Source organism: Dyella sedimenti (assembly GCF_022760995.1).
GTDB classification, from domain to species: domain Bacteria; phylum Pseudomonadota; class Gammaproteobacteria; order Xanthomonadales; family Rhodanobacteraceae; genus Dyella; species Dyella sedimenti.
In genome coordinates, this window is record NZ_JAKWJO010000011.1 from 1 (window position 1) to 55,882 (window position 55,882).

Genomic DNA, 55,882 nt, shown 5'->3' on the forward strand with positions numbered 1-55,882 from the left:
GGCTGTCGCTTGCCTGCTCGATCATCTGCTTACGGAATCTTCCGGAGTTTTGTTAGCGGCTCTAAGCTGGGAAAGCTCAGGAAGGCCGGCCTCGATGGCCTGACCAAGGCCGAGCTGGAGGTCGCTATCCGCGAGAAGCTGCGGATGAATTACCTCTACAACATGGAATGGGTCAACGAGGACACGCACCGGCTCAGCAAGTTCAACATCATGCTGGAGTTCCCGCGACAGGATGGGCCGCCGGAGCGCATGGTGATCGTCCTTGAATACAGGCCCGCCGAGCGGATACTGAAGCTGATCACGGTATCCTGATCGTGCAGGGCCGGGTGGCAGTAAGACTGAGCTTGTCACGGGCTTAGCGCTACCTATTCGGCCTCCGTACCGCGCGTCCGGGGCAGATACCGGCCAGGAGCTGATGCTGACGCTCCCCAAGGAAGCCCCGCGGCAGCGTTTGACCAGCGATGAATCGTCCGAGTTGAGAGCGAGTTCAACGCCCTAGATTTGCTTCACGCCTCTGCATTCCGTTGCGGATTTTGGAGGATCAAGGCTCTCAGCCGCGCAACATCGAGAATCGCTACGTCACCTTGCGCCTCGAAAGCATGCTCAAAGGTCAACGGAGGATTGAGTTCCTGTGCCAACAGTCGGGCCTTCAGGACGTGGGGGCCGGTCATGCCAGGCAACACCGCCAGGTCTTCGTCGGCAATGGCGGATTCGCCCGGCAACAAGTCGCCCAGACGGATACGGCAGACGGGGCCTCCCTCCTTGCTGTCAACCTTCATTTGGCTGCTATGACTTCTCAAGTTTGGCAGCGCTGACATGCGCTCCATCTGCCGTCGGAGAATGCTCCACCTAGGCACGGGCATCTTTGGCAACTCACTGACCAAATCAAGATCCACAGCTTTGGAGCGAGGATCCAGCGCATGGACTTCCAGCTTGGCGCCGGTCAATGGGAATTCCGAATAATTGGTCACCTTGACCCGAACCGTGACCAACCGGCTTTTTAGAGCAAGATGCTCCGCCGCCTCCCGCCAGAACTGCCGGTTGTCCTCATGAGTTTCAATGTAGACCGACCTGAAATCAAAGGCGTCATAAGCCTTCTTGGGGCTGGAAAAGTCGGGCAGATCGTCGGCGACTTCATAGAACGCCAACGCAAACGCTGAGGCCATGGGCTCGTTGTTATTGCTTCTCCATTCCAGGTCGACTTTGGCTGGTGGACGGGCGGTGTTCACCGAGCCCATCATTGCAACCTCTCGTGGAGTGGCAATGCCTGTCGAGCTTCCCCGTCGGATGTAGACAGTGTCCTTCAACAGATTCGCGAACGGCTTCTTGAGGTAGAACGGTCGAGGCTGCTTAGGGATGGAAATGACTGCGATGTGGCGCCCCTTAAACATCCGCTCTTCGTAGCGGAAGTCGAGCTTGCTCTCCAACTTCTCGTTGACGAACTGCTGGATTCTGGAATCGTCAATCGCTCCTTCGGTCGGAACCCCTACCGCTGCTGCAGGATGGGGCGGGTTCTCTTTGAAGCCGATCAGAATGTAGGCGGTGCCATTCCTGTGGGCATTGGCCATTGCCAGAATGTCCTTGAGCAACTCAGCCTTGGCTTCGTCCGTTGCACCGGAAAACGGATATCGTTCGGCCTTGTAGTCCAGGTCCGAACCTTCGCCCTTGAAGCAGAGTTGATTCAGCAAGTCATCGGTCAACATGCAGCTGTCCCTGTCCTTTAACCCGTTGTGGTATCCAACATAAAGCGCCCGCTCAAAATTCCAAAATTCCTAACCACGGGATGAGATCCCGTCGATAGCCTGATCGCTCACCTCAACTTCCCCGAACGAAAACTCATTGAATAGGTGTCCGCGCCTGGCCACCTCCGGACCTTTCCGACCAAGCTCCCCCCAGTTGAAGCGGAACTGTGGCAGAGCTCTTGCTGTTGCTACGAAGCAGACATCGGGTGCTTTTAGATCCTGACGCTTTAGCTTTCAGGCACCTGGCTTTATGACTCCCATGGGCTCAAAACTGTGGGCTCCTCTGTTGTAGAGTTGACCGAGGGAGTCGCGTTATTTGAGACGGTCTTGACCGATACTCGGGGGGAAAGAAGAGGATGATGTCATCGTCCGGCACGAGTTTAGGCCTGTTCGGCGATATTGGGTCCGATCCGTTTGAGGTAATGCGTTCGCTTTGGTCGAAAGAAACTCTGAATCGTGAAGGGGGAAGGATGTTCATCAGTGATCAGGAAACTGCGACGGACATGTTGCAGTACGAGGCGATCGCCAAGACCGTCGTAAAGCTCATCGAGAAATCACCGGGGGTGCCGATCACTATCGGCGTCCATGGCGACTGGGGCGCCGGTAAATCCAGCGTCCTCAAGATGGCGCAATCTTCCTTGGAAGGGACGGATGGTGTCCTGTGCATCTGGTTCAACGGCTGGGCATTCGAAGGGTTCGAGGACGCGAAGACCGTGGTCCTCGAGACGATCATCGAGGAGTTGAAGCGGGCTAGGCCGAAATCACAGAAGGTCAAGGATGCCGCAAAGAAGCTGCTGAAGCGTGTCGATTGGCTGAAGACGGCGAAGAAGGCGGGCGGACTCGCATTCACGCTTGCGACGGGCATCCCAACGCTCGGTCAGATCGGCGACCTCATCGGCGCTGCCAGGTCCGCGCTCGGTAAGAGTGCCGGGGAACTCTCGCGCGAGGACATCGAGGGATTCGCGGACGAAGCCTCCGGCTTTCTCAAGAAGGCCGAGGAGGACAGCGTCCCCGCACACATCCACGCGTTCCGCGAAGAGTTCCTAGAGCTCCTCGACGCGGCAGAGGTGAAACAGTTGGTCGTGATGGTGGACGATCTGGACAGGTGCCTGCCGCCGACCGCGATCGGTACGCTGGAGGCAATACGACTTTTCCTTTTCGTCGATCGAACCGCATTCGTCATTGGTGCCGACGAGATGATGATCGAGTATGCCGTCAGGGATCACTTCCCCGACCTCCCGCCATCTGCGGGTCCGGTGAGCTATGCACGGAATTATCTGGAGAAACTGATCCAGGTTCCGTTCCGCATTCCCGCCCTCGGCGTCGCGGAGACGCGAACCTACATCACCCTCCTGCTGGTCGAAGCAGAGCTGGGCCCGGGCGACGAGGGATTCAAGAAGCTGCTCGGGGAGGCGCGCGAGGATATGCGGCAGCCTTGGTTGAGCAAGGGGATTACGCCGAAAAAATTGGCGGGTGCCCTTGGCAAGGAGGATCCGAACGCCGGTCAGGCGCTGGTATTGGCGAACCAGATCACGTCTATGCTGGCGGAGGGGACCAAGGGCAACCCTCGCCAGATCAAGCGTTTCTTGAACTCCATGCTGTTGCGCAGGGAGATCGGCGAGGCGCGTGGATTCGGTGCGCAGGTAACCGTGCCCGTGCTCGCAAAGCTGATGCTGGCGGAGCGATTCAAGCCGGATTTCTTCGACGAGATAGCGCGTGAAGCGAGCGCCGCGGCGGAGGGGCGTTCCCCACGCATTCGGAGCCTCGAAGAGCATATCGCCGCGCCCGCCGACTCTGATGAGCCGCCTGCCGAGCCCAAAAAGGTGGGAACGCTGATACGTGCCAAGCCGGCCAAACCGGCGGTTCCGACCGATATCGAGGACTGGCTGAAGATCGACTGGATCAAGACGTGGGCAGCTCTCGAACCCAAGCTGGCCGACGTCGATCTCCGGCCGTACGTGTTCGTCACCCGCGACAAGCGGATGCTGTTCGGTGGTTCCGGCAGCGCCAGCCGGCTCGACCAGATCGCGGACGGTCTGATGGCCGGACCCATCCAGGCGAAGGCTGCCGCGAAGGAGGCGGGGGAACTGACGGCCGCTGCTGCCGAGGAACTCTTCGATGTCGTGCGTATGCGCGTCCTCCAGGGGGAGTCGTTCGCGAAGGAACCCCCGGGAGCCCGGGGCCTGGTGGAGTTGGTGAAGATTCGCCCGGAATTGGAGCGGAGGCTGTTGGACTTTGCGAAGGAACTTCCTATGCCCAAGCTGGGTGCCTGGGCACCCGCAGCGTTCGGAAACGTCTTCAAGGATCCCGCCGTTTTGCGTGATTACCAAGGTCTCCTCAGGAGTTGGTCCGAGCAGACAGACAGCACCACCCTCAAGGCTGCGGCCGGCGCTATTTCGAAGATGGGAGACAAGTGAGCCATGGGGACATCGAAAGGATACGGTGGTGCCCCGAGTGGGCTTGTTCCGAGTTGGGTTGACGACACCGCGCCAGGCGCCGCCGTGACCACAGCTGTTCCCGGCGGTGGTGGTGGAGCGGCGGGAGCATCGCCAGGGGTGGCGCCCAAAGTGCCCGCCGCCGCGCCGGACGTCTCGTCGGCGGGTCGGCTCAGTACTGCAAAGGGCAACTTCACGCGGTTCGTCAGGAGCGGTGATTCGGACACGTTGCGTAGATCGATATCGCAGTACGTCCGCAACGGGACCGGGTCTGCGCGTAAGGCCGCCAGGCGGATGGGGGCCTCCCGCAGCGCCGGAACCAAGCTGCTGCAGGTCATCCGCGACGTCAACCGGCAGGGCGCGGCTGCGACGTTGCAGAAGCTCAACCTGCAACATCTTTCCGGCAGGCCGGCGGCGGACGTGTTCGTCTCGATGCTGGAAACCATCTGCCCACCCGGTGGACGGATCGACGAGGCCATCGCGAGGCAGGCCATGCTCGACGCGATCGCGGATCTTGCAGATGCCGGTGGGGAGACATTCGAGCAGATGACACCGGAGCAGTTGTCCGAGTTCTTCCAGAACTTCGTCATCTACACCATCGAGGGTCGCGTGCTAGCCGACATCGGCACGCACGCTATCGATTTCCCGGAGACCGTCGACGGGGTCGAGCAGGTTCAGGAGCAACTGCACGGATTCGTATCCAACTGCGTCCGGGGTCACCTCGGCGAGCATTTCGATGGGCTTGTCGAGAAAACGGACGAACAGGTGAAGGAGACCGTCGAACGTATCTACGAAGCCGCTTTCGAACTGGTCTCGGCGATGGCAGGAGATGTGGAATGAGCAGGCAATCAATCGTTTTCAGGGTAGGAGCCGATGACAGGCAGGTAGTCGCCACGCGGCTCGAGGGTTCGCATGCCACGGAATTCGCTTTCGATGGATTCGCCGATATCGACCATCTGCTTGGCGGCGTCCTATCCAAGCTGGAACGGCTGGGCCTCCAGCCCTCCGAGCGGTCTCTGGACCTGGCGATGCTGGCCGCCGCGATAACCGCGGCGGATACACGTGTCGAAAGAGGCAAGGAAGGACAGGACGGGTGGACGAGGGAACTGGAGATATGTCTTCCGGTCCACGATCAGGAGGCATGGCTACAGGTCGCGCCTCTCTTGGAGAGGACGCTGAATTTCCTGACAGGCGATCGGTGGGCGATGACATTCCGCCCCAGGTCGCCGTCCGCGGCGCGGATCATCGAGCCGCTTACGGAGACGCTCGCGGAACGTCCGACCGACGTGTGCCTTTTTTCCGGAGGACTGGACAGCTTTATTGGTGCCATTGACCTTCTTTCGGAGGGGAAAAGCGTCCTGCTGGTCAGTCATTATTGGGACAGTGTTACCAGCAAACACCAGGATGTATGTCTCAAGGCGCTGGAGGAGCGATATGAAGACGTATCGTTCTTTTCGGTACGCGCGCGGGTTGGTTTCGAGACGGGAGCGGTCGATGGCAGTTGGGCAGAGAATACCTTGCGTGCTCGCTCCTTTCTGTTTTTCTCCCTGGCCGCACTCGCAGCGGACGCCATCGGGAGGAACGTGACCATCCATGTGCCGGAGAACGGCCTGATCTCGCTGAACGTGCCACTGGATCCACTGCGACTCGGATCGCTGAGTACGCGAACGACCCACCCGTATTACATGTCCCGCTTCAACGAACTGTTGCGAGCCATAGGACTCGGCGGATCCCTCCACAATAGCTATCGTCATATGACGAAGGGCGAGATGGTCGAGGAGTGCGAGGACATCGACTTCCTCCGGGGGCACGCCAAGGAGACCATTTCGTGTTCGTCGCCTGCGAAGGCCAGGTTCTCCGCGGACGAGGAGCGGCGGAAGCCGAAGAACTGCGGACATTGCGTTCCCTGCCTGATCAGGCGGGCCGCGTTGAAGCGTGGATTCGGCGAGGACGACACCGAATACCAACTCGAGGAACTGGAAGATGCCGAGCTCGACAGCAAGTCGGCCGAGGGCGAGCACGTGCGATCTTTCCAGTTGGCCATCTCGCGTCTCCGTACCAAGCCGGGGCGTGCCCGCTTCGACATCCACAAGCCAGGGCCGCTAATAGACTTTCCTGACGATTGGGGGGACTATGAGGCCGTTTACCGGGATGGCTTGGAAGAGGTTGCCGACCTGCTCGAGAACGTCGAGGCACGACCTTCGGAATGACAGACATGAGTCATGCATCGCCAAGCTGGGTCGACTTCCATTGCCACTTGGATCTGTACCAGGACCATCTCGGAGTCATCCGTGAGTGCGATGCACGGAGGATCGCGACCCTCGCGGTAACAACGACACCGAAGGCGTTCGCACGCAATGTCGACTTCGCCCTCGGCTCTCCTTGTGTGACCGTCGGATTAGGCTTGCATCCGCAACTCGTTGCGGAGCGATCCGACGAGTTGCCGTTGTTCGAAAGGCTGCTCGAGCGCACCGACTATGTCGGAGAGGTAGGGTTGGATGCCAGCCCTAGGTTCTATGCGAGCTTCCAGCAGCAGCGACGCGTATTTGACCGGATACTCCGGGCATGTAGCGAACAGGGCGGCAAGATACTGAGCATCCACAGCGTCCGTTCGGTCGCGTGGGTGCTCGGATCCTTGGAAGAGAACCTGAAGAATCCGACCTGCATCCCGGTGCTGCACTGGTTCACGGGGACGAAGTCCGAAGCGCATCGGGCGATCGAGCAGGGGTGCTACTTCTCGGTGAACGTAGAGATGATGCGGAATGCGAAGACGCATGCACTCATTCGGTTCATACCGGAGGATCGATTGCTGACCGAGTCGGATGGACCTTTCGTTCAGTTTGGAGAACGTCCTGCCAGACCTTCGGATATGCCGGAGACTGTGGGGTTACTCGCCGCGATCAGGAATACCGAGTCAGCCCACTTGGCAGAACAAGTACTGAAGACATTGCGTGCGATTCAATCTATAGAACCTGCCATGCGGGAAGGGAAGCAGCGATCGTTATTTAAACAGGCCTGAGATGGGTTGTAAGGGGGTACGGAACTCGCCGGCGGCAAAAATGACCTCTTTGTCTATTTTCTTTCGGGCGAAACGCAGCACAGCGAGGTGCATTGGCAACTTCCGCTCTTGGCCGATGGCAGACGTATCGTTTAGCCTTGTCTTGCCTCCTTAGTTTTAGAATTCGGCAAGGCAGGGCTAAAGGAGGAGAATATGACTAATCGAACAGATGTTGAACGTGAGAATGCGGTTATCCAAGCATTCCTCGCTTTGCTGGATCAGGATATCCAGGTTGGTGTCAATGTTCGGCCACTACCGGAGGACTTGGCCAAAGTCATGCGGGAGCAGGCTCAGCTTGGTCGTGATATTGATCTGAATGAGGAGATCGAAGGCGATGTGGACCTCTGACAGGTGCTGTCACTGTCGGCGGTGACCCTGAGATGCACGAAATTCCGCATGGGCCGAGAAGGCACCTGCAGTCAGTTCAATATCGGCACCGCGGATGTGTGTTCTTCGCGCTGTGTCCCGCCAGCCATCAACCGCGGCCAAGACTTCTTCCATGATTTTCTGGGCTTTGGTGTCGGCAAGACCATAGAACATTGCGGTGCTCAGAACCGTCTCCAGGCTTGGCCGGTTGTCCACATCGTCTAGATTCAAGACGTGCTCGCCCTTGTCGATGTTCGGATTGACGTCGAAGGCAGGTGCCAGCCGCCATCCGGTCTTTCCCAGCACGAAACCGTGGTTACGCAGATGGTCATCTCGGTTGCCGACCGCGACGTTGAAGGCCACACGTCGGAACAGTTGTGCCAGATCGGCATCCGCGTGGGCGGCATCGCCCTGGGCGCGCAGGAACTGGGCCAGTTCGAGATAGCTCGTACCTTCGCTCTGCTCCTTGCGCAGCAGAGTCATGGCCGAGGCATAGAAGCGTCGCTGGCCTTCCATGCGGTCGAAGCGTTGTACGCAGAAGGTGTGGAAGTCATTGTTCAGCCGGATCAGTTTGGCTGGAGGAACATCGACGCCGGCCTTCCGCGCCAGCGTATGCACGACGTATTCCCAAGCCCCGATGTCCCGGTCGTCATCCCTGGCGGGGAACTTGCCGATCCAGAGGGAACCATCGGTTTCCGTGAAGTTGGCCTTGGGGCGGGCACCGCCTAGGGAGGCGCCCGGGGCTACCAGTACGGCAAGCCATTTCCGCAGGGCGTCCAGATCGTCGATCCGGCGGCTGCTGAGTTGGTAGGCCACCGCTTCGAGCTCGCGCAAGGTGGTCACCGGCGGAGCAGCCATTTTCTCGTTGCCGAGGAAGGTATCAGTACCGGTCAGGCGAAAGCGCAGGGCACCTTGACGGGTGAAGTCCTGCACGCCGATCAGGAAGTCCCAGGCATAGAGAGTGCGCGGTACCCGCTTCTCATCCTTGGCCTGTAGCGCCTCGCGGCGCTTCATCAGGGTCTGGCCCCAGCGGTCGGGCGAGGAGTCCAGGAAGATGCCGAAATTGCCCAACTCCGGTTTCGGGAAGAAAGGGTGTTCGTCAAGCGACAGGTCAGGGTCGAGCGCGAATGCCCGAGGGTCACCGAGCCAATCGCGGTCGTAGTGGAAACGGATCTGGCCGCGGTCATGTGCCAAGGTGCCAACCCGGCAGGCAGGGCCAAGATCACTGTCGAGCCATACTTCCAGCGCGTTGTTCGGCGGACTCATTGCGTGCCTTTCGTATCGGAAGACGATGAGGACGTTGGCGCTGCAACCTGCTTGCTTGCGGCGCGAGGGCGGCGCGTCGGCGCCAAGGCCAGGTCTTGCAGCTTGCGGCCAACCTTGTCGTCGGCAGCCAGGGTTTGGAGGTCGTTCTCCAGCCCGAGTACGGCCAGTACCCGGACGTAGGAACCCAGCGTGGCACCCGGATCACCGGCTTCCACCTTGTATAGCGTGGTTCGCGAAATGCCGGCGCGTTGCGCGACGACGGCATTGCTCAGCTTGCGTCGCAGCCGGGCAAGGCGCAGCCGCTCTCCCAACGCGGAGAGAAGGCGCTGTTCTTGGGGAAAGATCACGGGTGGCTTTCGTGGCATGTTCTCTATTGTAGGCGTTATTTGATTTATTTGTCTATAATAGCGTTATTCTATGCTGGGGAGGGTGTGGTAAGAGTTCCGAGACTACAGTGATACTTGTCTACGTCCTGCCCGTGGGAGATGGCCATGTCTCGGATTCATGAGTTCGTTGGCGATCATTTGCCGTGTGTTGATGTGGAGCGGGCCTTGGTACACAAGGCGGCCTCGCTATGCGCCAGCACGCGTTGGCACCCCGGGGAGGCCGACGTCCAGCGCGGCCGTGCCGTATTGCAGGAGGCTTTTGAGCAGCCACACAATCTGCCGTTGCCCGAGTTTGCCCGCTTGGCAGGCAAGTCGCGCCAGCAGATTTACAAGGACATCAAGGCGCACCGGCTGCTGGCACTGAGCGTGGGGCCGCGAGGCCAGAAGTTGCCCGACTGGCAGCTTGATCCGGTGAAGCTGCAGCTGACGCAGGTAGTCCTGCAAAAGGCTGAAGGCATCGATCCCTGGACGATGTACCGCGCTCTGTCTGAGCCGCTCGAAGGTTTGGGCGGATGCTCGCCCATCGAATCAGTGATTGCTGGCTCCATCGATGATATAGCCCTCGCTGTGCTCAACGTTCTGGGCGTTCACTGAAGCTGGACCCAGAGCCACGTTGGCGGGCGAAGTCCGGCTTTGTCTGACTGCCGTCCGTGTGTGTGCATGCCCAGTTGGGGCGACTAGCTGTCGCGCGGGCATACGATGGTGGCTGTGCCTTGCTTGTTCGATGGCGCGAGAGCGATGAGGCGTTGCATGAGGTGCGGCTCTGCTGGATATGAGTCCTTGGACGTCGGTAGCGGTTTGTAGAAAGTGGTTGTTGCTTGGGGCGAAGAACAAGGTTAAAATTGAGGCATTCACTGATCCCCTTCAGTGAAAGAAGGGTTTGGGAACAACGACTTAGCGCCCTAGTGCATGACTCGTTTCCCGCTCCAAACAAGTTTCCGCGGCATGCCATCGGTGCTGCGGATTTTCGGGAAAAGGGGCGAAAGCCCCTTTTCTCGTTTCCGCGTTCCCCGATCGGCTCAATGCGTACGCGGCGGCTCGTAGTGTTCGCCCGGCGCGATGGCGGTGACGTAGGGGCCGTTCCAGTCGCGGTCGAAGATGTCGATGAGGGTTTTCGCCGGCGCATTGCCTTGCACGAATACCGACGCGTCCACGGTGGTGTGGAAGTAGCTCCATTCCCAGTTGCCGGTGCCGATGTAGACGCTGCGGTCGTCGGCGACCGCATACTTGGCGTGCTCGACCCGGGCGTAGGGGATGAAGCCGCGCGGCGACGGCGGCAGCTGGCTGTACCTGACCCCGACATTGGGCAGGACGGCCAGGCTTTTCAGGTAGGCCTGCATGGGTTCGCGCAAGGCCCAGTCGGCCACGATGATGCGCACCTGCACGCCGCGCGCCGCCGCATCGCGCACCGCCGTGTCGATATCGGCCCACCAGCCGTGGGGGCCGAACTGGCGGATGGCCGAAAGCGTCATGACCTGGATGCGCAGCGTGTGCTGGCTGGCCTCGATCATGTTGACCAGGGCCGGCTGTTCCGCGCTGATCCAACGCGGCATCAGCGATGGCGGGCTGAACGCCGGGAAGGCGACCAGGGGATCGTTGCCGCCGGCATCCAGCAGGACTGGATCCATGGCGGTCACCGGCTGGAAGGACGGTGGCGCGACGGCCCGCTCGGCGGCCTTCGGCAGGTCGGGCTGCCTGGCCAGTTGCCAGTCGAACTCGAAGGCCGCCTCGAAGGTTTGCGCAAAGCGCGGATTGTTGATGCGCGCGCCGATTTCATGGATCTGGTCCAGTGCCCGCCAGTCCCAGTTCTGGCTGCCGACGAACACGCTGGTGCCGTCGACCACCATGTACTTGGCATGCAGCACGCCGCCCGTGAGGGCTTTCACGGGCAATACCTGGAGATCGATGCCGGGTGCCTGCCGCAGCTGGTCGATGCTGACCTGGTTCTCCTTGAGCATGTCCTGGTCGACCAGGATGCGCACGGCGACGCCATGGCGTGCGCGGTCGACCAGCGCGTCGAGTACGGGCGATAGCGGGCCGCCGGGTTCATCGGCAATGTAGAAGGCCGCGATGTCGATGCGCTGTTGAGCGCCATGGATCATCTGCAACCATACCGCCTGCGTGCGCGGCAGGCCCGGTTCGCCATAGCCGGTGGCCTCCGGCACGCTCTCGACGATCTGGAAGTCGGGCACCCTGGCTGCCGTGGCGACGGCATGCACGGGTAGCGGGTTGCCGGCCATGAACAGGCCCAGGCTGCCGGCCAGGGCGGCCAGTTTGCGCTTGGACGCATCGCCACGGATGGTGCGGATGCTGGAAGCGATCATGGGGATAGGGGCGACCTCAGCCATGGACATCCAATTGTCCCTGCATGCCGGCGGCATAGTGGCCCGGGACGTGGCAGGCGTAATACAGCGTGCCGGGGCGGCTGAAGGTCCAGATCAATGAGCTTGTCTGTCCGGCATCGATCGAAACGCTATTAGTCTCGTCGCCCATCTTCATGGTTGGCATGGCGGCTATTTCCTTGTCGTGTGCTTGCTGTTCGGCGAGGTCGCCTATGACGAATTCGTGCGGCCCGAACCGGAAGCCGGCCGCTTGTCCTTGGGCTGGGGCATGGCGGATGGATAGGCGTGCACCGGCATGAGCGCGGCCAGCCATCCCATGGCCAGAAGAGGGCGGATGAGCGTGGGCCGCATTGGAATGCTCCTGTCCAGGGACGGAGGCGGTTGATGAATTGTTACATTATAACATAACATATCTGTCGAGCTCAGCCCCAAGACATACACCCATTCCATTCGAGGCCGCCATGCCAACTACCGATCCGCGCCTGCCTGTCACCGTGTTGTCCGGTTTCCTGGGGGCCGGCAAGACCACCTTGTTGAATCATGTCCTGGCCAATCGCGAGGGGCTTCGCGTGGCGGTCATCGTCAACGACATGAGCGAGGTCAACATCGATGCGTCGCTGGTGGAGCGGGGGGCCGAGAACGCAGGTGCCGCCCTGTCGCGCACCGACGAGAAAATGGTCGAGATGAGCAATGGATGCATCTGCTGCACCCTGCGCGAGGACCTGCTGACCGAGGTTCGCCAGCTAGCCGCGGCCGGCCGCTTCGACTACCTGCTGATCGAGTCGACCGGCGTCGGCGAACCGATGCCGGTGGCCGCCACGTTCGACTTCCGCGACGAACACGGTCGCTCCCTGGGCGACCTGGCGCGTATCGATACGATGGTCACGGTGGTCGACGCGGTGAACCTGCTGCGCGATTTCTCGGGCAGGGATCTGCTGGCCCAGCGCGGGGAAGTGGCGTCCGAGGCGGATGACCGGACCTTGGCGGCCCTGCTGGCCGAGCAGGTCGAATTCGCCGACGTGGTCGTGATCGGCAAGGTCGACCTGGTGGACGAAGCGCAGCTCGAACGGGTGACGGCGGTCGTCAAGGCCCTGAATCCGGTGGCCGACATCGCGCATGCCCGGCAGGGGCGCGTACCGTTGAAAAAGATCCTGCATACCGGGCGTTTCGACCTGGACCGTGCCAGTGCATTCGCCGGTTGGGCGCGTGAACTGGCAGGCCAGCATGAGCCCGAGACGGAGGCCTACGGCATCGACAGTTTCGTGCTGCGTACGCGCCAGCCACTGCATCCGAAACGTTTCGCCGATTTCATGGAAATGCCGCTGCCAGGGATCCTGCGCGCCAAGGGCTACGTGTGGTTCGGGAGCCGGCCCGAGTGGGCGGTGTCGTATTCGCGCGCCGGCAATACCGCGACGGTGGAACCGGTCGGGCACTGGTGGGCGGCGGTTCCCCGGACACGCTGGCCGGCACCCGGCACGCCCGCGCGCCTTGGCATCATGGCCCATTGGCAGGAGCCCTACGGCGACCGCATCAACGAGGTGGTGTTCATTGGCAGCGGCATGGACCGTGCGTCGATCGAGCGCGCCTTCGCATCGTGCCACCTCAATGGCATCGAGATGCACAAAGGCATCGAGCATTGGAGGCGGCTGCCGGATCCCTTTCCGGCGTGGCGACGGACGCAGTGACGGCGGCGCGCAGGTGAGCGTCGCTCCCATGCCGTGCTCTACCGGCGTTGCGGCTCCCGCATGGCCCATCGACGGGTCATGAGTCATGTTGTTATAAAGTAACAATTGACTGCATACTCGATCCACGTCCGTGGCGTGGCGCAGACAGCGCGCGTCGCGGGCGGGATGGCCGCCGGCGTACCAGTTCGACGGCCACGGCTCGGGTCGATTAGACGGGGATATGCATGAGTAGACCGTATGTGATGCCGCGCGCGATCGCGGTGGCGATAAGCTTTGCCTTGACGCTGGCTGCCTGTGGCAAGCCGGACGAATCCACGTCCTCCGCGGCGGCCCGCACCGTACCGGCACCCTCCGCCAGCGCGGAGGTGATGGCGGGTGCGTCACCGCGCGGCGAGGGCATTCTTGATGTGAATGAGTTGGGGCCCGCCGGTGAGGCCTGCCAGGACTTCAACGGCTTCGTGAATGCCAAATGGATCGCGGCCAATCCCATTCCCGCCGACCAGACCCGCTGGGGCGCCTTCAATATCCTCAACGAGGCAAGCCTGAAGACCCAGCATGACCTCGTGGAGGCGGCGAGCCAACGCGCCGACGGCGCCCAGGCCGGCTCGATCGAGCAGAAGATCGGCTGGCTGTACCGTTCCGGCATGGACGAGGCCACGATCGAGAAGAACGGCTTCGCGCCGCTCAAGCCAAAGCTGGCAGCCATCGCTGGCTTGAACAGTGGAGCGGACGTGGCCGACTTCATCAGGAAGAGCTTTGCCGATGGCGATGCCCAGGTGTTCCAGTTCGGCGCTGGCGCCGACTTCCAGCACGCCGACTTGCAGATCGGTTTCGCCAACGAGGGCGGCCTGGGGCTGCCTACCAAGGATTACTACACCGGACCGGACTACAAGGCGATCCGCGATGCCTACGTCGCCTATATCGCCAAGTCGTTCGAGCTCACGGGCATACCCGAGGCGGAGGCCGCGAAGCAGGCGAGCGATGTATTGAAGTTCGAGACGTCGCTGGCCGCCGCCTCGCTATCGCCGGTGGAAGAGCGCGACCTGAAAAACCAATACCATTTCGTCAGCGTGGCGGAAGCGGACAAGGTCACGCCGAACTTCCCCTGGGAAGCGTTCTTCGAGGCCCAGGGTATAACGGCCGGCAAGAGCTTCTCGCTGTCGCAGCCGGCCTTCTTCGCCCAGTTCGACAAGATGCTCGCCACTACGCCCATCGGCGAATGGCAGGCCTACCTGCGCTTCCATGCGATCGACGATGCCTCGCCTTACCTGAGCAAGGCTTTCCAGGACAACCGCTTCGCGTTCTACGGCACTACCCTGGAGGGGCAGCCGCAGCAGCGTCCGCGCTGGAAGCGTGTGCTCGGCGCCGTGAACGGCGGCATGGGAGAGGCACTTGGCCAGCTATACGTGGCCAAGGTGTTCACGCCACAGGCCAAGCAGCGCGCCGAGGAACTGGTCGCCAACATCCGCAATGCGCTCAAGGCGCGCATCGAAAACGTGGACTGGATGAGCGACCAGACCAAGGCCAGGGCCATCGACAAGTGGAACAAGTTCCTGCCGAAGATCGGCTATCCCGATCATTGGCGCGACTGGTCAGCACTGGCCATCACGCCGGACAACTACTACGCCAACGTCCAGGCGGCCGCCAGATTCAACTATCACTACGACATCGCCCATATCGGCAGGCCGACCGATCGCAAGGAATGGGGCATGACGCCGCAGACGGTCAATGCATATTACGACCCGGGCACCAATACCATCAACTTCCCTGCGGCGATCCTGCAGCCGCCGTTCTTCTATGCCGAGGGCGACGACGCGCTCAATTACGGCGGCATCGGCGCCGTCATCGGGCACGAATCCAGCCATGGCTTCGATGACCAGGGGCACCAGTTCGACGGCGACGGCAACAAGAACAACTGGTGGACACCGCAGGATGAAAGCCAGTTCGAGGCACGCACCGCCAAGCTGGTGCAGCAGTTCAACGCATACGCGCCGATCAAGGACAAGCCCGACGTCCACGTCAACGGCGAGCTGACTCTGGGCGAGAACATCGCCGACCTGGGCGGCATCAACGTCGCCTATGACGCGCTGCAGATGGTCCTGAAGGCCAACCCGGTGGAAGCCTCGCGGAAGATAGACGGCTATACCGAAGATCAGCGCTTCTTCCTGAACTGGGCCCGGGTGTGGCGTGGCAGCACGCGCGAAAAGGCCGAGATATTGCAGCTCAATACCGATCCGCATGCGCCGGAGTCGGTCCGCGCGATGGCGGCGCCTTCCAACATGCCGGCCTTCGCCGCGGCATTTCAGTGCAAGCCGGGAGATGCCATGGTTCGTCCGGCGGACAAGCAAGTGAAGATCTGGTAACACCCTGCGAAAACGCGCCTGTGCCATCGCATCACGGCATTCGCCGTGGTGCGGTGGGGGCAGACTCGCCGCAATCGGTGCGCCGCTGCCACCCGGCATCTATCCGCTGTGTTGTCGGCGGCGTCAGAGGTCAGCGGCCATGGTCAAGCACGGCGGCCAGCCACATGAACGCCATGCCGACGGCCACGCCCATTGCGGGTGTAAAGCGATGGCCAGGCCCTACATTCGCCCACAGGCCGGGCAGCACATCGCCGCATGCCAGATAGAGCGTCGTGCCTACCGCCACGGCCAGGCTCGTTCCGAGGAAGGCCGGCGAATGGCCTACGAGCGCAATGCTCATGGCGCCGAGCGGAATCGTTGCCGTGGTGGCGATCGAGAGCAGGAAGGCGCGGCGCGGCCTGTAGCCACCAGCAACCAGCACGCCGGCGTTGGCGATTTCCCGCGGCAGCTCGTGCGCCAGGATGGCCAGGGCGACCACGAAGCCGAGCGTGCGATCAATGGCGAAACTGGCGCCGATCACCACGCCGTCGACCAGGTGATGGAGTGCATCGCCCATGATATCCATGCGGGCGAAGACGGCCGTGGCCGCCGGTGTATTCATGGCGCGCACGCCGCATTCGATGCAGAGCAGGCCGAGGATGCCGAACGACACGCGCGTGCCCACTTGCCCTGGTGTGAGACCGTGGGCCATGGCCTCGGGCAGCATGTGCAGGAGGGCGTCGCCGAGCAGCAATCCGGCGGCGGCTGCCTGCAGCCACGGCAGCCACGCCTGCAGGCGGCGCGGCGTCAGCCATACGACGAGCCTGGCCGAGAGCGACGCGGTGGCGACGGCCACGCTGGCCCCCAGCATGCCGGACAGATCCAATCCCTGCTGCATGGCGCGCTTCAGTCCAAAAAATGAAATGTTATAACATTTCATTAAAGGGTGCCAAGGTATCCGGGTATCGGTATAGGCCATTCCGAGACGGCCGACATGCCGGCCGGTGTCCGGTTCAGTTCATAGTCCCGGATGCATGGTGATCGTGCAGTCGAGGTCCTGCAGTTCATCGCCGCTGCCACGGTCGCCCCGGGCAGGGTCGGCATGGCCGCTGAGCAGGATGAAACCCGGATGGCCGTCCGGCGAGTACGCGCCCACCACGACCAGGCTGTGCGAAGCCATCGTGTCGCCGTGAGGCAGGGCTTCGGCCAGGACCTTGAACGGGTCGACCGCCAGTGTTTCCCCATCGACCCATCGCGCCTGGTAGTCGTGTCGATGCGGGGGCAGGGGATCGCTCAATGGGTGCCATTGCCCGGTGATCGCGGGCAACAGGTGCCGCAAGGTGGCGCGCACGTCCGGCCGGATGCAATCCACATGGATATGCGACTGGTCCTGCGAGCGTCCCGGCGCGGAGTTGACCACCAGGCTCAGCGAGTCGCGCGGCAGGGACGCATGCAGGGCGGCTTCCACGTAGAAGCGTGCAGCCCAGGCATCGGCGAAATAGTTGGGTGCGTCAGGGGCTTGCAATGCGGGGCTTTCAATGCCGCTGACGCGCGCAAGCGGAAGTACCAGATATTGATAGCGCCCGGCTCGATCCCCTGTCCGCCGAAGGCTTGAATTGAGGCGTTTATGACATATCAATTGCAGAGCGAAGGGGCCGTATCGCACTGGTATCGCCATCACAGGCCAGCCATGTAAGGTTTTCCCCGTCGCCAGGGACTCTCCGGACAAGACCAACCACGAAGAGAGAGTTGCCCATGGCTGCCGTGCCCGATCATTCCATGACCATCCAGCATCTGCCTGCGCGTCGTGCATGGCGATGGTGCCTGGATGGGCTCGGGCTGTGGCGATGTTTTCCGTTGCGTCTGTTCCTGCTGTGCCTCTTGCCGATAGTGCTGGAGGGCGCGCTGCAATGGATCCCGCTGGCAGGGATGCTGCTCTCCAAGATACTGCCACCACTGCTGGGGTTTGGTGTGCTGCAAGGCTTGGCTTGGAGCGAATCATCCGGCGCATTGCGCTGGAGCAGTCCATTCCGCCTATGGCGCAGGGGGCGGCTCCTTCCGGCATTGGGCCTGGCCTTGATCTGCGGCCCGGCGGTAGTCGCCGTGCAACTGGTGGGTGTGGCGGCCTTGCATGGCTGGCCTGCGGTGGATGCCGTGCTGCTTGGGCACGCCGCCGCGCATCGTGAGCTGATGACCCGCGCCTTCACTTGCCTGCTGATTCTGCCCGGCATACCGGCCGCCGTATTGCTGGGCCTGGCGCCGATGTACCTGCTGTCCCGCGATGCCTCGCCGTGGCAGGCCATTCGATGCAGCGTGCGAACGGTATGGCGTTGGCGTGCGGCGTTTGGCTTGTATGCCTCGGTTCAACTGGTGCTTGTGGGCTGTGCGCTCGTTACGCCCTTTGGCATCGTGCTGGTGCTGCCGCTATTGCCGTGGATGACTGCTTCCTCGTATGCGGCCTGGAAGGACATCGACGCCGTGTCCTTGGCGTGAGTCGCCGCGGGATGCGCCATGACGGGTTCGACGCGTTGCTGCGCGAGCATGCCGGCCTGCTGTCGCGCATCGCCGCCAGCTACGAGGCCGATCCCGCGCTGCGCGACGACCTGTTGCAGGACATGTCCCTGGCCTTGTGGCGGGCATTGCCTGCCTGGCGCGGCGAGGCGCCGTTGCGGGCGTTCGTGGCGCGGGTGGCCCATAACCGTGGCGCTACGCATGTGCTGGGCCAGATGCGCCGGCCGGCCGGCGGCGAACTCGACGACCAGGTTCCCGAGCCGCGCGATGGCCCGGAAGGCCATGCGGAGAACGAGCAGCGCCGTATGCGCCTGCAGGCCGCCGTGCGCGTCTTGCCGCTGGCATTGCGGCAAGCGGTGACGCTCGCGTTCGAAGGTTTCAGCCATGCGGAAATCGCCGATACGTTGGGCGTTACGGCCGGCAGCGTAAGCGTGCGCCTCCATCGCGCGAAGGCGGCACTGAAGGCACTGCTGGGAGAGCAGACATGACAAGCCATGACAGCGATTGGACGCAATGGGGCCAGCTATGGCGCGAGCAGCCGGCGGCGGATCCATCTCGCCTGCTCAGGCAAGTGGCGCGCAAACGCTGGCGCATGCGGGCGATGGTGGCGGTCGAGGCATTGGGGACTTGCGTGGCCTTTGTCCAATGCCTGCGGATGTACGACATCGCTTCCTGGCGGTGGCGCGCCTGGGGAGGACTCATGTTGTTGTTCGTCCTGGCGATGCAGGCGCTCTACCTGCACATCCGGCGGGGGACATGGCGCGCCTCGGGCAGCGACGTGCACAGCCTGCTGGCATTGACGCTCAGGCGGGCGCAGGCGGGCATCCGGCTGGCTCGGCTCAATCTGTGGAGCACCGTTGCCTTGGCGGCCTTCACCCTGCTGGTGGCGTGGCCCGAGCTGGAGCCTGGCCGCTGGGAAGCCGACCCCAGGTTGCGCTTGACGCTGCTGATGCAGTTTGTAGTGAACACGCCGCTGATCGTGGCCCTGGTGGCGGTGTGCGCCTGGTATATCCGGCGGCAAAAGGCGCGCATCGCGCGCATGCGGACGTGGTTGGCGTCAGGGCATGACGGTGGGGAGATGGGCTAGGGCGTGCGGGCGGTCGCTCCACCCGCACCTTCATCCACTTGCCGGCACCTTTTCCCGGAGGGAGAAGGATGGCGTCGTTGCGTGGTCAGTGCGTGTGCTTGCGGTGCTCGATGGCCTGCCGGCGGTAGAACGGGTAGCAGATGGCCAGGGCGACGAACCAGATCGGCGTATAGAGCAGGCCGGTCAGCGTGTCCTCCTTCTGCCCGAACACCCACAGCACGAAGGCGAAGAAGACCAGCACCACCCAGCACATCAGCACGCCGCCGGGCATCCTGAAGATCGAGCTGGCGTGCCGCTCCGGATGCAGCCGGCGGTAGCGCAGGTAGGCGAACATGATCAGCGACCACACGAAGATGAAGCAGATGCTGGAGATGGTGGTCACGATGGTGAAGGCCTTCATGATGTCGCCTTCCTGGTAGAGCAGCAGTACGCCGATGAACAGCAGCAGGCAGGAGTAGCCCAGGCCGTTGGCGGGCACGTCGTTGTTGCTGAGCCTGGCGAACGGGCGCGGTCCGAGCCGGCTGGCCGAGAGGCCGTAGAGCATGCGGCCGGTGGAATAGATGCCGCTGTTGGCCGAGGAGGTGGCCGAGGTGAGCACCACGAAGTTGATCAGGCTGGCGGCGATGGGAATGCCGATCAGCATGAACAGGTTGACGAACGGGCTGCGGTCGGGGGCAACCTGGTCCCAGGGCGTCACGGTCATGATGACCAGCAGGGCCAGGATGTAGAACACGATCACCCGGATCGGGATGGCATTGATCGCCTTGGGCAGGTTGCGTTCCGGGTCCTGCGCCTCCGCCGAGGCCGTGCCGATCAGCTCGATGCCGACGAAGGCGAACACGGCGATCTGGAACGCGGCGAGGAACCCGGCGCCGCCGTGCGGGAACCAGCCGCCGTGCGACCACAGGTTGGACACCGCGGCCCGGGCGCCGGACGGCGAGGTGAAGCCGATGGCGATCAGCACGGCGCCGATGGCGATCAGCGAGACGATGGCGACGATCTTCACCAGGGCGAACCAGAACTCCAACTCGCCGAACAGCTTGACGGTCAGCAGGTTGAGCCCGAGCAGCAGCGAGATGCACAAGGTGCCGGGCAGCCACAGCGGCACGCCGGGTATCCAGAACTGGATATAGCCGGTGATGGCGACCACATCGGCAATGCCGGTCACCACCCAGCAGAACCAGTAGGTCCAGCCGGTGAAGAAGCCGGCGCAGGGGCCGAGCAGGTCGTAGTTGAAGTCGACGAAGGACTTGTAGTGGAGGTTGGACAACAACAGCTCGCCCATCGCCCGCATCATGAAGAACAGCACGCTGCCGATGACGGCGTAGGCGACGATCACCGAGGGGCCGGCCAGGCTGATGGTCTTGCCCGAGCCCATGAACAGGCCGGTGCCGATGGCGCCGCCGATGGCGATCAGCTGCAGGTGGCGGTTGCGCAGGTTGCGCTGCAGGTGCTGGCCGGTGCTGGCCGTGGCCACGGCGGGGTCATGGTTCTGCATCGTCGGCACGATCCTCTCGGCGGCGGGGCGAAGCGGTCATCCTAAAGGATTCCCTGCCGGCCCGCGCCAGGCTCACCAAACCAGGTCGTCGGGTACCTGGAACTGGCTGTAGTAGGCGTCGTCCTCGCTTTGCGGCGTGGTTTCCACGGCCCGGGCGTGATCGAGCACGATCACCGAGGCGTCGCGCTCGCGCACCTTGTCGGCGGCGGCGCGCGGCAGCAGCTCGTAGCCTTCGCCGGCGCGCACCACCACCAGCGCGCCCTTGGCCAGCTGCGCGCGCAGCGCCTCGTTGACCAGCACGCTGCTGATCCTGTCGCCGTCGGTGAAGCGGTAGCTGATCTCGCCCTCGCGCCTGACCTTGTTGGCGTCGACGATCTGGAGGATCTGCGCTGCGAGTTCACGAGCACGGGCCTGTGCATTGCGTTCGGCGGCCAGCGCGCGGTCGCGCTCCGCACGCTCCGCCTGCAGGCGCTGGGCGTCGATCTTGTCGTCAGGTGCAGCCCCTGCTGCCTTTCCCTGGCGCTGCTTGGCCTGCTCGCGCGCGATCTGGTCGACCTTGCCCTTCTTGGCGAGGCCGGCTTTCAGTAGCTGTTCCTGCAGGGGATTGCGCATGCGTGGGATATCGGTGGGCGGTATCCGGCGATTGTAGCCGGTTGCCCGGCGCCACACGGACACGCGACGCCGCGCCCCTGCGCTTCTCGGAAAACGGCGCCGTCCCATGACGGCGCCGTCTTTCGTTGCAGGGCAGGGCGGATCAGAGCGCTTCGAACACGCCCGCCGCGCCCATGCCGGTGCCGATGCACATGGTCACCATGCCGTACTTCTGCTTGCGGCGGCGCAGGCCGTGGATCAGCGTGGCGGCGCGGATGGCGCCGGTGGCGCCCAGCGGGTGGCCCAGCGCGATGGCGCCGCCCAGCGGGTTCACCTTGGCAGGGTCCAGGCCGAGATCGCCGATCACCGCCAGCGCCTGCGCGGCGAAGGCTTCGTTGAGCTCGATCCAGTCCAACTGATCCTGCTTGATGCCGATCTGCTTGAGCGCCTTGGGGATGGCTTCCTTCGGGCCGATGCCCATGATTTCCGGCTTGACGCCTGCGACCGAGAAACCCACGAAGCGGGCGATCGGGGTGAGGTTGAACTCCTTGATCGCCTTCTCGCTGGCCAGCAGCAGCGCGCCGGCGCCGTCGGACATCTGCGAGGAATTGCCGGCTGTCACCGTGCCGCCGAACCTGTCGTTGCGGAACACCGTCTTGAGCTTGCCCAGCACCTCCAGCGTGGTGCCGGGACGCGGGCCCTCGTCGGTGTCGATCAGGCGGCTGTCGGTGGTGATGCCGCGGGTGGCGAGGTTGGGGTAGTGGTCATCCAGCTGGAATGGGGTGATCTCGTCCTTGAACTCGCCGGCGGCGATGGCGGCCAGCGCACGACGGTGGCTTTCCACCGCGAACGCGTCCTGCTGTTCGCGGGTGACCTTCCACTGTTCGGCCACCTTCTCGGCGGTGATGCCCATGCCGTAGGCGATGGCACGGTCCTCGTCGTGGGCGAAGATGGCCGGGTTCATTGCCACCTTGTGACCCATCATCGGCACCATGCTCATGCTCTCGGTGCCGGCGGCGATCATCAGGTCGGCCACGCCGAGCTGGATGCGGTCGGCGGCCATGGCGATAGCCTGCACGCCCGAGGAGCAGAAGCGGTTGATGGTGACGCCCGGCACGGTGTAGGGCAGGCCGGCGAGCAGGGCGCCGATGCGGGCGACGTTCATGCCCTGCTCGGCTTCCGGCATGGCGCAGCCGACGATCACGTCCTCGATGCGATGCGGATCGATGCCCGGCGCCTGCGCCATCACGGCGCGGATCACGTGGGCGAGCATGTCGTCCGGACGGGTGTTGCGGAACACGCCGCGCGGCGCCTTGCCGACCGGCGTGCGGGTGGCGGCGACGATGTAGGCGTCTTGCACTTGCTTGGTCATGGTTTTGCTCCGTGGCGTCGCGCGTGATTCGCGGCGACGCTATTGGTGTTTTTGATCGTCACCGGGTACATGGTGACGAGCCATAACTCTTTGCTCGTCATTCCGGCGCAGGCCGGAATCCAGGGGCCTCTGTGTGGACAGCGGCGACTGGGTCCCGGCCTGCGCCGGGACGACGATCGTTCTCAGTTGCGCAGCGGCTTGCCGGTGGTCATGGTGTGGGCGATGCGGGCCTGGGTCTTCTCCGTCTTGGCCAGCTCCACGAAGTGCTTGCGTTCCAGTGCGAGCAGCCATTCCTCATCGACCTGCGAACCGCGCTCGATGGTGCCGCCGCACAGCGTGTCCGCGATGCGCGTGGCGATGGCCACGTCGTGCGGCGAGGCGAAATAGCCCTCGGCGAGGTTGGCGAGCGACGCCTGGAACGTGGCCGTGCCCACGTCGCCGGCGACCGGGATGTTGCGGGCCATCATCGGCGGGCGCCAGCCGCTTTCGGCCAGCGACAGCGCGACCTTCTTGGCGACATACAGCAGCTCGTAGGCGTTGAACACGACCACGTCGCTGTCGCGCAGCAGGCCGAGCTGCCTGGCTTCCAGCGCGCTGCCCGAGACCTTGGCCATCGCCACCGTCTCGAACACCTTCTTCAGCGACTCGAACGGATCTTCCGGGTTGGCCTTGGCGGCGCGGATGGCCAGCTCATGCAGGCCGCCACCGGCCGGCAGCAGGCCAACGCCGGCCTCGACCAGGCCGATGTAGCTCTCCAGCGCGGCCACGGTGCGGGCCGAGTGCATCTGGAATTCGCAGCCGCCGCCCAGGGCGAGGCCACGCACGGCGGACACCACCGGCACCAGCGAGTGCTTGATGCGCATGCTGGTGGCCTGGAAGTTGGCGACCATCTTCTCGAAGTCGTCGAACTTGCCGGCCTGCAGCAGGCTCAGCGCGCCCTTGAGATCGGCGCCGGCCGAGAACGGCTCGCCGGTCTGCCAGATCACCACGGCTTTGAGCTGCTGCTCGGCAACGTCGATAGCCTGCTGCACGCCATCGAGCACGCAGTCGTTGACCGTGTTCATCTTGGTCTTGAACGAGAGGATGCCCACGCCATCGTCGCCCAGCGTCCACAGGCGCACGCCGTCGTTCTCCCACACCGTGGTGCCCTGGTCGAATTTCTCGCCCAGGATCGGATCGGGGAACAGCTGGCGCTGGTAGACCGGGTGCTGCGAGCGCGGCTTGTCGGTGTTGGCGCTGGCCGAGTACGAACCGTTCTTGCCGTGCACGCCAGTGCGGCCGTCGGTGACCCACGCCGGCAGCGGCGCCTTGCTCATGGCCTTGCCGGCGGCGATGTCCTCGGCGATCCAGCCGGCCACCTGCTGCCAGCCGGCGGCCTGCCAGGTCTCGAACGGGCCGAGCTTCCAGCCGTAGCCCCAGCGGATGGCGAAGTCGACGTCGCGCGCGGTATCGGCGATGTCGGCCAGGTGGTAGGCGCTGTAGTGGAACAGGTCGCGGAAGGTCGCCCACAGGAACTGCGCCTGTGGATCGCTGGACGCGCGCAGCTTGCCGAACTTCTCGGCCGGGTCCTTGATGGCGAGGATGGCGGACACCTCGTCCGAGGCCTTCTGCTCGGACGGGCGGTAGTCCTGCTTGGCCACGTCCAGCACGACGATGTCCTTGCCGGCCTTGCGGTAGAAGCCCGCGCCGGCCTTCTGGCCCAGCGCGCCTTTCTCGATCAGCGCGGAGAGCCACACCGGGGCCTTGAAGTACGCGTGCCACGGATCGTCGGCCAGGGTGTCGGCCATGGTCTTGATCACGTGGGCCATGGTGTCCAGGCCCACCACGTCCGCGGTGCGGTAGGTGGCGCTCTTGGGACGGCCCACGGCCGGGCCGGTCAGCGCGTCGACCACGTCGAAGCCCAGGCCGAACTGCTGGGTGTGGTGCATGGTGGCCAGCATCGAGAACACGCCGATGCGGTTGCCGATGAAGTTCGGCGTGTCCTTGGCGACCACCACGCCCTTGCCCAGCGTGGTGGTGAGGAAGGCTTCCAGGCCTTCCAGCACGGTCTTGTCGGTGAGCCGGGTCGGAATCAGCTCCACCAGGTGCATGTAGCGCGGCGGGTTGAAGAAATGCACGCCGCTGAAGCGGTGGCGCATTTCCTCCGGCAGCACCTCGGCCAGGCCATTGATCGACAGGCCCGAGGTGTTGGAGGCGATGACGGCGGTCGGCGACAGGTGCGAAGCGATCTTCTTGTAGAGATCCAGCTTCCAGTCCATCCGTTCGGCGATCGCCTCGATCACCAGGTCCACGTCCTTGAGGTGATCCAGGTGCTCGTCGTAGTTGGCCGGAATGATCGCGGCGGCGACGGTCTTGTCGGCCAGCGGGGCAGGCGAGAGCTTCTGCAGGTTGGCGATGGCCTTCAGCGCGATGCCGTTCTTGGGACCTTCCTTGGCGGCCAGGTCGAACAGCACGGTTTCGACGCCGGCATTGGTCAGGTGCGCGGCGATCTGCGCGCCCATGACGCCGGCGCCCAGCACCGCGGCCTTGCGGATGCGCAGCGCTGCCTTGGGGGTGGATGGAGCGGTCATTGGTTTCTCCGTAGTGCGAGACACAGTGAAGGTAAACAGGAGCCCGGTAAGGGCCTGAAAGTCGGGTGCCCGGTCTTAAGAGGACTTGAGACCGGAGGCGGCGAAGCGGATCAGATGCTCGGCGGTCTGCTCACGATGGCGATGCTCGGGAACATCGCTTTTTCGCTGGATCATGCCGAAGCCGGACATGGCGTGAGTCAGGGCACCGGTCACCAGGTCCACCCGCCAGTACAGCTCCTCCTTGCTCAGGTGGGGCAGCAGGCGGGCGAACTCGGCGGTGAACTGGCGCATCACGTGGCCGTAGTTGTCCGACAGGAACTTGCGAAGGGTGTCGTCGTGCTCGGCGAAGGCCCGGGCCAGCACGCGCATGAACAAGGAGCCGTTGCCGTCGTGGGAAAGCTCCAGCGCAGGCACGATGAAGGCGGCCAGCACGTCCTCGATGGTGGTGTCTGGTTCGCCGGCGATCTTCTTCAGCGCGGCCATGCGGCGGCCGTTCAACTGGTCCAGGCGACGGCGGAACACTTCCTCGATCAGCCGATCCTTGGAGCCGAAGTGGTAGTTCACCGCGGCCAGGTTGACGCCGGCGGCGGCCGTCAGCTGGCGCAGGGAGGCCCCGTCGAAGCCGTGCCGGGCGAACAGTTCCTCGGCGGCGCCGAGGATGCGCTCCTTGGTCGGCAGGGCGGCTTGGGGGCTTGGCATGGTCCGTCGGCCTCGACGAGGAATCAAACGATCGTTTGAGCATACGCGGGTCGATTCAGGCCCGTCAAACGATCGTTCGGCGCCACCGGCGCTTGGGTTGCGTATGGGGTAGAATCTGTCAAACTTTCGTGAGCTAAATCCGTATATCTCGACGGGATTTGGCTTAACTTCCGCCGGCACGGGCCGGCCCGCCCACTCAGATACCAGTTTTATTCCGGAGCAGACCCCATGGCGCTGGAGCGCACCCTTTCCATCATCAAGCCCGATGCCGTTGCCAAGAATGTGATCGGCGAAATCTATGCACGCTTCGAAAAGGCCGGCCTGAAGATCGTCGCCGCCAAGTTGAAGCAGCTGTCGCGCAAGGAGGCCGAGGGCTTCTACGCGGTGCACAAGGAACGCCCGTTCTTCAACGCGCTGGTCGAGTTCATGATCTCCGGCCCGGTGATGATCCAGGTGCTCGAAGGCGACAACGCCATCCTCAAGAACCGCGAGCTGATGGGCGCCACCAATCCGAAGGACGCCGCGCCGGGCACCATCCGCGCCGACTTCGCCGATTCCATCGACGCCAACGCGGTGCACGGTTCCGACGCGGCCGAGACGGCCGCCGTCGAGATCGCGTACTTCTTCGCGACGACCGAAATCTTTTCGAGGTAAGTGCGTTCTTCCATGAACGCGAGAATCAAGAAGCGGCCGTCCATGGCCGCACTCTTCACCAGGAAACGCGTTTCTTGGGATGGCGTAAGGAAATAGAGGGCGGCATCGAGCCGCGAATTTGAAGATGACCGACCAGGCTGTAACCACCATCGCCACCGAGAAGGTCAACCTGCTCGATTTCGATCGCCAGGGCCTGCGCGATTTCTTCGCGCAGCTCGGCGAGAAGCCGTATCGGGCGGAACAGGTGATGAAGTGGATCTACCACCGCCTGGAAGACAACTTCGAGAACATGACTGACGTCGGCAAGGCGCTTCGAGCCAAGCTCGAGGCGTCCTGCTACGTCGGCCCGCCGAAGACCCTGTTCGACAAGGGCGCCGCCGACGGCACGCACAAATGGCTGCTGGGCATGGACGGCGGCAACGCGGTGGAGGCGGTCTACATTCCCGAGCCCACCCGCGGCACGTTGTGCGTGTCCTCGCAGGTGGGCTGCGGCCTCAACTGCCAGTTCTGCTCCACCGCGACCCAGGGCTTCAACCGCAACCTTTCCACCTCCGAGGTCATCGGGCAGATGTGGGTGGCGGCCAAGTACCTGGGTAACGTCACGCACCAGAACCGCCGCATCACCAACGTGGTGATGATGGGCATGGGCGAGCCGCTGCTGAACTTCGACAACGTGGTCAAGGCGATGAGCCTGATGCGCGATGACCTGGGCTTCGGCCTGGCTTCCAAGCGCGTCACCCTGTCCACCGCCGGCATGGTGCCGATGATCGACAAGCTGTCGGAGGTCATCGACGTCTCGCTGGCCGTGTCGCTGCACGCCGCCAACGACGAGTTGCGCACCGAGCTGGTGCCGCTCAACAAGCGCTATCCGATCGACGAGCTGGTGGGCGCCTGCCGCCGCTGGCTGGAGCGCAAGCCGCGCACCTCGATCACCTTCGAATACACCTTGATGAAGGGCGTCAACGATCAGCCCGAGCATGCGCGCCAGCTGATCAAGCTGATGCGCCGACTGCCCAACTGCAAGGTCAACCTGATTCCGTTCAATCCATTTCCTGGCACGCGTTTCGAGCGCTCGGGCGCCGAAACCATCCGCGCCTTCCAGACCCAGCTGCTCAACGCCAACGTGCTGACCATGCTGCGCCGCACCCGCGGCGACGACATCGATGCGGCATGCGGCCAGCTCAAGGGACAGGTATTGGACCGCACGCGCCGCCAGGCCGAATTTCGCAAGCGTCTGGAGGAAGGGGCCAGTCATGCGGCTTGATCGAATCCTGCTGAGCGCCGGCCTGGCCATGCTGATGGCGGGCTGCGTCACGACCACCACCACGGATGCGGGAGGCGTCTCCACCAAGATCCCGCGCACCTCCAAGGCCGAGAAGAAGGAAGAGGGCGCACGCGTGCATACCGCGCTGGCCCAGCAATACCTGGCCAATGGGGACCTGCAGGATGCCCTGGTCAAGCTCAACAAGGCACTGCAGTTCGATCCCAACTACGTGCCGGCCCACACCGTGATGGCGGTGGTGTACGAGCGCATCAACGACAACGCCAACGCGGAGCTGCATTACCGCAAGGCCCAGTCGCTGGCGCCGACCAAGGGCGACACCAACAACAACCTCGGCGCCTTCCTGTGCAAGGAGGGCAAGGCCGCCGAAGCCATCCCCTATTTCCAGAAGGCGGTGGCCGACCCGTTCTACCAGACCCCCGCGCTGGCCTGGACCAACGCCGGCGCCTGCCTGGTGGGAACCCGCGACTATGCCGGGGCCGAGGCCGACTTCCGCAAGGCCATCGACATCGCCCCGCAGAGCGGCGAGGCGTTGTATCAGCTCGCCAACGTGCTTTATCTTCAGAACGATGCGTTCCGCGCGCGTGCCTTCATCCAGCGGTTCGATGCGCTGGGCCAGCCGACCGCGGCATCGCTCAAGCTTGGCCACGACATTGAATCCAGGTTGGGCAACAGGGAAGCTGCTCTCAATTACAGCAGGCGACTGCAAAGCCAGTTCCCGGATTCGGAGCAGGCGCGCGCCCTCGACGCAACCGCACGCCAATGACATCCCAGCAGTCACATTCGGCCGATAGCGGCAACCGAGTCACCACTCCCAACGACGTACCCGACGCCACCATGGACACGGCATCTTCCACGCTGGAGACGATCACCGGAACGCTGGGCACCCGTTTGCGGGCGGTGCGCGAGGCGCGTGGCCTCGACATCGAATCCTGCGCGCACGCGCTGCGCCTGCCTACCCGGGTGCTTCGCCAGATCGAAGGCAACGAATACGGCGGCATCGACTACCAGGTCTACCTGGGCGGCTACCTGACCAAGTATGCGCGCTACCTGGACATCGACGAGACCGAGGTCAAGGCCGAGTTGGAGCGCATCAAGCCGGCTCAGCCCACGTTGGTGGCCACCGGCGGCATCTCCCATTCGCGCTATCTGCTGGAGAACTATGCGCGCGCGGCCACCTATGTGGTGCTGACCGCGGCCATCGTGGTGCCCACCATCTGGCTGGGCGTCCGTGGCACGCTGGACCGCGATGTCAGCCACTTGGCGCCGCTCGACGCCACGCCGGTGGCGCAGGTGGATGCGCCGGCCAGCGCCCGCTCGGCCGCGACGCCCGTTCCGGCGCCGGCGGCCTCCAGCCAGGACGCCGCCGTGGCCGCCGCGCCGGCGAGCCAGCCGGCCCAGCCGCCGCAGGCTGCCGAGCCGTCGGCGCAGGACCAGCAGCCCCTGATGGCGTCGATGACGCCTTTCCCGAACCTCGGTGGCGACACCGCGCACGCGACGCCCACGCCACCGGCCCCGGCCTCGTCCGATGCGGTCGGCAGCGGCGCGCACAGCTTGGTGCTGACCCTGCAGGGGGCCAGCTGGGTGGAAGTGACCGCCAAGGACGGTTCGCGCCTCGAATACGGCCTGCTGCCCGCCGGCAGCTCCAAGACCTACCGCAGCGACCAGCCCCTGGAAGTGCGCATCGGCAATGCCGGTGGCGCCCAGGTGATACTGGACGGCCAGCCGATGGCGCTGGACGGCTACCGCCGTTCCAATGTCGCCCATTTCCGCGTCGAGGTTCGCGACGGCAAGGCCGAGCCGGCCGGCGCCTGAGCGGCATGCCGGACCTGTGCGGTCCGGCGCAATCGGTTATGCTTGCCCATTGTCCGCTCGGCAGCGAGCGGGCAAGCAGGGCTGGTTTCTATTCCGCATGGCGGGTGCAGCTGCAAGGCGCCCTTGGTGTGCGGTTCCCCAAGGGTGATTGCATGGCATTTGAAGCGTACGACGAATACGAACAGAGCGAACGCGTACAGCAGTGGCTGCGGCAGAACGGCCTGTCCATCGTCGTCGGCATCGCGATCGGTCTGGTCGGCATCTTCGGCTGGCAGCAGTGGAACAAGCACAAGGCCGAGCACCAGGGCGATGCCGCCAATCTCTACCAGCAGGTCCAGGTCGCCGTGGCCTCCGGCAAGACCGAGGGCGCCGATGCGCTGATCGACCAATTGACCAAGGATTACACCGACACCCCGTACGCCATGTTCGCCATGAGCGACCGCGCGGCGCGCCAGGTGCAAGCCAAGCAGTTGGACAAGGCGCTGGAATCGCTGGGCTGGGCGGAAGGCCATGCCGGCGATCCCAACCTGAAGGCGCTGGTGCAGGTACGCATCGCGCGCGTGCTGCTGGCGCAAGGCAAGGCCGCCGATGCGCTGGCCGCGCTCGACCGCATGCCGCCCAAGAGCTACGAGGGCGTGGCGCAGGAACTACGCGGCGATGTGCTGGTCAAGCTTGGACGTCCGGATGATGCCCGCAAGGCTTACGAGGCCGCCAAGGCGGCGCTGGGCGAGAACGCGCCTCACAGCGTGCAGATGAAAATCGATGATCTGGCCGTGGCCGGGAAGCAGGGTGCATGAAACCTGAAGTGAAGAAGCGCGGTGCGATGAAGCGCGTTTGGCTGGTGGCCTTGACCTCGCTGGTGGTGCTTGCCGGCTGCCATTCGTTCAAGAAGGAAAACGTCCAGCCGCCGACCCCGCTGGCCAAGGACTTCAAGCCGACCGTGACGGTCGCCAAGGTCTGGACCTCCCGCGTCGGTGCCGGCGCCGGCGATAGCGGCGTGCGCCTGCGCCCGGCCTTCGCCGACGGCGTGCTGTACGCCTGCAGCACCGACGGCAAGCTGGCCGCCTTCGACGCCGCCAGCGGCAAGACGCTATGGTCCAAGAGCTCGCGCACCAGGGGCTGGTTCGGCTGGGGCGACAAGAAGCGCGCCGACGCGCTGTACGCCGGCGGCCCGATGGTGTCGGGCGACCTGCTGGTGGTCGGCACGCTGGATGGCCACATCTACGGCATCAACGCGAAGGACGGCAGCCCGCGCTGGGAATCGGTGGTCAACTCCGAAGTGGTCTCCTCGCCGGTGATTGCCGGCAACCTGGTGATCGCGCGTACCCAGGATGGCCGCCTGTACGGTTTCGACAGCGCCACCGGCGAACGTCGCTGGGTCTATGACCAGGACACCGTGCCGCTGCTGAGCCTGCGCGGCAATGGTCCGCTGCTGGCGGCGAACGGCGTGGTGTTCTATGGCAGCGACGCCGGCAAGCTGGTGGCGCTGCGCCTGGACAACGGCGAGAAGCTGTGGGAACAGACCCTGGCCAGTGGCGAGGGCCGCACCGAGATCGACCGCCTCGCCGATGCCGATGGTTCCATCCTGTTGCAGGGCTCCACCCTGTACGGCGCCGCCTACCACGGCAACCTGGTGGCGGTGGACGGCCCCAGCGGCCGCCCGCTGTGGGGCCGCCCGTTCTCCACCTTCACCTCGCTGGACATCAGCAACAACGCCCTCTATGGCGTGAACGACGAATCGCAGGTGTGGGCGTTCGACAAGAACGGCGGCTCCGACCTGTGGAAGAACGATGCGCTGAAGTACCGCTGGCTGACTGCGCCGGCCGTGCTGGGCGATTACGTCGTGGTTGGCGACATGGAGGGCTACGTGCACTGGCTGCAGACCGGTGACGGCGCGCTGGCCGCGCGCGAGCGCCTGTCCAAGAAGGCCATCCGCGCCCAGCCGCTGGTGGTGGGCGACACCGTGTACGTCGAGGACGTGAAGGGTCGCATCGGCGCCTATCGCCTCGGCGGCGCGCGCTGATCGCGCGCCAGGTTGCCTGAACATGCTGCCCGTCGTTGCCCTGGTCGGTCGTCCCAATGTCGGTAAATCGACCCTGTTCAACGCACTGACGCGCAGCCGCGATGCCCTGGTGGCCGATATGCCGGGCGTCACCCGCGACCGCCACTACGGCGTGTGCCGCACCGGCGCGCGTCCGTTCGTGGTGGTCGATACCGGCGGCCTTTCCGGCGTGGAGGAAGGCCTGGATGCGCTGACTGCGCAGCAGGTGCGCTTCGCCATCGAGGAGGCGAACGTACTGGTGTTCGTGGTCGACGCGCGCGACGGCCTGCTGCCGCAGGACCGCACCATCCTCGACGAGCTGCGTCGCAGCGGCAAGCCGATCATCGCCGCGGTGAACAAGACCGACGGCCTGGACCTGCAGAACGCGATGGCCGAGTTCGCCGCGTTCGGCATCGCCAATACGTTGCCGCTGGCGGCCGCGCACAATCGCGGCACCGAGGACCTGGTGGCCGCCTCGCTCGCGCTGCTGCCCGAGGACGTCCACGAGGAGATCGAGCCGGGCGAGGCGGACAGCATCCGCGTCGCCATCGTCGGCCGTCCGAACGCGGGCAAGTCCACGCTGATCAACCGCCTGCTGGGCGAGGACCGCCTGATCGTCTCCAGCGTGGCCGGCACCACGCGCGATCCCATCCGCGTGCCGCTGGAACGCGATGGCCGCAAGTACACCCTGATCGACACCGCCGGCGTGCGCCGCAAGGCGCGCGTGGAAGAGGCGGTGGAGAAGTTCAGCGTCATCAAGACGCTGCAGTCGATGGCCGCCGCCCAGGTGGTGGTGGTGATGATCGACGCGCGCGAGAACCTGGCCGACCAGGACCTCACCTTGATCGGCCACGCCATGGACGAGGGCAGGGCGCTGGTGATCGCCGTCAACAAGTGGGACGGCATGGACAGCTACCAGCGCGAGCAATGCCAAAGCGCGTTGGCGCGGCGCCTGCAATTCGTCGACTGGGCCAAGACGGTGTTCATTTCCGCGCTGCATGGCTCGGGCCTGCGCGAGTTGATGAAGGCCATCGTGCGCGCACACCACGCGGCGACCAAGGAGCTGAGCTCCTCCGAGCTTACCAAGACGCTGGAGCGCGCCTACGAGGGCTACCAGCCGCCGCTGGTGCGCGGGCACGCGCCCAAGCTGCGTTTCGCGCATCCAGGCGGCACCAACCCGCCGACCATCGTCATCCATGGCAGCCGCACCAAGCACATCGCGCCGGCCTACCGCCGCTACCTGGAAAACTTCTTCCGCAAGCGCTACCGCCTGGAAGGCACGCCGATCCGCATCGAGTTCCGCGATGGCGAGAACCCATTCGCCGGCAAGAAGAACGTGCTCACCGAGAGCCAGGTCCGCAAGCGCCAGCGCATGATCCGCGAGATGAAAAAGCGCGGACGCTGATTCGCGCGACGCGATGGTTGTGGGAGCGCACCCTGTGCGCACTGAATATCTCGGTTTATCGCTTGGATCGATGCTTGCGAGTCTCGCCTCACTGGACGGGGGGCCAGCCCGTCGTCGCGCACAGGGTGCGCTCCCACAACGTGGTGGCGAGGGGATTTGGAGCATCGCCTGCTCCGCCGTAAGCTAGCTCGATGACTAGCCTCGACCGCGATACCTGGCTGGATGCTTTACGCACCAGCATTCCCGAGATTCCTCCCGCCGAGGCCCTGGCCCGTCAGGCCAAGGGCGCGTTGCTCATCGACGTGCGCGAGGAGGGCGAGCGCACCAGCGGCGGCCCGGTCGGTGCCGTCGGTCTGTCGCGTGGCTTTCTCGAACTGCGTATCGCGCAGGTCGAGGCAAACCGCGAACGGCCGCTGCTGTTGCTGTGCGGAAGCGGGCAACGCTCCCTGCTCGCCGCCGAGACGCTGCAGCGCATGGGCTATCGCCAGGTGGCCTCGGTGGCCGGCGGTTTCCAGCGTTGGAAAGCCGAAGGCCTGCCGGTGGCCGTGGGCGCGATGGATAGCGATACCGCCGAGCGCTATGCCCGCCAGTTGCAGTTGCCGCAAGTGGGCGAGGCGGGGCAGGCGAAGCTCGGCGCGGCGAAGGTGGCCCTGCTCGGAGCCGGCGGACTGGGCGCGCCGGCCGCGTTGTACCTGGCGGCGGCGGGCGTCGGGCAGCTGACCCTTATCGATGACGACCGGGTGGAGCGTTCCAACCTGCACCGGCAGGTGATCCATGCGGATGCGCGCGTGGGCATGCCCAAGACCGAGTCGGCGCGCATCGCGCTGGCCGCGCTCAATCCGCGCGTGTCCGTCGAAACCTGCAACGAGCGCCTGCAGGCCGATAACGTCGAACGCCTGCTGGCTGGGCATGACCTGGTGATCGACGGTGCCGACAATTTCCCGGCCCGCTACCTGGTGGCCGCCGCGTCACGGCGGTTGGGATTGCCGATGGTCTATGGCGCGGTGGAACGCTTCACTGGCCAGGTGAGCGTGTTCGACCCGCGGCGGCCGGATTCCCCATGCTACCGCTGCCTGTTCCCCGAGCCGCCCTCGGCGGCGGAGGCGCCCAATTGCAGCGAGGCGGGCGTGCTGGGCGTGCTGCCGGGCATTGTCGGGCTGTTGCAGGCGACCGAGGCGCTCAAGCTGCTGCTTGGCATCGGCGAGCCGCTGGTCGGACGATTGCTGGGCTTCGATGCGCTGGCGATGCGTTTCCGCGAAACGCGCCTGCCGCGCGACCCGGGCTGCCCGGGCTGTGGGGAACAGGCCGTCTTCCGCGGCTATGAGGATATCCAGCAACTCTGCGCCGCCGCCGGCTGAGCCGGCTCAACCGAGGTCGCCGGTCACCAGTGCGTAGATCGCCGCATCCTGCGGCTGGCCGCGCAGCGTGAGCCGATGGCGGGCGATGCCTTCGAGCCTCGCGCCGGCTTTCTCGGCCACCCTGCGGCTGGACAGGTTGTCCACGGCGGCCACGATTTCCAGGCGGTGCAATTCCGGCACCTGCAGTGCGTGGCGGGCCAGCAGGCGAACAGCGGCCGTGGCCGCCCCCTGGCCCTGGCGCGACTGGCGTACCCAGTAGCCCAGGTTGGCCATGCGGTCGTCCGATTGCCAGTGATTGAGGCCGATGCTGCCCACCAATTGGTCTGCACGGTCGACGATGGCCAGGGCGCATTCGTCGCCGACGCCGTGCCAGGCCAGACGCGTGCGGGTGATCCATTGCCTGGCGTCGTCCAGGGTGTAGGAGGGGGAGCACCAGTCCTGCCAGCGGCCGACTGTGTCCATCGATTCGTGTAGGGCGGCGTGCAGTGTCTCGGCATCGCCTGGGCGGTAGGCACGCAGGCGCCAGGTGCCATCCTCGAGCACCGGTGCCGGTACCGGCGACTCCCGCTCGGGCGGCAGCAGGGAATAGACGGCGGCGGGTTGCGGCTGGCCGTGATCGATGATGCGGTTGGGCGCGATACCGTCGAAGTACGCGCCTGCCCGCTCGGCGACGCGCCGGCTGGCCCGGTTCTCCACGGCCGCCACGATCTCGATGCGTACCAGGCCAAGGGTATCGAAGGCGAATTCGGCGATGGCCTTTACCGCGGCGAAGGCAACGCCCTTGCGCTGCTCGGACTGGCGAACCCAGTAGCCCAGGTTGGCGCTGCGGCGGTCGGCATCCAGCCGGTTGAGGCAGATGTCGCCGAGCAGGCGCCCAGTCGCGCCGAAGATGCCGAACGCATACATCGTGCCCCCGGACCAGCCTTCCCGGCAGTGCGCGATGCGGGCGGCCGCATCCTCGTCGCGGTAATCGCCCTGGAGACGGGGCAGCCAGCGCCCTATGGTTTCCCGCGACTCTGCCAACGCGTCGCAGAGCGCCGGGGCGTCGCCGGCTTGCCAGAGACGCAGGCGCAGCGCGGTGGGGGTAAGCAGTTCGACTGGGGCGGGCGGACGGCTGAGGGCGGTCATGCGATCACGTTTGTGCGGGCAGGGGCGAGCCGGGATAATACGTCTCTTTGCAGGCAGGGCCGACCATGACCGCACGCATCCTCGATGGCAAGCGCATCGCGCAGGAATTGATGGAGCGGCTCGGACGACGCGTCGCCGAGCGCAAGGCCAAGGGGCTGGCCGAGCCTGGCCTGGCGGTGGTGCTGGTGGGCGACAACGCGGCCTCGTCGGTCTATGTGCGCAACAAGCGCAAGGCCTGCCATCAGGTCGGCTTCCGCTCCTTCGACTTCGACCTGCCGGCCAGCACCAGCCAGGAGGAACTGTTCGCGCTGATCGACCGGCTCAACGCCGATCCGGCGGTGCACGGCATCCTGGTGCAGTCCCCGCTGCCCGAGCATATCGACGAGGACGCCCTGGTCGACCGCATCGACCCGGCCAAGGACGTAGATGGCTTCCAGGCGGTGAACGTGGGGCGCCTGGCGCTGCGCCGCTTCGGCCTGCGTCCCTGCACGCCGCGCGGCGTGATGACCTTGCTCGGCCATACCGATCGTCCGGTGCGCGGCCAGCATGCGGTGGTGGTCGGCGTATCCAACCATGTGGGCCGCCCGTTGGCGCTGGAGCTGCTGATCGCCGGTTGTACCGTCACCTGCTGCCACAAGTTCACCCGCGACCTTGAACATTTCGTGCGCCAGGCCGACATCGTGATCGTGGCCGTGGGCAGGCCTGGCCTGGTCAAGGGCGAATGGATCAAGCCGGGCGCGGTGGTGATCGACGTGGGCATCAACCGCCTGGAGGACGGCCGGCTGGTCGGCGACGTCGATTTCGCCCTGGCGGCCGAGCGGGCCAGCTGGATCACCCCGGTGCCTGGCGGCGTGGGCCCGATGACGGTGGCCACGCTGCTGGAGAACACGCTGGAAGCGGCCGAGGCGCGCGCCCTGTTGCAGCACGGCTGAAGTCGCCTTCGACAGGGCGATCGTCGCGCCGGAGGCAACGATCCGTTCACCCGCCATGTAGCGGGAGCGTTGCATTCCGCGTATAATCTCATCTTTGCAGCGGGACTTTCGCATGCGCATCCTCGCCGAGGCTCTCACCTACGACGACGTTTACCTCGTTCCGGCCCATTCGGCCGTCCTGCCACGTGACGTAGACACCTCCACGCGGCTCACCCGAAACCTGCGCCTGAACATTCCCATCGTGTCCGCCGCCATGGACACGGTCACCGAAGCCCGCCTCGCCATCACCATGGCCCAGCAGGGCGGCATCGGCATCATCCACAAGAACATGTCCGCCGAGCAGCAGGCCGCCGAAGTGCGCCTGGTGAAGAAGTTCGAGGCGGGCGTGATCCGCAGCCCCATCACCGTTGGCCCGCAGACCTCCATCGGCGAGGTGCTGCGCCTGACCCGTGCGCACAACATCTCCGGCGTGCCGGTGGTGGAGGGCGAGAAGCTGGTCGGCATCGTCACCAGCCGCGACCTGCGCTTCGAGCGCAAGCACGAAGATCCCGTGCGCAACATCATGACCCGCCAGGACAAGCTGGTGACGGTGCGCGAGGGCGCCAGCCAGGACGAGGTGCTGCAGCTGCTGCACAAGCACCGCATCGAGAAGGTGCTGGTGGTGAACGACGACTACCAGCTGCGCGGCCTCATCACCGTCAAGGACATCCAGAAGGCTCGCGACAACCCGAACGCCGCCAAGGATCGCCTGGAGCGCCTGGTGGTCGGCGCCGCGGTCGGCGTGGGCGGCGACACCGAGCAACGCGTGGAAGCGCTGGTCGACGCCGGCGTGGACGTGATCGTGGTCGATACCGCGCATGGCCATTCGCAGGGCGTGATCGAGCGCGCCGGCTGGGTGAAGAAGCATTACCCGCACGTCGAGGTGATCGCCGGCAACATCGTCACCGGCGAAGCGGCGCGCGCGCTGCTCGACGCGGGCGTCGATGCCGTGAAGGTGGGCGTGGGCCCGGGCTCCATCTGCACCACGCGCGTCGTGGCCGGCGTGGGCGTGCCGCAGATCACCGCGATCGACCTGGTCGCCACGGCGCTCAAGGACGAGATCCCGCTGATCGCCGATGGCGGCATCCGCTATTCGGGCGACATTCCCAAGGCGCTGGCCGCTGGCGCGTCGAGCGTGATGCTCGGCTCCATGTTCGCCGGCACCGAGGAATCGCCGGGCGAGGTGGAGCTGTTCCAGGGCCGCTCGTACAAGAGCTACCGCGGCATGGGTTCGCTGGGCGCGATGGCGCTGGGCTCCAAGGACCGCTACTTCCAGGAAGAAGCGGATGCCGACAAGCTGGTGCCGGAAGGCATCGAAGGCCGCGTGCCGTACCGCGGGCCGCTGCGCAACATCATCCACCAGCTGATCGGCGGCCTGCGCGCCTCGATGGGCTACCTGGGCGCGGCCACCGTCGAGGACGTGCGCCATAAGGCGCAATTCGTGAAGGTGACCAGCGCCGGTGTGACCGAGGCGCACCCGCACGACATCCAGATCACCAAGGAAGCGCCGAACTATCGGCTGAATTCCTGAGGGCGGGGAATCGGGAATAGGAAGTAGGGAATAGTGAAGGCAGCTCCCTCGTTTCCCATGCCGTTCGAACTCATTGTGCCAGGGCGCTTCGGCGCTCTGGCTTTTTCCTATTCCCTATTTGCCATTCCCTATTCCCCGCCATGACCAACATCCATAGCGACAAGATCCTCATACTCGACTTCGGCGCGCAGTACACCCAGCTGATCGCCCGCCGCGTGCGCGAGATCGGCGTGTACTGCGAGATCTGGGCGTGGGACCACGATCCGGCCGAGATCGCCGCATTCAAGCCCAAGGGCATCATCCTCTCGGGCGGCCCGGAATCGACCACGCTGCCGGGCGCGCCCAAGGCGCCGCAGGAAGTGTTCGACTCGGGCCTGCCGATCCTGGGCATCTGCTACGGCATGCAGACCCTGGCCGCGCAGCTGGGCGGCGCCACCGAGGCGGCCGACGCGCGCGAGTTCGGTCATGCGGAAGTGGACATCGTGGCATCCAGCCGCCTGTTCGCGAACCTGAGCGACCACGAGGACGTCCATCGCCTGGACGTCTGGATGAGCCATGGCGACCACGTCTCCAAGGCGCCGCCGGGCTTCGCCATCACCGGCACTACCGACCGCATCCCGGTCGCGGTGATGGAGAACGAGGACAAGCGCTGGTACGGCGTGCAGTTCCATCCGGAAGTGACGCATACCAAGCAGGGCAATGCACTGCTCAAGCGTTTCGTCACCGAGATCTGCGGCTGCCGCACGCTGTGGACCGCCGCGCACATCATCGAGGACCAGATCGCCCGCGTGCGCGAGCAGGTGGGCAGCGATCATGTGCTACTGGGCCTTTCCGGTGGCGTGGATTCTTCCGTGGTGGCGGCGCTGCTGCATCGTGCCATCGGCGACCAGCTGACCTGCGTGTTCGTCGACACCGGCCTGTTGCGCTGGCAGGAAGGCGACCAGGTGATGGCCACCATGGCTGAGCACATGGGCGTGAAGGTGATCCGCGTGAACGCCGCCGCGCGCTACTTCAAGGCGCTGGAAGGCGTGGCCGACCCGGAGGCCAAGCGCAAGATCATCGGCCGCCTGTTCGTGGAGATCTTCGACGAGGAATCGGCCAAGGTCACTGCCGCCGGCCACGGCCAGGTGAAGTGGCTGGCGCAGGGCACCATCTATCCCGACGTGATCGAGTCGGCCGGCAGCAAGACCGGCAAGGCCCATGTCATCAAGAGCCACCACAACGTGGGCGGCCTGCCCGAGCACATGAAGCTCAGGCTGGTCGAGCCGCTGCGCGAGCTGTTCAAGGACGAGGTGCGCCGCATCGGCGTGGAACTCGGCCTGCCGCGCGAGATGGTCTACCGCCATCCGTTCCCGGGCCCTGGCCTGGGGGTGCGCATCCTTGGCGAAGTGAAGCCCGAGTACGCCGAACTGCTGGCCCGCGCCGACGCCATCTTCATCGAGGAACTGCGTGCCTGGGACCTGTACGACAAGACCAGCCAGGCCTTCGCCGTGTTCCTGCCGGTGAAGTCGGTAGGCGTGGTGGGCGATGCGCGCGCCTACGAATGGGTGATCGCGCTGCGCGCGGTCGAGACCATCGACTTCATGACCGCGCACTGGGCCCACCTGCCGTACGACTTCCTCGGCAAGGTTTCCAACCGCATCATCAATGAACTGCGCGGCGTTTCCCGTGTCGTCTACGACATCAGCGGCAAGCCGCCGGCGACGATCGAGTGGGAGTGAGTTGAGGTTCTTCGAGGACTATCGCCAGCTATCGAAAAACTGGCGTAACGTGTTGATTTATAGAAAATACGTCGCGACATCTATCGGTGGCTATCGCCAGCCAGCAAAAAAAGCTGACGATAAGACCTGCGAGCCTTTTGCAACAAGGTCAAGGAACGCGGAGCACCCGCCACAGCGGTGCAGATTCGGGACATCGTGAAGCAGGTTTATGTCTACGCCATCGCTCACGGGGAAAAGGTGGACAACCCTGCTGACAGCGTGGGTCGTCCACAATTGCCGCCTTCGTGCCGAAGGATCGCGCCCTGTCGCCGCTAGAGATCTGGCTGTTCGTGCAACAGATGGAATCGGTGGCGACCTATCCGACCATCAAGCTGGCGTTGCGCCTGATCCTGCTTCGGGGATTGAAAGACGATCTTTACGATGTTGGCTTTTGCCAGTCTAACGACGTCGGTGATCACATTGTGGTCGAACCGATATGGCGTGATCCCTTGGCACTCGCGGTGCAAGTCCGACACCCTCTGCTGACATAGCGGACCATGTAAGCACAGATGACATGCTCCTGGCTTTAGTCGCAGGCTACGACATCGGCTTGACCAATGCGACGCGTATTGAAGATTTTCGACATCCTGAAATCGTTGCTCGTCCGATAGAAGGTTAAATAATCGCGTTGACAACCTATTTATTGCGGAACGATGGTGATTTCGAGGCCGATGCTACGTTTCACTGGAAGATTTAAATCATATTTAAATGAAAATTCACAAAGCTCACAAAGCAAAAAATATTGATTCGTGAAGTTGCGCGGCATGAATGTCTGATGCTGCGTGGATGTGGTGGCACCCATGAGCTTGCTGGTGCGCCGGCTCACCTCGGGCTATCTTACGAAGTGAATCGTCTAACCCACTGTGTAAGAGGAAAGTATGAAACTTGAAAATTTGACGGACAAGATTGCGGTCATCACTGGCGCATCAAGTGGTATCGGAGAGGCGGCGGCGCGCCTTCTGGCAGCAGAAGGTATGAAGGTTGTACTCGTTGCTAGGCGTGAGGAGCGTATCCGGGCGCTTGCCGAGGAAATCGGCGAAGCAGCAGTGGCGGTCAGTGCTGACATAAGCAATGGAGACCAAGTTGCCAAGGTATTCAACCAGGTCCGGGAACAGTTTGGAGCTCTCGATTTACTGTTCAATAACGCAGGCATGGGTATCAACGGTCACTTCGTCGATTCGAGGCCGGAGGATTGGAAGACTCAGATCGACGTTAACCTTTACGGCGTGCTCTATTGCACGCATGCGGCTTTGCCTCTGATGCGTGGCCGGGCTGGTGCGATGGTGTCAACCGTATCCAGCGTTGGGGGCCGTTACGGCATCGAAGGGTGGTCGGTCTATAACGCGACTAAATTTGCCGTGATTGGGCTCCATGATGCACTCCGCAAGGAACTAGGCGGTGAAGGTATCCGCTTTTCCGTCATCGAGCCGGGAGCCGTATGGACGGAGTGGGGGCACAACGTTCCCGCAGAGGCCATGAAAAAACGGCGCGAAATGGTGGACGCGCTGACGGCTGAGGATGTTGCAAACGCGCTCGTCTATTCATTCGCTCAGCCTCCGCGGGTAATGGTCGAAGAGATGTTGATCCGGCCGGTCAAGCAACTCGTGCCCTGATATATTGTTTTCTGCTAACAAACGGGTTTTCCACACGCCGTTTCTGTCGTGTGGAAAACCTTGTTTATTGGAAGTGAATTGATGTCCTTCGGGGATTGAGTCCGGATTAAGGCATTCCTGTTCACTATTCAGGCTTTTACCTTCTTCGACGGTAAAAGCCTTCTCGGGATTGTTTTACGCGGCTTTCTCACTCGGGGTCAGTCAGGGCAGCACGGCGACGGCACGCGTCCAGCCGGCGCTGGCTCCACGGATCTTGGCTGGAAAGCAAATGACCGTGAAACCATCGGGGGGCAGGACTTCGAGATTGTGCAGCTTTTCAATCTGGCAGTAACCGATGTTGCGGCCCGCCTTGTGGCCTTCCCAGATCAGGCTGGCATCGCCGGTATCGGCAAAGCGCTTGGCCGTATGGCTGAACGGCGCATCCCAGCTCCAGCCATCCGTGCCGGCGACGCGGATGCCTTGCGACGTGAGGTGCAGGGTGGCATCGCGACCCATGCCGCAACCGGCATGGATGTAGTCGGGGTGGCCGTACCTTTCGCCGGCACGCGTATTGACCAGCACGATCTCCAACGGCGAGAGCTTATGCCCTATACGCTCCAGCTCGGCATCGATCTCATCGGGCGTCACCAGGTGGCCATCGGGAAGGTGCCGGAAATCGAGCTTGACGCCGGGCTGCATGAACCATTCAAGCGGCACCTCATCGATGGCAATGGCGCGTTTTCCACCATCCATCGTCGGGTGGTAGTGCCACGGTGCATCGATATGCGTTCCATTGTGCGTGGACAGGTTGATCTGCTCGACCGCCCAGCCCATGCGTTCGGGCAGCTGGTCGACGGTCATCCCGGGAAAGGATGCGACCAGGTCCTTCGCGGACTCGGCATGGGCCGTATAGGTGATCGCCGGACGCATGAACGGCGGATCGGAAATGGTGTCGTTGTCGAGGGTGATGGAAATATCGATGATCTTGCTCATGACAAAGCCTTGAAGTGTTGCAATGGAGGAAGTCAGGCGGTGATACGTCCCCTGAGTTCACCGAAGCCTATGGAGACGAAGCCGTCGCGGTGGCATTTGCCCGTGAAAACGACTTCGTCGCCGTCTTCGAGGAAACCCCTCCGTTCGCCACTCGGTAGCGTGATCGGCCTGGCGCCCGCGGCGGTAAGTTCCAGCATGCTGCTGAGCTGGTCCGGCTCGGGTCCGGATATGGTTCCCGTGCCGATCAGGTCGCCCGGCTGCAAGTCGCAGCCGCCGCAAGTGTGGTGAGCGACCATCTGGGCCGGCGTCCAGTAAAGGTGACGTGCATTGGAATGCAGTATTTCGACGGCTGGCATGCCTTTGCCACGCATCAGCGCTGTTTGAAGCTGTACCGACAATGCCACGTCGATGCCGCCACGCCGTTGGTCATCGGCATCCAATAGATAGTCCAGGGGAGCGGGGTCGACTGCATCCCTGGCCATGGCAGGCGTCCGGAACGGCAGCAGCGCGTCGGCCGTCACGATCCAGGGCGATATGGACGTACTGAAGTTCTTGCTCAGGAAGGGGCCGAGCGGAAACATTTCCCAGCGCTGGATGTCCCGTGCCGACCAATCGTTGAGCAGGGTAAATCCCACGATGTGTTCGCCTGCGCCAGCGATATCGATGGGCTGGCCGAGTGCATTGCCCTTTCCGATAAAAAAGCCCATCTCCAATTCAAAGTCCAATCGCCGGGAGGGGCCGAACCCCGGCCTTCCGTCATCCTCCGGTGGCCGTTGGCCATGCGGATGCTTGATCGTGCCGCCACCGACTCGTACGGATGAGGCCCGGCCGTGATAGGCGATCGGCACCCACTTGTAGTTTTTCGGCAACGGATCTTCGGGCGTCAACAAGGCGCCCGCGGCTTTGGCGTGATAGATGCCGGCGTAGAAGTCCGTGTAATTGCCTACGCGTACGGGAAGCTGCATGGCGCATGCGTCACGCGCATGCAGCAACCCCTCTCGTGCCGCACGTGTGCTTTTCGCGAGTGGTCCGTCATGGGCAAGGATGCTGGCGGCCTGACGGCGTAATTCGCGCAAGGGGCTGCACCCCAGCGAGAACAGGTCATTGAGTGAGGCGGTGATGGCGGATTCCGCGGCAATGGCCGCATCGCCGGTGAACCACCCTTTGTCATGGGCGATGCCGATGTCGAGCACGGCATCGCCAATGGCTATGCCGCAACGAGGCGAACGGCCATCCAGGCTGAATACGCCTATCGGCAAGTTCTGGATGGGGAAATCCGTGTCGGGCGCATTGGCGCTTTCTACCCAACTACGTCGATGGGGATCGTGGGTTTCGTCGAGTGTGGTCATGAAAGGTCCTGCGGAGGCAAGTTAAGCAACAGTCTTCAGGGTGCGTGTTTGAGATGCCTTGCTGCCCGGCCGGTGCACCAGCAGGCAACACAGCGCGGTGGCGAACGAGATGGCGGCGGTGAACGACCATGCGGCGGGATAGCCGAAGGTCGTGGCGATTCGACCAAAGAGCGCGGGGACGGCCACGCCGCCAATACCGACGATGGTCAGCATCAATCCGCACGCCGTGGGTACGTCGGGAAGCTGGATCGTGTCCCGGTACAGGCCAGGCACGGCGATCCACGCCACGAACCCGAGGATGGCCATCGAGCCGATGATCGTGGCCGCGACCTGCAAGCCTGTCGCGTCGAGATAGGGAACGGCACACAATGCCGCGCTTTCCACGAACCATGCGAGCAGGATGGTTGGCAGCACGCCCAAGACCTTGTCGGCGAGCCAGCCGCCAATGAAGGAGCCGGGAATGCCGCTGACCAGCAGCGTCACGCCAAGCGTTCCCGCTTGCTGCGGGCTCAGGCCGAGGTGAGCCTGGGCATAGGTCGGGAGTAATTCCGCCGCCGTGAAATAACTGCCATAGCCGCCCAGGAAACCCAGGCCAAGTATCCACAAGTCGCGATTGCCGAACACGCGTGCCAAGGCCGCGCGATCCAGATGATTGCCCTGGATCGCCTGCTTATGGCCCGGCGGCGTCGGAAAGACGGCCAGCATGCCGAGGAAGGTGGCCAGGCCGATGCCCGCCCCGGCCAGCAGCGCCTGTCGCCATCCGAAAGACGCGACGACACCCGCCCACGCAAAAAGCCCCAGCGCCGCGCCGACTGTGAAGGCCACGCCCGTAATCAGGCCGTTCGCGGTCACCAGTTCGTGTTCCCTGAACCACGCGGTGGTCAGGCCGATGGCGCTGCCTATATAGACGGAACCGCCCACGCCACAGACGAATCGCGCGATCAACAGCACCGGATAGGAGTGCGCCTGCGCGGAAAGCACGGTGCCGGCCGTTTCCACGGCGATGCCGAACAACATCGCAAACCGTACCCCCTTCGCCTCGGCGAGCATGCCGCCGGGAATGTGGGCGAGACCGTAGCCGGCGATGAAGGCGCCGACGATCATGCCGATCTGCGGCAACTCGAGATGCAGATCGGTCGCCAGGTGGCCAAACGTGGGAACCACGTTGAACCAGTTGAGCGTGAATTGAAGAAATGACACGAAGATGATGCTCAAGGCGAGCCAACGGTTGTTCATGATCGATTCCTCGCTCGGACGCTCAGATCTTGAAAGACAGGGAGACGAAGGCAAAAGAGATGTTCACATCGTTGCGCGTTCGTACGTCCTGCAAGTAACGAAGCGTCAGGTGCGCTTTTCCGAGCTCGTAGCCGACGAGCGGACCTACCAGCACGTGTTCGAAGCGGTTGCCATCACCGACCACCCGGCCGTATTGCCGGTCGTCCGAGAACTGGCGCGAATAATTTCCCACGGCGCCTATCGTCCAGCGGCCGATTTCCTTGGTCGCTGTCGCGTCGAGGTAGTAGGCGTTGCCGGATAGGTAATCCGTCTTGGAGTTGCGCTTGTTGATATCGAAGACGTTGTTGAGGGTGAAGTTCCAGCCATCGTGAAGGTAGCTGATGGCCCAGCTTGGTTCGACGGTCCAGAAATCGTTCGCATAGCTGGTCTGCAATGTCTTGCCGCCCGCGTAGCCATAGTTGCCGCCCGGGACATAGAAGGCGAGACTGGCCGACGTGAACAGCCCATTCCCGAGGTTCCAGGAGAGCGATGCCGGCGTCACGATCAGGTTGAAGAAGCCGCTCGACCGGGAGCGATAACCGCCAATGGCCGTGCTGTCCACGTCATGCCGGGCATACAGCACAATCGTGTTTGCGCTGAATTGCGCGCCAAGCACGTGCCAATCGGGAACCCACAGGAACATCGTCGTATTGACGTAGTTGCGCAGCTTCAATGGGGTGCCATTGCCTTTCCCATCCTTCAGCTCGTTGCCGCGCGCGGTGTACATCGTATCCACCAGGTAGAAGCCGGGCGGCGGAGCGGCCCCGACGGGAACGCCGGTGCTCACGCCAGGCAAGTAGGGACTGAGGTTCTCCGCGGCCTTGCTTGGTCGCGACCAGGCGGTGCAGGCGGCCACTAGGGCGAGCGACATCAATACTGGGTTCTTGCCAAACGACATGTGCATGCTCCCGCAGGTAGGACTATGGATTTCAAGGCAAGAAAAGCCATGCGCGACCCATGCGTGGGCAGCGTTGGTGGTTTGCGAACCTTGACGGATGCCTCTGGAGGGCAGGGACGCGGACTTGCCCGGCGGATGCGACCGGACGGACTCAACCAAGCCTGGTATGCCACTGCGCTCGTGTAGCGTTTATGCCTCGGTGGTTCCTGGAATTTGTACAGATGTACAAGATGTTGAACACGCGTTCAAGTCGCGTTGCAGCATCTTCGCTTCATGCCGCGAGGATGGGTACCATCGAGGCATTGCGACTACTGTCAGGAGACGTTGCCCATGACGCGCATGGCCAAGACGCCAAAAAAGGACGCCGCGCTCAAGAAAAGCGCGGCCGCGCATCGGTCCCCGCTCGCCGCGGATGAACTGGGCCGGACGGACCGCAAGCAGGACATTCTCCATAGCGCGGAGTTGATGTTCTCCCGCCACGGCTATCACGCCGTGACGGTGCGGGACATCGCGGCGCATGCCGGAGTTCCCGTTGCGCTCGTTGGGTACTATTTCGGCAAGAAGCACGAACTGTTGCAGACCGTTTTCGAGCACCGCAAGAACTACATCACCGAGCGCATCGAACGCATAAAAGAGGTCGACTGCTCCGCCAGGAACAAGAATGCCGTGGAGGATATCGTTCGGGCCTGGGCGGAGCCCGTCGTCCGCTTGCGTTCAAGTTCGGATGGCCAGCCGTTTTCCATGCTGGTCGCACGAGCCGTATGGGAGCCGGGGGTCGAGGCGAAACACGTTGTCACGAAGTATTACGATCACCTGGCCGAAGTGTTCATTGACACCATGTGCAAGGCCTTGCCCAAGGTCCATCGTGACCGGGTGGTCTGGGCCTACGAGTATTCCCTGGGGGCGTTGCTCATGCTGATTGCGGATGACCGTGTCGAGCGACTTTCGCGACATGGGGCAAAAGCCGGCGATCCGGGGCAGTATCCCCACCTGATCGACTTTCTCGTGGCAGGCTTTGGCACGCTCGCAAAGCGGGGGCAGGGCAAAGAGGCTCGTACATGATGAAGCGCGTCGATCCCAACAAGGCCTACCGCCTGCTCGAGGCGGGGCCGGTCGTTCTCGTTGCGACGGCCATGGCCGGCCATCGCAACATCATGACCATGGGGTTCCACATGGTCATCCAGCATGATCCACCGTTGCTCGGCTGCATCATCGGTCCGTGGGATCACAGCCATGCGGCCCTGAAGCGGACGAAAGAATGCGTGATCGCCATTCCTACCGTCGACCTGGCGGAAACGGTCGTGGACATCGGCAATTGTTCCGGGTCGTCGGTCGACAAGTTCAGGCGCTTCGGCCTTACGGCGATCGATGCGGCCAAGGTGGGCGCGCCCCTGATCGGCGAGTGCCTGGCCAACCTGGAGTGCCGCATGGTGGACGACCGGCTGTCCGACGCCTATGCGCTCCACGTCCTCGAGGTGGTGGCGATCCACTACGACGAGAGGCGGCCGGAGAAGCGCACGCTGCACCACAACGGGGACGGCACCTTCACGGTGGATGGCGAAGTGATCGACCTGCGCGGGCGCATGACGCGCTGGAAGGATTTCCAGGTCGAGCTGTGATCGCCCGGGGCGCAGATTGGATGGCCTTCCATGGTTTCCGTTCACCGCGAACCCGACTACCATGCGCGGTTGGGGGAGGCCGCAAGGATCGGCCTTGGTGACCAGGGTGCTGTGGTTCCCTGCAACGTGTCGTTGCGGGGGCCACTCGGGGGGATCGTATGCAAGGCTTTCTGCGTTGGCCGGCCTGGGGGCTTTTTGCCCTGCTGGCCTATTTCATCGTTTCCAACATCGCCCACCACTGGGTGCTGTTGCCGGCGCCGGGCAATATCGGCTTCGTGCTGGCGTTCACCGCTTTTTCGTTGCTGCATGCCGGGCTGATGCTGGGCGGGCGCCGCCTTGTGCTGTTCTTCGGGTTGACGGTGCTTATCTCCTTCATCATGGAAGAAGTCGGGGTACGGACAGGATGGGTCTTCGGCCGCTACCACTACAGCGACATGCTGGGTACCAAGCTGGGCCATGTGCCGGTGCTGATCCCGCTGGGCTGGTTCATGATGATCTATCCCTCCTGGGTGGTGGCACAGGCGCTGTTGCGTGGCGTGGACACGCGCCGTCCCATGGGGGCGATATGCCTCGCGCTCGCCGCCGCCTTCGCCATGACCGGCTGGGACATGGTGATGGATCCGCCGATGGTCGCGGCCGGCAACTGGATATGGGAGGACGGCGGCCCTTATTTCGGCGTGCCGCTGCATAACTATTTCGGATGGATGCTCAATACGTTCCTGGTCTACCTCGCGTTCGACGCGTTCCGCGGAAGCGCAACCAGACGGGAGGCGCCGGTCTATCGCTTCGGCGGCGCCTTCGCCGCGTTGCCGGTGGTGATCTATGTCTTGTTCGCTCTGGAATACCTCACGCCCAACCGGCAGCCATCGCTGGTTATCATCTCGGTGTTCTCCATGCTGTTGCCGAGCCTGCTGGCGTTGATGCGGTTGATCCTGCCATCGGCCAATGGCAGGTCCGACCTCGGCTTCAGCCGCTGACACAAGCCTGGACGCCGACCATGCCCTGAGGAACTCCGGGTTCCTCAGGGCATGGCGCTCAAACGCGCCAAAGATTTTTTGCATTGCGGCGGGCTTTAATGACCTAAGCCAAGGTAGAGTCTGGGCACGGAAATTGGATCGATCCAATTTCGCTATTTACTCAGGGGAGCCAGAACCATGTTCATGAGAAGCCAATCGATGGCGACGATCATCTTCCTGGCCGGGCTGGCGCTTTCCGCCACCGCCGCCGCCCAGGACGCGAACACCCTGACGCCGCAGGAGAAGGCGGATGGGTGGCGTCTGTTGTTCGATGGCAAGAGCCTGGACGGGTGGCATTCCTACCGCGAGCATGCGCCGGGCAAGGACTGGACCGTCAAGGATGGTTCCATCCACCTGGAGCGCGGCCGAACCGGGGACGAGAAGGATTTCGCGGACCTGGTGACGGATGCCCAATACGCCAGCTTCGACCTGAAGCTGGAGTGGAAGATGAGTCCGTGCGCCGACAGCGGCGTCATGTTCTACGTGCAGGAGTCGCCGAAGTACCAGGAGACCTACGAGACCGGCCCGGAGATGCAGATCGCGGACCTGGCCTGCACCAAGCCCGATAGCCGCGTGCTCTACGAGCGCTCCGGCGACCTGTTCGATCTCATCTCGTCCAACGTCGAGTGGGTGAACCAGGCGCCGCAATGGAACCAGTTCGAGATCATCGCCGACCATGGCCACCTGCAGTTCTTCCAGAACGGCCACAAGGTGATCGACACCCAGCTGTGGAACGCGGACTGGAAGCAGCGCGTGGCCCAGACCAAGTTCAAGTCGTGGCCGGATTTCGGCGCGTTCCAGCAGGGCCATATCTCCCTGCAGGGCACCGAGGACAAGGGTGAGCCGCCGATCGAGCTGTGGTTCCGCAATATCAAGATCCGGGAGCTGTCGCCGGGCAGTCAGCAGTAAGACTTGCAAGTTTGACTGTCTAATTGTAGGGTGGCGCCATGCCTCTGACCCATGACGCCTCCCAGTCCCTCGAAGCCACTGTCGCCGACTTGACCCTGGCGATCGGTCAGCTATTGCGCCGGCTGCGCCAGGACGTCAGCCCGGAAGGCCTGAGCTGGTCGCAGACCTCTGCGCTGTCGCGGCTGGACACGATGGGTCCCATGACCATCGCGGACCTGGCCCGTGCCGAAGGGGTGAAGCCGCAATCCATGCGCGTGACGCTCGCCGATCTCGAACAGGAAGGCCTGGTCGAGCGGCGGCCGCATCCCACCGATGGACGCCAGGTGCTGGTATCGCCAACCCCCAAGGGGAGCGAGATGCGGCACAAGCGGAGCATCGCCAAGCAGCAATGGCTGCTGGCCGCCTTGCAGAAGCTGGAACCGTCGGAGCGGCAGACCCTGGTCGAGGCCGTCGCCCTGCTCAGGCGTCTCGGCGACGGATAACCGTTCCCGCCAACCCATGTCCCAACCCTGTGCGGGCGCTGCCGCAGACGCGGTCGCGTGCCGAATCCACCCGAGGAAAGAACCATGCCCATCACCACGCTCGACTCCAGGACGGCACTGGTCGTGATCGACCTGCAGCGAGGCCTGGCGGCCGCGCCGTTCGTCCATCCGTTCCCAGGCATCGTGTCGCGTGCCCATGCGCTGGCCGCCGCATTCCGCCAGCGCGGCCTGCCGGTGGCGTGGGTGACGGTGGACGGCATGCCGCCGGGGCGTACGGAACGTTCCCGGCGCTTCGCGGAACTGCCGACGGACTTCGCCGAGCTGGTTCCCGAACTGGTACGCCAGCCGGGTGACCATCTCGTCACCAAGCGCACCCCGGGCGCGTTCACCGGTACCGGTCTGGACGTCCATCTGCGGAAGCTGGGCGTGACTCAGATCGTGCTAGCCGGTGTGGCTACCGCCGGCGGCGTGGAGGTGACCGGGCGCCATGCCTTCGAACTGGGTTTCCATGTCGGCTTCGCGGTCGATGCGATGACGGACCAGGATGCCGCGACGCACGAGCACAGCGTGACGCGGATCTTTCCCAAGCTCGGCGAAACCGGCACGACCCAGGACTTTGTCGACCTGCTGCAGAGGAGCGCCTGACCATGGCCATCTGGCATGACGCGAGCTGTTTCTTCGGTGGGGCGTTCCTCAGCAACGCGATCCCGCATTACGTCAGTGGCGTGATGGGGCGGGCATTCCAGAGCCCGTTTGCCAAGCCGCATGGCAAGGGCCTGTCCTCGTCCACCGTGAACGTGCTGTGGGGTTTCGCCAATATGGTTTTCGCCTACCTGCTGCTGGTCCGGGATGGTGGTTTCGACATCCGGTCGGTGGAGCAGGCGACGTCGGCGGGCCTGGGTATCCTGCTGATGGGGCTGCTGGCGGCGCACCTGTTCGGGCCGCTGCATGGCGGCCGGTCGCCCAGGACCGGTTCTGCGTGACCTACCAGGGCACGACTTGCCCGCGGTAATCGAGATAGCGCAGGCCGGCCTTGCCGGCCTGGGCGCTGACCGTATCGACCACGCGCGGGATGCTCTCCTCGATCGATAGCAAGGCGTCCGGACCGCCCATGTCGGTGCGCACCCAGCCCGGCGCGATCAGCAGCAGCGTGCGCGGATCGCCGGCATGGCGGGCGGCGAAGCTGCGCATCAGCGTGTTGAGCGCGGCCTTGCTGGCACGATAGGCCTCCCAGCCGCCATCGACGTTGTCGCCCACGCTGCCCAGTTCGGAGGACATGGCGGCGATGGCGCCATCCGGCGGCACCAGGGATTCGAACGATTCGATCACCCGCATCGGGCTCAGCGCATTGGTCACCATCATGCGGATGAAATCCTCGGTGCCCACTTTGCCGATGGGCAGCTCCGGCTGGAGGGCGATGCCGGCATTGACGAACAGCAGATCGAACCGCCGGCCATTCAACTGGCGCCGCAGGGCGGCCACGTCATGGGCGATGTCGATATCGACCCGCGCGATCTCCAGCCGGCCGCCGGCCGTCGCGGCCAGGTCGTGCAGCGGGGTGGGGCGGTTGCCGCGCACGGTGGCGACGACATGCCAGCCGCGCTTGAGGTATTCGGCGGCGAGCGCAAGGCCAAGCCCGCGCGATGCACCGATGATGAGGGCGGTGGATGGTGTTGGCATGCGGGATTCCTCGCTGGATCAGTGGGTATGGTCCTGGACCAGGCCGCGCAGGACGGTATCGAGCTCGACGCTGCCGCGCCGCGCTTCCGCTGCGCCGCCTTCGAAATCGATCCAGCCTTCGTTGAAGCCATCGAGCATATGCATGCGCGGCTCGGGATATTGCATGCCCTGGGAGCGAAACAGTGTTTCCCAGGTATCGCGCGGCACCGGCTCGGCACGCACGGGGTGGCCCAGGATCCGCGCAAAACCCTGGGCAATGTCATCGGCACAATAGCGACGCGGACCTTCCAGCTCGATGATCCGGGTGCCGTGCCAGGTTTCCTGCAGGGTGGCGGCGAGGGTATCCGCGATATCGGCCGTCGCCACCATCGGCAGGGGATGCGCCAGCGGCTGCAGGAAGCTGGGAATAAGGCCGCTCCTCGCCGCCGCCACGTCCCACGATGCATTCTCCATAAACCAGGCGGCGCGCACGAAGGCGGTAGGCACCGGCAGGCCGCGCAACGCCTGCTCGACCATGCGTGAATTGTTGAGCAGGGAAAACCGTTCGACCTGGGCGCCGACGGTCGACAGGAACACCAGCCTGCCGGGACGCGCCTGTTCCACCGCCGCGAGGAAGGCGTCGATGGTCTTGCGGATGCGGGGGAAGCCGGGTTCCGGATCGTAGTCCGGCGGAATCATCAGGAATACGCCCTCGGCGCCGGCGAAAGCGGCGGCCAGGGCATGGCGATCATCGGCCTCGGCCACCGCCATCTCGCAGCCCCGCCTCGCCCAGTCCCTGGCCCGGGCGGCATCGCGCACGACGGCGCGGACCTGCCGGCCAGCGCGCAGCAGGTTAGCGGCCACCTGGCCGCCGACCTGCCCGGTGATACCCATCACGGCATACATGATCGCATCTCCTCCGAAAGGGCGGCCGGGAGGGGCCGCGACGGGGCCTATTCTGGGGATGGCTTATTCCATTCGCGATAACATGAGTGTCACTTGATAAGTGACATAAAGGCATGAATCGATGACTTTCGACGAGCGCATCCTCAACGGCATGAGCGTGTTCGCGGCGGTGGTGGATGGCGGCAGTTTCGCGGCCGCCAGCGAGGCCCTGGACATGTCGCCGCCCGGGGTCAGCCGCGCCATCGCCCGGCTGGAAGCCAGGCTGGGCGTGCGCCTGTTCGATCGCACCACGCGCGCGATGCACCTGACCGACGAGGGGCGGCGGTTACATGCCCAAGTGATGCCCTTGCTGGCAGGGCTGGAGGAAGCCGCCACCCAAGCGGCCCAGGGCGCCCATGCCGTGCGCGGCCGGCTGCGCGTGCACGTGGACCCTCTGTTCTCGCACCATGTGCTGGGGCCGCGGATAGGCGAGTTCATGGCGGCCTATCCCCAACTGCGGGTCGAACTGGCCACGCGCGACCAGCTCGGCGACATCGTGGCGGATGGATTCGACCTGGCGGTGCGCTTCGGCGAGCCGCCGGTATCGAGCCTGGTCGCGCGCAAGCTGCTGGATACGCGCATCCTGACGGTGGCGTCGCCGGCCTACCTGCAACGTCACGGCACGCCGCGCGAGCCTCGCGAGCTGGAGGGCGACCGGCACATCTGCATCGAATTCCGCGATCCGGCCAGCGGTCGCACGTTTCCGTGGGAGTTCCACCGCAAGCGCAAGCGCTTGGCCATCGCGACGAGCGGACGGTTGATCGTCAACGATGGCGGCACGATGCACGGCGCCTGCGTGGCGGGCTATGGCGTGGCCCAGGTAATGGCGCTGTGCACGGAGCACTGGCTGGCCTCCGGGCAACTGGTCGAGCTGTTCCCCGACTGGCCGGACGAGCGCTTCCCGCTCTATGCGCTGTATCCCTCGCGGCACCAGCTGACGGCGAAGGTGCGCGCCTTCCTCGATTTCGTCGTCGCGATCACGGCCGAGGCGTGACCACGGCGCGCGCGTCCTTTGGGATGGCGGGCGCCGACGGTAGAATTGCGTCTCTTGCGCACGCCCCGACATGAACGGCATGACCGACGACACCCCGCATTCGGCACCGAGCTTTTCCCAGGAGGACGAGCGCTACATGCGCCACGCCTTGCAACTGGCCGCGCACGCGCGCGACGCCGAGAACGAGGTGCCGGTGGGGGCCGTGCTGGTGCACGAGGGCGCGGTCGCCGGCCTGGGCTGGAACCGCAACATCACGCTCAACGATCCCAGCGCGCATGCCGAGATCATGGCCTTGCGCGCCGCGGGCGAGAAGCTTTCCAACTACCGCATGCCGGGCGCCACGCTGTACGTGACGTTGGAGCCTTGCGCCATGTGCGCGATGGCGCTGGTGCACGCGCGCATCGGCCGCGTGGTCTATGCGGCGACCGATCCCAAGACCGGCGCGGCAGGCAGCGTGTTCGACACGCTGGTTTCGGACCGGCACAACCATCGCGTCGTGGTGGAAGGCGGCCTGCTCGCCGAGGAATCGTCCGCCATGCTGCGCGAGTTCTTCCGCGCGCGCCGCTGATGCCTCGGAGCTTCATGTAGCTCGTGTTGAATCAGTGTGCGTGCGCGCGCCAGTGACGGCTGAGGCGCTGCAGCTTTTCCAGCGACTGCATGGCCTTCTTCGATGCCTCGTAGGCGCTATGCCTGGACCAGCGGCGGAAAGGCCTGGCTTCCTCCTTGCCCAGCATGTCCGACAGCAGCTTGCGCCCCATCATGCGGTCGTGCGCCAGGCCCAGTTGGCCCTGCAGGACGGCCAATTGCTTGAGCCAGGCGTCGGATGGCTTGGGAAACGCGTACCGGTACAGCTCGATGCTGTAGCGCAGTTTCTTGGTGGCGCTGCGAAGGCGATGCAACCGCTTCTGTCCGCCATCCAGCCTGGCCACCCGTTTTTTCAGCGTGTCGAAGCGCCGTTCGATCACCGCCGCGGCGACATTGCGCGCGGTACGGTCGGTGGGCGGTTCGAGCGACGCCACCCAGTGACGCCACGCCTGCAGGGGAATGGCCAGGCTGTATTTTTTCAAGGCCAGCACGGCCTGGCGATGCGCCTCCTGCTGGTGCCCGGCAACTACGCGCATGGCCTGTTCCGCCAACGCGCCCTTTGTTCCCGCATGCTTCAGGAAGGCGGGCAGGGTTTCCTGGGCCAGGATGTCGAGGTCGCGGCATGACCCGGTCGCTTCGCGGCACAGGCGAAGATAGGCCAGCACATCGCCCAGGTCATCGTCGGAAAAACCGGCCACGTCCTTCAGCGTGGCGGTGACGCGGCGCAGGCCGACCCGCCAGGCATGCAGCAACTTGGGATCGTAGGGTTCTTCGAGCAGCCGCTTGCGTGCTTCCTGGGCCTTGGCCAGGTGATCGTCCAGCAACTGGCGGATACGATCGAACTGCGAAGGCTTCCCGGGGCTGGCCTTGGCATGGACCGGGGAAACACGCGATGGCGTGGCGCGCTGCTGCAACCTGGCATGCATGGAGCGGTTCCAGATGACCGGGTCGCCTACTTTGCATCAAACTATCGTCACGCGCGAGCGGCATGTGGCCGCGTGCGTCAGGCGACGAAGGCGAAAGCGTCGGCGCAGCGGCGCTCGATCTTCAGGCTGAGCAGCGGATCGGCCCGGGTATGTCCCATATTGACCGCCGCGATGGGCTTGCCGTCGCGCGCGGCGGCGGCGGCGAAGCGGTAGCCCGAGAACACCATCAGCGACGAGCCCACCACCAGCATGGCGTCCGCCTCGTTCAGCGATGTGATGGCGGCGTCGACGCGCTCGCGCGGCACGCTTTCGCCGAAGAACACCACGTCGGGCTTGAGGATGCCGCCGCATGCGGGGCAGGGCGGCACCATGAAGCCGGAGAAATCGTGGCCGTCCAGGTCGGCATCGCCGTCCGGTGCGTCCATGGCCTCCAGTTGTGCCCAGGCCGGATTGCGCTCGACCAGTAGCTGCTGGAAATCGCCGCGCGGCAGGCGCCGCTCGCAGCCCATGCAGCGCACGACGTCGAGCCGGCCATGCAGGTCGATGACCTTGCGGTGGCCCGCCGCCTGGTGCAGGCCATCGACGTTCTGCGTGAGCAGGGCGGTGATGTGGCCCTGCTGTTCCAGCCGCGCCAGCGCATGATGCGTCGCGTTGGGATGGGCGCGATGGAAGCGGCGCCATCCCACCAGGCTGCGTGCCCAGTAGCGCCGGCGCGTGGCCTCGCTGCCCATGAAGGCCTGGAAGG

General features: G+C 64.2%; 53 protein-coding genes and 2 pseudogenes (1 of these 55 cut by a window edge). 34 read left to right on the forward strand and 21 right to left on the reverse strand.

From position 1 onward, the window contains the following. Positions 1-312, forward strand: a pseudogene (locus tag MJ605_RS17895) (hypothetical protein); the annotation flags it as partial. A gap of 194 nt (positions 313-506) precedes the next feature. Here MJ605_RS17895 and MJ605_RS17900 read toward each other — a convergent pair. Further along, a complete protein-coding gene (locus MJ605_RS17900) occupies positions 507-1,703 on the reverse strand; it encodes an AlbA family DNA-binding domain-containing protein (protein ID WP_243042908.1) in 1,197 nt (398 codons plus the stop codon). Between the two features lie 395 nt (positions 1,704-2,098). Between MJ605_RS17900 and qatA the strand changes: the two genes are divergently transcribed. From qatA to MJ605_RS17925, 5 genes are all read left to right on the forward strand, one after another. Then, entirely contained in the window at positions 2,099-4,159 is a 2,061-nt protein-coding gene (gene qatA / locus MJ605_RS17905; RefSeq protein ID WP_243042909.1) for a Qat anti-phage system ATPase QatA, read from the forward strand. A gap of 84 nt (positions 4,160-4,243) precedes the next feature. Beyond that, entirely contained in the window at positions 4,244-5,017 is a 774-nt protein-coding gene (qatB, locus tag MJ605_RS17910) for a Qat anti-phage system associated protein QatB (RefSeq protein WP_243042910.1), read from the forward strand. After that, positions 5,014-6,387 carry a Qat anti-phage system QueC-like protein QatC gene (gene qatC, locus MJ605_RS17915; RefSeq protein WP_243042911.1) on the forward strand — a complete coding sequence of 458 codons (1,374 nt, stop codon included), beginning with the start codon at positions 5,014-5,016 and terminating at the stop codon, positions 6,385-6,387. Before qatB ends, qatC begins: the two co-directional genes overlap by 4 nt. Positions 6,388-6,392: 5 nt before the next feature. Continuing rightward, entirely contained in the window at positions 6,393-7,196 is an 804-nt protein-coding gene (gene qatD, locus MJ605_RS17920; protein ID WP_243042912.1) for a Qat anti-phage system TatD family nuclease QatD, read from the forward strand. A gap of 192 nt (positions 7,197-7,388) precedes the next feature. Next, positions 7,389-7,583 (forward strand): hypothetical protein, encoded by a 195-nt coding sequence (locus tag MJ605_RS17925; protein WP_243042913.1) that lies wholly within the window; start codon positions 7,389-7,391, stop codon positions 7,581-7,583. 9 nt (positions 7,584-7,592) lie between these two features. Here the strand turns inward: MJ605_RS17925 and MJ605_RS17930 are convergent, their stop codons facing one another. Next, positions 7,593-8,867: a type II toxin-antitoxin system HipA family toxin gene (locus tag MJ605_RS17930; RefSeq protein ID WP_243042914.1), complete on the reverse strand. Its 1,275-nt coding sequence runs from the start codon at positions 8,865-8,867 to the stop codon at positions 7,593-7,595. Next, positions 8,864-9,214 (reverse strand): helix-turn-helix domain-containing protein, encoded by a 351-nt coding sequence (locus MJ605_RS17935; protein ID WP_243042915.1) that lies wholly within the window; start codon positions 9,212-9,214, stop codon positions 8,864-8,866. Before MJ605_RS17935 ends, MJ605_RS17930 begins: the two co-directional genes overlap by 4 nt. Before the next feature lie 144 nt (positions 9,215-9,358). Between MJ605_RS17935 and MJ605_RS17940 the strand changes: the two genes are divergently transcribed. Further along, positions 9,359-9,847: a hypothetical protein gene (locus MJ605_RS17940; RefSeq protein ID WP_425601030.1), complete on the forward strand. Its 489-nt coding sequence runs from the start codon at positions 9,359-9,361 to the stop codon at positions 9,845-9,847. A 425-nt stretch (positions 9,848-10,272) separates the two neighbouring features. Here MJ605_RS17940 and MJ605_RS17945 read toward each other — a convergent pair whose 3' ends face one another. Then, positions 10,273-11,577 carry a phospholipase D-like domain-containing protein gene (locus MJ605_RS17945; protein ID WP_243042916.1) on the reverse strand — a complete coding sequence of 435 codons (1,305 nt, stop codon included), beginning with the start codon at positions 11,575-11,577 and terminating at the stop codon, positions 10,273-10,275. 16 nt (positions 11,578-11,593) lie between these two features. Continuing rightward, positions 11,594-11,761, reverse strand: coding sequence for a plastocyanin/azurin family copper-binding protein (locus tag MJ605_RS17950; protein WP_243042917.1), 168 nt, complete (start codon positions 11,759-11,761; stop codon positions 11,594-11,596). A 295-nt stretch (positions 11,762-12,056) separates the two neighbouring features. On the opposite strand from MJ605_RS17950, the gene MJ605_RS17955 reads away from it, so the two are divergent. Next, positions 12,057-13,280, forward strand: a complete 1,224-nt coding sequence (locus MJ605_RS17955) for a GTP-binding protein (RefSeq protein WP_243042918.1) — start codon at positions 12,057-12,059, stop codon at positions 13,278-13,280. 224 nt (positions 13,281-13,504) lie between these two features. Next, positions 13,505-15,643 (forward strand): M13 family metallopeptidase, encoded by a 2,139-nt coding sequence (locus tag MJ605_RS17960; protein WP_243042919.1) that lies wholly within the window; start codon positions 13,505-13,507, stop codon positions 15,641-15,643. 130 nt (positions 15,644-15,773) lie between these two features. Here the strand turns inward: MJ605_RS17960 and MJ605_RS17965 are convergent, their stop codons facing one another. Both MJ605_RS17965 and MJ605_RS17970 read right to left on the reverse strand, forming a co-directional pair. Next, entirely contained in the window at positions 15,774-16,601 is an 828-nt protein-coding gene (locus MJ605_RS17965) for a ZIP family metal transporter (protein ID WP_243042920.1), read from the reverse strand. Between the two features lie 39 nt (positions 16,602-16,640). Further along, the gene (locus tag MJ605_RS17970) at positions 16,641-17,435 is read right to left on the reverse strand and encodes a CDP-diacylglycerol diphosphatase (RefSeq protein ID WP_345779547.1); all 795 of its coding nucleotides are present in this window, start codon (positions 17,433-17,435) and stop codon (positions 16,641-16,643) included. On the opposite strand from MJ605_RS17970, the gene MJ605_RS17975 reads away from it, so the two are divergent. The 3 genes from MJ605_RS17975 to MJ605_RS17985 are packed head-to-tail and all read left to right on the forward strand — an operon-like array spanning position 17,378 to position 19,220. Then, on the forward strand, positions 17,378-18,115 hold the full coding sequence (locus MJ605_RS17975) for a hypothetical protein (RefSeq protein ID WP_243042921.1): 738 nt from the start codon (positions 17,378-17,380) through the stop codon (positions 18,113-18,115). The two genes, MJ605_RS17970 and MJ605_RS17975, sit on opposite strands and share 58 nt — an antisense overlap. A gap of 11 nt (positions 18,116-18,126) precedes the next feature. Beyond that, positions 18,127-18,621 carry an RNA polymerase sigma factor gene (locus tag MJ605_RS17980; protein WP_243042922.1) on the forward strand — a complete coding sequence of 165 codons (495 nt, stop codon included), beginning with the start codon at positions 18,127-18,129 and terminating at the stop codon, positions 18,619-18,621. Then, entirely contained in the window at positions 18,618-19,220 is a 603-nt protein-coding gene (locus MJ605_RS17985) for a hypothetical protein (RefSeq protein ID WP_243042923.1), read from the forward strand. The genes MJ605_RS17980 and MJ605_RS17985 overlap by 4 nt, the downstream gene beginning before the upstream one ends. Before the next feature lie 85 nt (positions 19,221-19,305). On the opposite strand, the gene cycA is transcribed toward MJ605_RS17985, so the two are convergent. From cycA to MJ605_RS18010, 5 genes are all read right to left on the reverse strand, one after another. Further along, positions 19,306-20,718, reverse strand: coding sequence for a D-serine/D-alanine/glycine transporter (gene cycA / locus MJ605_RS17990; protein WP_243042924.1), 1,413 nt, complete (start codon positions 20,716-20,718; stop codon positions 19,306-19,308). Positions 20,719-20,790: 72 nt separating this feature from the next. Then, positions 20,791-21,330, reverse strand: coding sequence for a DUF2058 domain-containing protein (locus MJ605_RS17995; RefSeq protein WP_243042925.1), 540 nt, complete (start codon positions 21,328-21,330; stop codon positions 20,791-20,793). A gap of 142 nt (positions 21,331-21,472) precedes the next feature. After that, entirely contained in the window at positions 21,473-22,681 is a 1,209-nt protein-coding gene (locus MJ605_RS18000; RefSeq protein ID WP_243042926.1) for an acetyl-CoA C-acyltransferase, read from the reverse strand. Between the two features lie 182 nt (positions 22,682-22,863). Beyond that, positions 22,864-25,251, reverse strand: a complete 2,388-nt coding sequence (locus tag MJ605_RS18005) for a 3-hydroxyacyl-CoA dehydrogenase/enoyl-CoA hydratase family protein (RefSeq protein WP_243042927.1) — start codon at positions 25,249-25,251, stop codon at positions 22,864-22,866. 75 nt (positions 25,252-25,326) lie between these two features. Continuing rightward, positions 25,327-25,950: a TetR/AcrR family transcriptional regulator gene (locus tag MJ605_RS18010; RefSeq protein WP_243042928.1), complete on the reverse strand. Its 624-nt coding sequence runs from the start codon at positions 25,948-25,950 to the stop codon at positions 25,327-25,329. 228 nt (positions 25,951-26,178) lie between these two features. On the opposite strand from MJ605_RS18010, the gene ndk reads away from it, so the two are divergent. The 8 genes from ndk (at position 26,179) to moeB (ending at position 34,505) form a co-directional block, all read left to right on the forward strand. Next, on the forward strand, positions 26,179-26,604 hold the full coding sequence (ndk, locus tag MJ605_RS18015) for a nucleoside-diphosphate kinase (protein WP_243042929.1): 426 nt from the start codon (positions 26,179-26,181) through the stop codon (positions 26,602-26,604). Positions 26,605-26,728: 124 nt separating this feature from the next. Continuing rightward, a complete protein-coding gene (gene rlmN / locus MJ605_RS18020) occupies positions 26,729-27,868 on the forward strand; it encodes a dual-specificity RNA methyltransferase RlmN (RefSeq protein ID WP_243042930.1) in 1,140 nt (379 codons plus the stop codon). Next, positions 27,858-28,652 (forward strand): type IV pilus biogenesis/stability protein PilW, encoded by a 795-nt coding sequence (gene pilW / locus MJ605_RS18025; protein ID WP_243042931.1) that lies wholly within the window; start codon positions 27,858-27,860, stop codon positions 28,650-28,652. Before rlmN ends, pilW begins: the two co-directional genes overlap by 11 nt. 71 nt (positions 28,653-28,723) lie before the next feature. Continuing rightward, positions 28,724-29,701: a helix-turn-helix domain-containing protein gene (locus tag MJ605_RS18030; protein WP_243042932.1), complete on the forward strand. Its 978-nt coding sequence runs from the start codon at positions 28,724-28,726 to the stop codon at positions 29,699-29,701. Positions 29,702-29,853: 152 nt separating this feature from the next. Continuing rightward, positions 29,854-30,498: a YfgM family protein gene (locus tag MJ605_RS18035; protein ID WP_243042933.1), complete on the forward strand. Its 645-nt coding sequence runs from the start codon at positions 29,854-29,856 to the stop codon at positions 30,496-30,498. After that, positions 30,495-31,724, forward strand: coding sequence for an outer membrane protein assembly factor BamB (gene bamB, locus MJ605_RS18040; RefSeq protein ID WP_243042934.1), 1,230 nt, complete (start codon positions 30,495-30,497; stop codon positions 31,722-31,724). The genes MJ605_RS18035 and bamB overlap by 4 nt, the downstream gene beginning before the upstream one ends. Before the next feature lie 22 nt (positions 31,725-31,746). After that, the gene (der, locus tag MJ605_RS18045) at positions 31,747-33,147 is read left to right on the forward strand and encodes a ribosome biogenesis GTPase Der (protein ID WP_243042935.1); all 1,401 of its coding nucleotides are present in this window, start codon (positions 31,747-31,749) and stop codon (positions 33,145-33,147) included. Between the two features lie 191 nt (positions 33,148-33,338). Next, a complete protein-coding gene (moeB, locus tag MJ605_RS18050; protein ID WP_243042936.1) occupies positions 33,339-34,505 on the forward strand; it encodes a molybdopterin-synthase adenylyltransferase MoeB in 1,167 nt (388 codons plus the stop codon). A gap of 6 nt (positions 34,506-34,511) precedes the next feature. Here moeB and MJ605_RS18055 read toward each other — a convergent pair whose 3' ends face one another. Continuing rightward, on the reverse strand, positions 34,512-35,633 hold the full coding sequence (locus MJ605_RS18055) for a GNAT family N-acetyltransferase (protein WP_243042937.1): 1,122 nt from the start codon (positions 35,631-35,633) through the stop codon (positions 34,512-34,514). Between the two features lie 65 nt (positions 35,634-35,698). On the opposite strand from MJ605_RS18055, the gene folD reads away from it, so the two are divergent. From folD to MJ605_RS18080, 5 genes and pseudogenes are all read left to right on the forward strand, one after another. Continuing rightward, a complete protein-coding gene (gene folD, locus MJ605_RS18060) occupies positions 35,699-36,565 on the forward strand; it encodes a bifunctional methylenetetrahydrofolate dehydrogenase/methenyltetrahydrofolate cyclohydrolase FolD (RefSeq protein WP_243042938.1) in 867 nt (288 codons plus the stop codon). Positions 36,566-36,677: 112 nt separating this feature from the next. Next, the gene (gene guaB, locus MJ605_RS18065) at positions 36,678-38,135 is read left to right on the forward strand and encodes an IMP dehydrogenase (RefSeq protein ID WP_243042939.1); all 1,458 of its coding nucleotides are present in this window, start codon (positions 36,678-36,680) and stop codon (positions 38,133-38,135) included. Positions 38,136-38,275: 140 nt separating this feature from the next. Continuing rightward, positions 38,276-39,856, forward strand: a complete 1,581-nt coding sequence (guaA, locus tag MJ605_RS18070; protein WP_243042940.1) for a glutamine-hydrolyzing GMP synthase — start codon at positions 38,276-38,278, stop codon at positions 39,854-39,856. 123 nt (positions 39,857-39,979) lie between these two features. Continuing rightward, a pseudogene (locus MJ605_RS18075) lies at positions 39,980-40,251 on the forward strand (phage integrase central domain-containing protein); the annotation flags it as partial. Positions 40,252-40,773: 522 nt separating this feature from the next. Next, the gene (locus tag MJ605_RS18080; RefSeq protein ID WP_243042941.1) at positions 40,774-41,508 is read left to right on the forward strand and encodes an SDR family oxidoreductase; all 735 of its coding nucleotides are present in this window, start codon (positions 40,774-40,776) and stop codon (positions 41,506-41,508) included. Positions 41,509-41,709: 201 nt separating this feature from the next. On the opposite strand, the gene MJ605_RS18085 is transcribed toward MJ605_RS18080, so the two are convergent. From MJ605_RS18085 to MJ605_RS18100, 4 genes are read right to left on the reverse strand one after another with little or no spacing between them, the layout of a single operon-like run. Then, positions 41,710-42,480 (reverse strand): cyclase family protein, encoded by a 771-nt coding sequence (locus MJ605_RS18085; RefSeq protein WP_243042942.1) that lies wholly within the window; start codon positions 42,478-42,480, stop codon positions 41,710-41,712. A 32-nt stretch (positions 42,481-42,512) separates the two neighbouring features. Beyond that, positions 42,513-43,829, reverse strand: a complete 1,317-nt coding sequence (gene fahA, locus MJ605_RS18090) for a fumarylacetoacetase (protein ID WP_243042943.1) — start codon at positions 43,827-43,829, stop codon at positions 42,513-42,515. 21 nt (positions 43,830-43,850) lie between these two features. Then, positions 43,851-45,065 carry an MFS transporter gene (locus MJ605_RS18095; RefSeq protein ID WP_243042944.1) on the reverse strand — a complete coding sequence of 405 codons (1,215 nt, stop codon included), beginning with the start codon at positions 45,063-45,065 and terminating at the stop codon, positions 43,851-43,853. A 22-nt stretch (positions 45,066-45,087) separates the two neighbouring features. Further along, complete coding sequence (locus tag MJ605_RS18100) at positions 45,088-46,002, reverse strand: SphA family protein (protein WP_243042945.1); 915 nt, start codon at positions 46,000-46,002, stop codon at positions 45,088-45,090. 330 nt (positions 46,003-46,332) lie between these two features. On the opposite strand from MJ605_RS18100, the gene MJ605_RS18105 reads away from it, so the two are divergent. The 7 genes from MJ605_RS18105 (at position 46,333) to MJ605_RS18135 (ending at position 51,011) form a co-directional block, all read left to right on the forward strand. Next, complete coding sequence (locus tag MJ605_RS18105; protein WP_243042946.1) at positions 46,333-47,064, forward strand: TetR/AcrR family transcriptional regulator; 732 nt, start codon at positions 46,333-46,335, stop codon at positions 47,062-47,064. Beyond that, positions 47,061-47,621: a flavin reductase family protein gene (locus MJ605_RS18110; protein ID WP_243042947.1), complete on the forward strand. Its 561-nt coding sequence runs from the start codon at positions 47,061-47,063 to the stop codon at positions 47,619-47,621. Before MJ605_RS18105 ends, MJ605_RS18110 begins: the two co-directional genes overlap by 4 nt. 158 nt (positions 47,622-47,779) lie before the next feature. Further along, entirely contained in the window at positions 47,780-48,598 is an 819-nt protein-coding gene (locus MJ605_RS18115) for a carotenoid biosynthesis protein (RefSeq protein ID WP_243042948.1), read from the forward strand. 198 nt (positions 48,599-48,796) lie between these two features. Next, positions 48,797-49,546, forward strand: coding sequence for a 3-keto-disaccharide hydrolase (locus tag MJ605_RS18120; RefSeq protein ID WP_243042949.1), 750 nt, complete (start codon positions 48,797-48,799; stop codon positions 49,544-49,546). 38 nt (positions 49,547-49,584) lie between these two features. After that, complete coding sequence (locus MJ605_RS18125; RefSeq protein WP_243042950.1) at positions 49,585-50,028, forward strand: MarR family winged helix-turn-helix transcriptional regulator; 444 nt, start codon at positions 49,585-49,587, stop codon at positions 50,026-50,028. Positions 50,029-50,112: 84 nt separating this feature from the next. Next, on the forward strand, positions 50,113-50,673 hold the full coding sequence (locus tag MJ605_RS18130; protein ID WP_243042951.1) for a cysteine hydrolase family protein: 561 nt from the start codon (positions 50,113-50,115) through the stop codon (positions 50,671-50,673). A gap of 2 nt (positions 50,674-50,675) precedes the next feature. After that, entirely contained in the window at positions 50,676-51,011 is a 336-nt protein-coding gene (locus MJ605_RS18135; RefSeq protein ID WP_243042952.1) for a hypothetical protein, read from the forward strand. Position 51,012: 1 nt separating this feature from the next. Here MJ605_RS18135 and MJ605_RS18140 read toward each other — a convergent pair whose 3' ends face one another. Beyond that, positions 51,013-51,708 (reverse strand): SDR family NAD(P)-dependent oxidoreductase, encoded by a 696-nt coding sequence (locus MJ605_RS18140; protein WP_243042953.1) that lies wholly within the window; start codon positions 51,706-51,708, stop codon positions 51,013-51,015. Positions 51,709-51,726: 18 nt separating this feature from the next. Beyond that, positions 51,727-52,593 (reverse strand): NmrA family NAD(P)-binding protein, encoded by an 867-nt coding sequence (locus MJ605_RS18145; protein WP_243042954.1) that lies wholly within the window; start codon positions 52,591-52,593, stop codon positions 51,727-51,729. 121 nt (positions 52,594-52,714) lie between these two features. Between MJ605_RS18145 and MJ605_RS18150 the strand changes: the two genes are divergently transcribed. Together MJ605_RS18150 and tadA are read left to right on the forward strand one after the other, a co-directional pair. Next, positions 52,715-53,626, forward strand: a complete 912-nt coding sequence (locus tag MJ605_RS18150) for a LysR family transcriptional regulator (protein WP_243042955.1) — start codon at positions 52,715-52,717, stop codon at positions 53,624-53,626. 79 nt (positions 53,627-53,705) lie between these two features. Next, positions 53,706-54,194: a tRNA adenosine(34) deaminase TadA gene (gene tadA / locus MJ605_RS18155; protein ID WP_243042956.1), complete on the forward strand. Its 489-nt coding sequence runs from the start codon at positions 53,706-53,708 to the stop codon at positions 54,192-54,194. Between the two features lie 31 nt (positions 54,195-54,225). On the opposite strand, the gene MJ605_RS18160 is transcribed toward tadA, so the two are convergent. Then, positions 54,226-55,137, reverse strand: coding sequence for a CHAD domain-containing protein (locus MJ605_RS18160; RefSeq protein WP_243042957.1), 912 nt, complete (start codon positions 55,135-55,137; stop codon positions 54,226-54,228). A gap of 77 nt (positions 55,138-55,214) precedes the next feature. Further along, on the reverse strand, positions 55,215-55,882 hold the 3' portion of the coding sequence (locus MJ605_RS18165) for an NAD-dependent protein deacetylase (RefSeq protein ID WP_243042992.1). The gene runs 175 nt beyond the window's last position; only the last 668 of its 843 coding nucleotides appear in the window; the start codon falls outside the window, past its right edge; it ends in the stop codon at positions 55,215-55,217.

Coding starts and splice junctions, on each gene's coding strand:
- MJ605_RS18140 (WP_243042953.1), bottom strand. CDS start 51,708: ATGCCAACACCATCCACCGCCCTCATCATCGGTGCATCGCGCGGGCTT.
- MJ605_RS18085 (WP_243042942.1), bottom strand. CDS start 42,480: ATGAGCAAGATCATCGATATTTCCATCACCCTCGACAACGACACCATT.
- MJ605_RS17925 (WP_243042913.1), top strand. CDS start 7,389: ATGACTAATCGAACAGATGTTGAACGTGAGAATGCGGTTATCCAAGCA.
- MJ605_RS18010 (WP_243042928.1), bottom strand. CDS start 25,950: ATGCCAAGCCCCCAAGCCGCCCTGCCGACCAAGGAGCGCATCCTCGGC.
- MJ605_RS17940 (WP_425601030.1), top strand. CDS start 9,359: ATGTCTCGGATTCATGAGTTCGTTGGCGATCATTTGCCGTGTGTTGAT.
- MJ605_RS17900 (WP_243042908.1), bottom strand. CDS start 1,703: ATGTTGACCGATGACTTGCTGAATCAACTCTGCTTCAAGGGCGAAGGT.
- MJ605_RS17995 (WP_243042925.1), bottom strand. CDS start 21,330: ATGCGCAATCCCCTGCAGGAACAGCTACTGAAAGCCGGCCTCGCCAAG.
- MJ605_RS18105 (WP_243042946.1), top strand. CDS start 46,333: ATGACGCGCATGGCCAAGACGCCAAAAAAGGACGCCGCGCTCAAGAAA.
- qatD (WP_243042912.1), top strand. CDS start 6,393: ATGAGTCATGCATCGCCAAGCTGGGTCGACTTCCATTGCCACTTGGAT.
- MJ605_RS18100 (WP_243042945.1), bottom strand. CDS start 46,002: ATGTCGTTTGGCAAGAACCCAGTATTGATGTCGCTCGCCCTAGTGGCC.
- cycA (WP_243042924.1), bottom strand. CDS start 20,718: ATGCAGAACCATGACCCCGCCGTGGCCACGGCCAGCACCGGCCAGCAC.
- MJ605_RS17945 (WP_243042916.1), bottom strand. CDS start 11,577: ATGATCGCTTCCAGCATCCGCACCATCCGTGGCGATGCGTCCAAGCGC.
- tadA (WP_243042956.1), top strand. CDS start 53,706: ATGACCGACGACACCCCGCATTCGGCACCGAGCTTTTCCCAGGAGGAC.
- MJ605_RS18035 (WP_243042933.1), top strand. CDS start 29,854: ATGGCATTTGAAGCGTACGACGAATACGAACAGAGCGAACGCGTACAG.
- MJ605_RS17980 (WP_243042922.1), top strand. CDS start 18,127: ATGCGCCATGACGGGTTCGACGCGTTGCTGCGCGAGCATGCCGGCCTG.
- MJ605_RS17985 (WP_243042923.1), top strand. CDS start 18,618: ATGACAAGCCATGACAGCGATTGGACGCAATGGGGCCAGCTATGGCGC.
- guaA (WP_243042940.1), top strand. CDS start 38,276: ATGACCAACATCCATAGCGACAAGATCCTCATACTCGACTTCGGCGCG.
- MJ605_RS17950 (WP_243042917.1), bottom strand. CDS start 11,761: ATGCCAACCATGAAGATGGGCGACGAGACTAATAGCGTTTCGATCGAT.
- MJ605_RS18110 (WP_243042947.1), top strand. CDS start 47,061: ATGATGAAGCGCGTCGATCCCAACAAGGCCTACCGCCTGCTCGAGGCG.
- MJ605_RS17970 (WP_345779547.1), bottom strand. CDS start 17,435: ATGCACGACGCGCAGGCAGATGCTGGATGGTCATGGAATGATCGGGCA.
- MJ605_RS18000 (WP_243042926.1), bottom strand. CDS start 22,681: ATGACCAAGCAAGTGCAAGACGCCTACATCGTCGCCGCCACCCGCACG.
- bamB (WP_243042934.1), top strand. CDS start 30,495: ATGAAACCTGAAGTGAAGAAGCGCGGTGCGATGAAGCGCGTTTGGCTG.
- MJ605_RS18130 (WP_243042951.1), top strand. CDS start 50,113: ATGCCCATCACCACGCTCGACTCCAGGACGGCACTGGTCGTGATCGAC.
- MJ605_RS18145 (WP_243042954.1), bottom strand. CDS start 52,593: ATGTATGCCGTGATGGGTATCACCGGGCAGGTCGGCGGCCAGGTGGCC.
- MJ605_RS18080 (WP_243042941.1), top strand. CDS start 40,774: ATGAAACTTGAAAATTTGACGGACAAGATTGCGGTCATCACTGGCGCA.
- MJ605_RS18135 (WP_243042952.1), top strand. CDS start 50,676: ATGGCCATCTGGCATGACGCGAGCTGTTTCTTCGGTGGGGCGTTCCTC.
- MJ605_RS18160 (WP_243042957.1), bottom strand. CDS start 55,137: ATGCATGCCAGGTTGCAGCAGCGCGCCACGCCATCGCGTGTTTCCCCG.
- MJ605_RS18030 (WP_243042932.1), top strand. CDS start 28,724: ATGGACACGGCATCTTCCACGCTGGAGACGATCACCGGAACGCTGGGC.
- MJ605_RS17975 (WP_243042921.1), top strand. CDS start 17,378: ATGGCTGCCGTGCCCGATCATTCCATGACCATCCAGCATCTGCCTGCG.
- qatA (WP_243042909.1), top strand. CDS start 2,099: ATGATGTCATCGTCCGGCACGAGTTTAGGCCTGTTCGGCGATATTGGG.
- MJ605_RS18005 (WP_243042927.1), bottom strand. CDS start 25,251: ATGACCGCTCCATCCACCCCCAAGGCAGCGCTGCGCATCCGCAAGGCC.
- MJ605_RS18115 (WP_243042948.1), top strand. CDS start 47,780: ATGCAAGGCTTTCTGCGTTGGCCGGCCTGGGGGCTTTTTGCCCTGCTG.
- fahA (WP_243042943.1), bottom strand. CDS start 43,829: ATGACCACACTCGACGAAACCCACGATCCCCATCGACGTAGTTGGGTA.
- rlmN (WP_243042930.1), top strand. CDS start 26,729: ATGACCGACCAGGCTGTAACCACCATCGCCACCGAGAAGGTCAACCTG.
- pilW (WP_243042931.1), top strand. CDS start 27,858: ATGCGGCTTGATCGAATCCTGCTGAGCGCCGGCCTGGCCATGCTGATG.
- MJ605_RS18125 (WP_243042950.1), top strand. CDS start 49,585: ATGCCTCTGACCCATGACGCCTCCCAGTCCCTCGAAGCCACTGTCGCC.
- MJ605_RS17930 (WP_243042914.1), bottom strand. CDS start 8,867: ATGAGTCCGCCGAACAACGCGCTGGAAGTATGGCTCGACAGTGATCTT.
- qatC (WP_243042911.1), top strand. CDS start 5,014: ATGAGCAGGCAATCAATCGTTTTCAGGGTAGGAGCCGATGACAGGCAG.
- ndk (WP_243042929.1), top strand. CDS start 26,179: ATGGCGCTGGAGCGCACCCTTTCCATCATCAAGCCCGATGCCGTTGCC.
- MJ605_RS17965 (WP_243042920.1), bottom strand. CDS start 16,601: ATGGCCTATACCGATACCCGGATACCTTGGCACCCTTTAATGAAATGT.
- MJ605_RS17960 (WP_243042919.1), top strand. CDS start 13,505: ATGAGTAGACCGTATGTGATGCCGCGCGCGATCGCGGTGGCGATAAGC.
- MJ605_RS18150 (WP_243042955.1), top strand. CDS start 52,715: ATGACTTTCGACGAGCGCATCCTCAACGGCATGAGCGTGTTCGCGGCG.
- guaB (WP_243042939.1), top strand. CDS start 36,678: ATGCGCATCCTCGCCGAGGCTCTCACCTACGACGACGTTTACCTCGTT.
- MJ605_RS18055 (WP_243042937.1), bottom strand. CDS start 35,633: ATGACCGCCCTCAGCCGTCCGCCCGCCCCAGTCGAACTGCTTACCCCC.
- MJ605_RS18120 (WP_243042949.1), top strand. CDS start 48,797: ATGGCGACGATCATCTTCCTGGCCGGGCTGGCGCTTTCCGCCACCGCC.
- folD (WP_243042938.1), top strand. CDS start 35,699: ATGACCGCACGCATCCTCGATGGCAAGCGCATCGCGCAGGAATTGATG.
- MJ605_RS18095 (WP_243042944.1), bottom strand. CDS start 45,065: ATGAACAACCGTTGGCTCGCCTTGAGCATCATCTTCGTGTCATTTCTT.
- moeB (WP_243042936.1), top strand. CDS start 33,339: ATGACTAGCCTCGACCGCGATACCTGGCTGGATGCTTTACGCACCAGC.
- der (WP_243042935.1), top strand. CDS start 31,747: ATGCTGCCCGTCGTTGCCCTGGTCGGTCGTCCCAATGTCGGTAAATCG.
- MJ605_RS17955 (WP_243042918.1), top strand. CDS start 12,057: ATGCCAACTACCGATCCGCGCCTGCCTGTCACCGTGTTGTCCGGTTTC.